Here is a 55,630-nt window from a genome sequence, read left to right as displayed (position 1 = left end):
GACCCTGCCGACGCAGACCGGCGATCCCCGCTCGGCGGGCCGGATCCACGTGTTCGCCGTCGCGAACGACGGCACGCCGGCTCCCGTGCTGACCACCGACGCCCCGAAGGACCAGACGGCCACCGCCGGGAAGGCCCTCACGGCCGACCTCGGTGCGGTGACCGGCGGCGTTCCCGGTACGACGGGCTACCGTGCCCGCGTCCAGTGGGGTGACGGCACGGCTCCGGACGACGTCACCATCGACGCGTCCGGTGCCATGAGCGGGCAGCACACCTACACCCGGGACGGCACCTACCCGGTGCACGTCACCGCATGGGACACGCAGTCCAGCCGCACCGAGTCGTTCACTGTGACCGTGGCGAGGGGCGGATCGCAGCCGGCGATCGCGCTCTCCACGTCGGGCAGCGTCACCACCGGTGGTGCGATCACCGTCGACGGCAGCGGGTTCGCTGCGGGCGAGCAGGTGACGGTCAGCGTCGGCACCGATCCGTCCCGGACCACGAAGGTCGCGGCCTCCGCGAAGGGGACGGTACGGGTCTCGGTTCCGACGTCCGACGACGCTCAACCCGGCCGGTACGCGGTCACCGCGACCGGCGCGTCCTCCGGTACGCCGGCCACGGCCACCGTCCAGGTGACCGAACCGGCGCAGGCGCGGACCTACCAGCCGAGGGTGGTGCTGTTGACGGCCTCGGGGCCGCGTGCGACGGCGATCACCGTCGACGGTTCCGGGTTCGTGCCGAACGAGGTGGTCACGGTGGCCTTCGGCGAGGGTGTCGCGGTCAGCACCCTGCGCGCGAACGGTGACGGTGTCATCTCGGGCGCGACGGTGAGCGTTCCGGGGGCGGCGAAGCCCGGGGCGACAAGCGTCACGCTGACCGGTGCGACGTCGGCCACGAAGGTGTCCCGACCGTTCACCGTCACCGGCTAACGCCGCCGGGTAGCAGCGACGATCGTGGGCGGGCCGGAAGAACGGCCCGCCCACGATCGTTTCGGCGTGATCAGCCTGCCGGTGGGCTCAGTCGGAGATGCCACCGCGCCCCACGGCCGGTGAGCCGAACCACCGCCAGCGGCTCGACGTCCACCTGCCGGTACGTCGGCAACGGCAGGTCCAGGGCGTGCACGACCGCAACCCGGATCACCAGCGGGTGCGCGATCGCGGTGATCCGCCGCTCGGCGCCTCGTTGCCCGTCCAACCAGCGACCGACCCGGTCCCGCACCGCGGCGACGGACTCGCCGCCGTGTGGAGCGGACTCCGGTTCGGACATCCACTCGTGCAGCGCGTGCGGCTGCTCGACGGCGATCTCCTCGATCGACCGCCCGGCCCAGTCGCCGTGGTCACAGTCCGCCAACGCCGCTTCGAGGCGGGGCGACAGCTCGAGTGCCTCGGCGGTCTGGACGGCCGCCACCGCCGGACTGCACACGCAGACGTCGTCGACGCCCGGGAACGACCGTCGAGCCTGCGCCTGGGCGAGGGCGGCACGCCGGCCACCCTCGTCCAAGCCCTCGCCGGACCCACCGAAGTGGGCCCGGCGAAGGGCGGTGGTGTGCGCGTGGGCGACCAGCCGGAGGCTGGTCGCCGTCACGCGCTGGAGGGTGTTGCCGCGATCCGGCGACGCCGCTCGTGGTGCATCAGGGCCGCGAACAGCAGTCCGATCCCGGTCCAGAGCACCACCTGGGTGCCGAGGGAGGCCAGCCGGAAGTCCCACAGCAGCGTCGCGGGGAAGTCGGCGGGGACCTCCTGGAACGACGGAAGCACCACGTAGGACACCACGCTGACCAGCAGGAATCCGCCGACGCCCGCAGCGGCGCGCTGCCACAGCGGTGCCTGGGCCCCCACCGATCGGTAGCCCAGCGAGCCCGCCCACACGGCGACCAGACCGAGCACCACCATCAGCAGGTAGGTCACGGTGCGTTGGTTGATGGTGGCCGGGTCGCCGACCGCCGGCGGGTTCGCCGGGTACTTGAGGAACGGCACGAGCACCGCGCCGAGCAGCGCCGCGCCGGCCAGCAGCAAACCCGACCGTCCGTCGTCGTGGATCCGCCGACGGCGCGCCAGCACGACGTACGCGGTGGCCAGCAGGCCACCCATCGCGGCACCGAACAGGCCGGTGGCCAGGAACAGGCCGCCGCGCTGGCCGGTGCGGCCGACCAGGGCATCCTCGTGATCGTGTGCGTCGGCCCCCGGCTCGGCATGCGCCGACGCCGCCTCCTCGATCGCGATGGCCGCCTCGACGTGCGGCTCACCGACGACATAGGCGAACGCCCCGGCGATCAGGCCGGCGATCAGGCCGGCGAGCAGACCACGGACGAGAACGGTGACGAACGAGGGGGCGGCGGTGGCCGTCAGTGGCACGGAACACCCAGCAGGTGCCGGCCGTCGTGCATCAGCTCGTGCAGGTACATGCCACTGCGCGACACCGCACCCTGGTCGAAGGCGACGAGGTAGGCCAGCAGGGCGAGAGCGACGACGGTCGCCATCACCATCCACAGCAGACGCGTGGTGCCGGCGGGATTCACCAACGGCTGACTGGACGTGGAACTGGACATGTGATCACGAACCTCCCCGGGGATGACGCGTCCCCATCGCAAGGCTGCGGACGACCGAGCGTCCTGGCTCGCGGCCCACACGTGAGGTGGGGGAACCGCTTACAGTGGCGCGACCGCGCCGGAATCACACCGGCTTCCCTCGCGTCGCCGCAGATAGTGGGTCGACGGTATCCGTGCCGCCTCAGGCGGTCAACCCGGCCCTGGCACCGCCGCGCCCACCGGCGGACGAGCCGATGAGTGGCGTGAACGTCGGGCGGAGCGGAACCACGACCGTTCTCGCTCCAGTCGGGAGCGTGCCGACGGAGTTCCCGCTGATGGGCGCGTTCTGCCGCCGGCTGCCAGCCTGTTACCGCTAACATGGTCACCCTGCCGGAACGGCTCTGTGGCACCGGGTCGAACCGGACGTTCGACCAGGTGCCGAGCGGGGTGTGGGGTGGACGTGAGCGCGCCGGGGCGGGGCCGGTGACGACCGGTGCGGCCGTGCGGCGGCCGGGGATCGTCGACGCGCACCATCACCTCTGGGTGCGGGCCCGGCATCCGCAACCCTGGATCGACCCGCACACCATGGCGACCATCGACGACGACTTCACCCCGGTCGATCTCGGCCCGGCCACCCGCGCCGCCGGAGTCACGCGGACCGTCGTCGTGCAGTCCGTCGCCGCCCGGTCGGAGACGCCCGAGTTGCTGGGGATCGCGGCCGACGACCCGCTCATCGCCGGGGTGGTCGGGTGGGTCGACCTCACCGGAGGTGATGTCGCCGAGCGCTTGGAACGGCTCCGGGCGGCACGGGGCGGGGAGCGGCTCGTCGGGATCCGTCATCTGGTCCAGTCCGAGCCGGACCCGGCATATCTCGACCGCCCCGACGTCCGGCGGGGCATCGCCGCGGTCGGTGCCGCCGGTCTCGCCTTCGACCTGCTCGTCCGGCGGCATCAGTTGCCGGCGGCCACCCGGCTCGTCCGCGACCTGCCGCAGGTCCGGTTCGTCCTGGACCACCTCGGCAAGCCGGCGCTCGGCAGCGGAGGGCTCGGTGACTGGCCCCGGGACCTGTGGGAGCTGGCCGCCGAGCCCAACACGACGGCGAAGCTCTCCGGCCTGGTGACCGAGGTGAGGGGCGGCTCCTGGACGCCGGCGGACCTGCGGCCGGCCGTCGAGCACGCGCTCGACGTGTTCGGCCCGAGCCGGCTGATGTTCGGCTCGGACTGGCCGGTGTGCCTGCTCGTCACCTCGTACACCCGCTGGGTCAGGGTCCTCGGTGACCTGCTGGACCCACTGACCGACGACGAGCGCGCGGCGATCTGGCGAGGGACGGCGTCCCGGGAGTACCGGCTCGCGGCGTCGTGACCCGGCCGGGGGGCGATGGGTTGACCGGCCGGCTGGTCGACGGAGAAAGAGGTGCCCGCGAACGCCACCGGGCATAGCATGTTATCGATAACATGCTGGCGATGATCTTCCGGATCGAGCCGGAGGGTCGCCCGAAGGGTGCGGGGTGCGCATGGTCGGCGGGGCGGACGTTTCGATCCTTTGTGGACCGTCACTGGTCGACAGTCGCGTGCCGCTCGGCCGCAGTTGTGGCGAGTTGATCAGACGTATGAACCTGACGTCTCGGGTAACGATGTCAAAACATGGTTGTAAGACCTTGGCAACGCGCGTGAGTGCATGGCATGGTAACGGCTGATCAAGGGAAACATCTGATCTATCGTCACGGTGCGGCAGGTCCACGCCAAGCCCTCTCCTCCGCGGGGAGGCTCGGCCGCTCATAGGTGCTCGGCACGACGGCGGGTCCTCCGTCGAGTGCCGGCCCCACGCTTGGGGAGGTCAGGTCCGACGATGAGTACCGTCGAGGCATCCGCCGGCACGCAGCGCGGCGAGTTCGGGGACTGGCTCCGGGAGCGGATCTCCCACGCCGTCTCCGAATTCACCGCCGCCACCGCGTTGGTCGTCCTGTTCGTCGCGTTGACCTTCGCGAGTCCCTACTTCCTGACGGCGGACAACCTCTTCAACATCGGGGCGCAGACGGCGGTCATCGCCATCATCGCCACGGCGCAGACGATGGTCATCATCACCAAGGGCATCGACCTGTCCGTCGGGTCGGTGGCCGCGCTGGCCGGAGTGCTGGGCGCGATGGTCGTCCGCGACCTCGGCTTCTCCCTGTGGGCCGCGACGGCGGTGGCGATCGGCGTCGGCGCGCTGGCCGGGCTGTTGAACGGCCTGCTGGTGACGGCAGCCCGGATTCCGCCGTTCATCGCGACGCTGGGGACGATGTCCGTCGGGCGTGGTCTGGTCTTCATCATCACCGGCGCGGTCGGCGTCTACGGCCTGCCCCGGTCGTTCCAGCTGCTGGGCAACGGGGAGATCATCGGCATCCCGTTCGCCGTCGTGATCACCGTCCTGGTCGCCGTCGGGGTCGCCTTCCTGCTCTCCCAGACCCGCTTCGGCCAGTACACCTACGCGATGGGCTCCAACCTGGAGGCCGCGCGTCGCTCCGGCATCCGGGTCGGCCGTCACCTGACCGGGGTGTACGTGTTGGCGGGTGTGCTGGTCGGGCTCGGCGGCATGATCGCCGCCTCCCGGGTCAACTCCGGCCAGCCGAACTACGGGATCTCGCTGGAACTCGACGTCATCGCCGCCGCGGTCATCGGCGGAGCCAGCCTGTTCGGGGGCCAGGGCCGCATCGTCGGGACGATCATCGGCGCCTTCCTCATCGCCCTGGTGCGTAACGGGGCCGTCCTGCTCGACATCAGCATCCATTACCAGCAGGTGATCGTCGGCCTGATCATCTGGGCCGCCGTCTACTTCGACCAGTACCGCCGCCGGCGGCTGGAATCGCGGGGTTGACATGCCATTCCACGAGTCCGAACGAGGAAGGACACCCACCATGGCACACACCACCACCAGTCGACCGGCGCGCACGCGTCTCCTTCGTGCACAGGCCGTCGTGGCCGCGGTCGCGGCCACCGCTCTGCTCAGCGCCTGCGGCGGCGTCGAGGTCCGGGACGGCGGAGACGGCGCGACCAAGGACGCGAGCGGGCCGTTGAAGCTCGCCGTCGTACCGAAGGCCGTCGGCGCCGACTACTGGAACACGGTGAAGGCGGGCGCGGAGTGCGCCGCGCAGCGCGCCGGGGACGTCACCGTCCAGTGGGACGGGGTGACCACCGAGACCGACGTCGAGGGCCAGGTCAACCTGATCCAGAACTTCGTCACCAAGAAGGTCGACGGCATCGTCTACGCGGCGACCGACTCCAGCGCCCTGGCGCCGGCCACCGACCAGGCGCTGGCCGCCAAGATCCCGGTCGCGATGATCGACTCCGGCACCAGCCCGCAACCGTCGAGCGTGCCGCTCTTCGCCACCGACAACCGCGCGTCGGCGACCGAGGCGGCGAAGCTGCTCGCCAAGGAGTTGGGCCCCGGCAACCACGACGTGGCCCTGGTCGAGTTCCAGCCCGGATCGCAGACCAACACCGAGCGGGTCGACGGCTTCAAGGCCGGCCTCGCCCAGTTCCCCAACCTGAAGCTGGTCGGCCAACAGCCGAGCAAGAGCGACGTCAACGAGGCGCGGCGGGTCACCGAGAACATCCTCACCGCCAACCCCAACCTCAAGGGCATCTTCGCGGCCAACGAGCCGAGCGTGCTCGGTGCCGCCCAGGCCATCCAGGCGGCGGGTAAGTCGGGCAAGGTGGTCATCATCGGGTGGGACGCCGCCCCGGACGAGGTGGCCGGGCTGCGCAGCGGTCAGATCTCGGCGCTGGTCGTGCAGAACCCGTTCAAGATGGGCTACTTCGGCGTCGACAAGATGGTCAAGCACCTGCGGGACAAGGCGCCACTCGCGTCGGCCGACACCGGCGTCACGTTCGTCACCAAGGAGAACATCGACTCGGCGGAGATCAAGGCGGTGCTCGAGCCCAGCTGCGCCAACCCGCCGGTGCAGTGATGGGAACGACTCCGACGGCAACCGCCGACACCGACGAACTGTCGCCCGCCGGGGAACCGCCGGTCCTGGAAGCGCGTGGCATCGTCAAGCGGTTCGGACACGTCGAGGCGTTGCGGGGTGCGGACTTCACCGTCCACCGAGGTGAGGTCGTCGCGCTGATCGGCGACAACGGCGCGGGGAAGAGCACCCTGATCAAGACGCTCTCCGGTGTGCATCCTCCGGACGAGGGCGAGATCCGGGTGAGCGGTCGCCCGGTGCAGTTCTCGACCCCGGTCGACGCCCGCCGCGCGGGGGTGGAGACCGTCTACCAGGATCTCGCCGTCGCCGACGACCTCAGCGTGGCCGCCAACCTGTATCTCGGGAGGGAGATCCTGCGCTCCGGACCGCTCGGTCGGCTGGGTCTGCTGGACAAGCGCGCCATGCGGCAGGGCGCCGCCGCGGCACTGGACGAACTCGGTGTGCGGATCCCACGGGTCACCACCCCGATCGCCATGTTGTCCGGGGGGCAACGGCAGTGCGTCGCGGTGGCCCGGGCCATCATCTGGGCGACGAACGTGGTCATCCTCGACGAACCCACCGCAGCCCTCGGTGTGGTCCAGACCGGGCGCGTTCTCGACGTCGTCCGACGCGCCCGTGACGCCGGTATGTCGGTGGTGCTGGTGAGCCACAACATGCCGCAGGTGCTCGACATCGCCGACCGGGTCGAGGTGCTGCGCCTCGGCCGCCGCGCGGCCCAGCTCCGCGCGGACGAGGTCACCACCGACGACCTGGTCGCGGCGATGACCGGCAGCACCAGCGCGGATCGGGACGAGCGGTGACGGCGGGCGTCCCGGCCGACGGCGACGGCGGGCACGGCCGATGACCGGTCCCCTCGCTCGGATGACGACAGTGGCCGCCGCCCGCCCGTCGCTGCGGCTCAGTCCACTGGGCTTCGGCGCCTCGCAGGGCGGCAACCTCTTCCGGAGGACGTCGGACGAGGATTTCGCCGCCGCCGTCGACACCGCGTGGGCCGGGGGCGTCCGATACTTCGACACCGCGCCGCACTACGGGCTCGGCCTGTCCGAACGGCGTCTGGGAGCCGCCCTCCGCTCCCGCCCCCGTGCCGAGTACGTGGTGTCCACGAAAGTCGGTCGGCTGCTCGTGCCGTCGCCGGAGACCGCGCACCGGCGTGACCCGGAGGGATTCGACGTGCCCGCCGACCACCGACGGGTGTGGGACTTCAGCCGCGACGGCGTACACCGCTCGGTGGAGGCGAGCCTTCGACGCACCGGCCTGGACCGGATCGACGTGGTGTACCTGCACGACCCGGACGACCATTGGGAGCAGGCCGCGTACGAGGCGGTGCCGGCGTTGGTGGAGTTGCGCGAGCAGGGCGTGATCGGCGCGATCGGCGCGGGCATGAACCAGTCGGCCATGCTGGCCCGCTTCGTCACGGAGACCGACGTGGACGTGGTGATGTGCGCCGGCCGGTACACACTGCTGGAGCAGGGCGCGTTGACCGACCTGTTGCCCGCCGCGCAGGCCCGCCGCGTCGGGGTGGTGATCGCCGGGGTCTACAACTCCGGGCTGCTGGCCCGGGACCTGCCACCGAGCGACGCCGCCTACGACTACCGGCAGGCGCCGGTCGAGGTGATCGGTCAGGCCCGGCGGATAGCGCGGGTCTGCCAGACGTACGGAGTCACGCTGCCCGAGGCGGCGTTGGCGTTCGTCCGTCGGCACCCGGCCGTCGTCTCGACCGTGGTCGGCGTGCGTGACGCGGTCCAGGCGACCGAGACCCTGCGTCGCTTCGACACCGACGTCCCGGACCAGCTCTGGGCGGCACTGTACGAGGCGGGGCTGCTCGACGTGCAGCCCTGAGGGTCAGCGGTCAGGATCGCGGCGTCTCGGTCGTGGTCGCCTCACCGTCGTCGGGCAGCCCCTGCAACGACTCCTCCACACCGATCAGGTGGTTCGCCATCCGGGTGCGGGCCCGCTCCGGGTCACGCGCCACCAGGGCCTTCAGGATCGCCACGTGTTCGTCGTGGGTACGCCGGTCCGCGCCCTCCTCGTGCAGGCTCCGCCAGAGCCGCCCGCGGATGGTGCGACCGGCGAACGCCTCGATCAGGCCGACGAGCACCGGATTCTCGGCGTGCACGGCGATGATCCGGTGGAAGGCGATGTCGATCTCGAGGATGCGTTCGTGGTCCTGCGGTGACTGGCCGACCATCCGGGCCGCCTCATCGAGGAGTTCCCCCGCCTGGGCGAGGGCCTCGTCGGTGATCCTGGTCGCGGCCAACCGGGCCGCCTCACACTCCAGCAGCCGCCGGACGGTGTGGATGTGCCGTGGGTCGCCCTGACCCTGGAAGTCGACCACGAAGCCCATCGGGGCCAGCAGTTGCGGTGCGTCGAGGTTGGTGACGTAGGTGCCGTCACCCTGACGGATGTTGACGATGCCGAGGATCGACAGCGCCGACATCCCCTCGCGCAGGGAGCCGCGCGAGACGCCGAGCGACTCCGCGAGGTCCTTCTCGATCGGCAGACGGTCCCCGGGCTTGAACTTGCCGTCCAGGATCATCCGCTTGATGCCGTTCACCACTTCGTCAGTGCGAGACATGACCCCCCTAGCGGCCGGCGGATGTGGCCGTCCCACCCGCGATCACGTACGGCTCCGGAGATGACACGGTAGTCGGGTCCGCCGCCGCCCAGTAGTGGCCGTCGGGAAAGCGGTAGAGCGCGATCGATTCGGGGCGCATCCGGGTGGAGTAGCCGGGCTGGTCGGGCAGGACGTAGCCGCTGCCCGAGCCGGTGTCACTGATGACGCACGGGTCGGTGAAGTGCTCGTGCAGGTGGTCGACGAACTCGGTGACCCGGTTGGTGAGATCTCCCGAGACCGCGACGTAGTCGAGCACCGACACGTGTTGGACCATCTCGCACAGCCCGACGCCCCCGGCGTGTGGGCAGACCGGTACGTCGAACTTCGCGGCGAGGAGCAGCACGGCGACGATCTCGTTGATGCTGGCCAGCCGGCCGGTGTCCAACTGGCAGAAGTCGATGGCCCCGGCCTGGAAGAGCTGCTTGAACATCACCCGGTTGTGGCAGTGCTCGCCGGTGGCGACGCCGATCGGGGCGACGGCCCGGCGGACGGCCGCGTGGCCGAGGATGTCGTCCGGGCTGGTCGGCTCCTCGATCCAGAGCGGCTTGAACCGGGCGAGGGCGGTGACCCACTCGATGGCCTGACCGACGTCCCACACCTGGTTGGCGTCGATCATCAGGTTGCGGTCCGGGCCGAGGATCTCCCGGGCGATCGCGCACCGGCGGATGTCGTCGTCGAGGTTGGCGCCCACCTTGAGCTTGACGTAGCCGTAGCCGCTGTCGACCGCTTCCTGACACAGCCGGCGCAGCTTGTCGTCGCCGTAGCCGAGCCACCCGGCCGAGGTGGTGTAGGCGGGGTAGCCGGTCCGGACCAACTGGGCGAGGCGGTCGGTCTTGGTGCTCTCCTTGGCCCGCAGGATGGCCAGTGCCTCGTCCCGGGTCAGCGCGTCGGACAGGTAGCGCAGGTCCGCGATGTCGACGAGTTGTTCGGGGGACATGTCCACCAGGAGCCGCCACAGCGGCTTGCCGGCGAGCCGGGCGACCAGGTCCCACGAGGCGTTCAGCACGGCCGCGAGCGACAGGTGGACGACGCCCTTCTCGGGACCGAGCCACCGCATCTGCGAGTCGGACGTGAGGAGGCGGTAGACCGCCCCCATGTCGGCCGCCATCGTCGCCACGTCCAGGCCGACGAGGAGCTGTGCCTGGTGGACCGCCGCGGCGGCGACGATGTCGTTGCCCCGACCGATGGTGAAGGTCAGGCCGTGGCCCGCGAGCGGCGCGCCCACGCTGTCGGTGCCGTCGGTGTGCAGGACGACGTAGGCCGCCGAGTAGTCGCCGTCCTTGTTCATGGCGTCTGACCCGTCAGCGGTCAGGGAGGTGGGGAAGCGGACGTCCTCGACGGTGACGGCAGTGATCTGCGGCATGCGCTCCTCGCCCGACTAGGCAAAAGATCAGATGATCATTCGGAGTATACGGAGGCTGGATCAGGCGCGTCAACGACGGCGATCACCCGGTCGGTACAGACATCCAATGTTTCTCGTCGATGGTGACCGGCGGGTAATCGGCCGTTCGCGGGTGCCGCGTTCGGATCCCGGACGACCGCCAAGATGGCGCCGAGGCCCTCGCAGCGGGCCGAGCGTCCGCGTTCGACCCCTACTTTCGAGGATTTCGGCGCAGCTCAAGGGCTTACGTTGTTCGAACTGAACCGTCGGCCGGTGATGCGTGTCGGGTCGCGAACGGCCGCCCGTCAACCGGATCGAGGGCAAGAATCGGCGGTCGAGCGGTGTTCTTGAAGATTGGATGTTCGCCTCGGTTGAGCGTATCGACGGTGGATTATGAGCAAGGTTCCTTACATCTGGATCCTGCATACATCGCATCTTTGTGAATCGCGGTCGTCGTACTGCGGGGGTCGTCGGCATTCGGGCCCGTCTGGGGCCGGGCGGCCGGGCCGCGCTCGGGTGACGGTCGTCACCGCCTCCGTCGCCGACACGCCGACACCGACATGTGGGGTGTGACAACCGCTGGGTCCCTATATATGGTGTCGAGCGCAGCTGGTTCGGCCGCTCATCCGGAGCGGTCGAGGCAAGAGGGAACCCGGTGGAAATCCGGGACTGTCCCGCAGCGGTGAGTGGGAACGACAGCCGTCATCAGCACTGGGCCACACGGTCTGGGAAGCGACGGCCGGTAGGAGACCGGCGAGCCCGGTCGTGCCCACGAGTCCGAAGACCTGCCAGCGCGCCGCGTACCCGGACCCGGGTGTGCGGCGGTCCGAGGCCGCGTGGGACGGCTGACGCCACCTGACCCACGCCGCCGGTGTGGCGTCCGTCGGTGTCTGTCTCCGCGCGTTCGGGCCCCCAGGTCTCGAACTCCGAGGAGCGAGTGGTGACAGTCACCGAGGTAGTCCCGGCCAGTGCCGACGCGGCCCAGCGGCGGACGCCGATGCAGGTCCGCAAGCGCGACGGCGGCACCGAACCCGTGGACGTGAACAAGATCGTCCGAGCGGTCGAGCGGTGGGCCGACGACCTGACCGACGTCGACCCGATGCGGGTGGCCACCCGTACCATCAGCGGCCTCTACGACGGCGCGACCACCGCGGAACTGGACCGGCTCTCCATCCAGACGGCGGCCGAGATGATCGGTGAGGAGCCGCAGTACTCACGCCTCGCGGCGCGGCTGCTCGCCGGGTACGTCGACAAGGAGGTGCGTCGACAGGGCATCACCTCGTTCAGCGCGGCGATCCGGGTCGGGCACGCCGAGGGTCTGATCGGTGACGACACCGCCGCGTTCGTCGCCGCGCACGCCGCGGTGCTCGACGAGGCCGTCGACCCGGACGGCGACCGGCGGTTCGAGTACTTCGGGCTGCGCACGGTGTACGACAGGTACCTGCTGCGCCACCCCACCAGCCGACTCGTGCTGGAGACCCCGCAGTACTGGCTGCTGCGGGTGGCCTGTGGCCTGTCCCGTACGCCGGACGAGGCGGTCGGCTTCTACCGGCTGATGTCCAGCCTGGCCTACCTGCCCAGCTCGCCGACCCTGTTCAACTCCGGCACCCGGCACACCCAGATGTCCTCCTGCTACCTGGTCGACTCACCGCTGGACGAGTTGGACTCGATCTACTCGCGCTACGCCCAGGTCGCCAACCTGTCCAAGTTCGCCGGTGGCATCGGCATCGCGTACTCCCGGGTCCGGTCCCGGGGCGCCCTGATCCGGGGCACCAACGGGCAGTCCAACGGGATCGTGCCGTGGCTGCGCACGCTGGACGCGAGCGTCGCGGCGGTCAACCAGGGCGGCCGGCGCAAGGGCGCGGCGTGCGTCTACCTGGAGCCGTGGCACCCGGACGTCGAGGAGTTCCTGCACCTGCGGGACAACACCGGCGAGGACGCCCGCCGCACCCACAACCTGAACCTGGCCAACTGGGTGCCCGACGAGTTCATGCGCCGGGTCGAGGCCGACGAGATGTGGTCGCTGTTCGACCCGCACGAGGTGCCCGAACTGCCCGACCTGTGGGGGGAGCGGTTCGACGCCGCGTACCGCGAGGCCGAGGCGCAGGGCCGCTACGTCCGGCAGGTCCCGGCGCGGGAGTTGTACGGGAAGATGATGCGGACCCTGGCCCAGACCGGCAACGGGTGGATGACCTTCAAGGACGCGTCGAACCGGCTGTGCAACCAGACCGCCGAACCGGGCAACGTCGTGCACCTGTCCAACCTCTGCACCGAGATCGTCGAGGTGTCCAGCGACGCCGAGACCGCCGTGTGCAACCTCGGCTCGGTGAACCTCGCCGCCCACCTCGCCGACGGTGGCATCGACTGGGAGCGGCTGCGCGCCACGGTCCGTACCGCGGTGACCTTCCTCGACCGGGTCATCGACATCAACTACTACCCGACCGCGCAGGCGGCGGCGAGCAACCCCCGCTGGCGGCCCGTCGGGCTCGGGCTGATGGGCCTGCAGGACGTCTTCTTCGCGCTGCGGCTGCCGTTCGACTCGCCGGCCGCGCGGGAGCTGTCCACCCGGGTCAGCGAGGAGTTGTACCTGACCGCGCTGGAGACCTCCGCCGACCTGGCCCGCCGGGTCGGTGCGCACCCGGCGTACCCGCAGACCCGGGCCGCGCGGGGCGACCTGCAACCGGACCTGTGGGGCGTCGAGGGTACGCAGACCGCCCGGTGGGACGCGCTGCGGGAGCAGGTCGCGGCGCACGGGCTGCGTAACTCGCTGCTCGTGGCCGTCGCCCCGACCGCGACCATCGCCTCGATCGCCGGGTGCTACGAGTGCATCGAGCCGCAGGTGTCCAACCTGTTCAAGCGCGAGACGCTGTCCGGGGAGTTCCTCCAGGTCAACACCGCTCTGGTCCGCGAGCTGAAGGCCCGTGGTCTGTGGACCGACCGGATCCGGTCGGCGATCAAGCGGGCCGAGGGGTCGGTGCAGGACATCGCCGAGCTGCCGGTCGGCGTCCGGGAGTTGTTCCGCACCGCGTGGGAGCTGCCGCAGCGGGCGCTGATCGACCTCGCCGCCGCCCGTGCCCCGTTCATCGACCAGTCGCAGTCGCTGAACCTGTTCCTGGCCGCGCCGACCATCGGCAAGCTCTCCTCGATGTACCTGTACGCCTGGAAGGCCGGGCTGAAGACCACCTACTACCTGCGCTCGCGCCCCGCGACGCGGATCCAGCAGGCCACCGTCAGCACCGTCGCGCCCGTGGCCGTCGCGCCCGTCGCGCTCGACGCGGAGGCGCTGGCCTGCTCGCTGGAGAACCCCGAGTCGTGCGAGGCCTGCCAGTGACCGTCGCCGACGCCACCGCCACCACCGCCGAGACGAGGACCACGCACATGCTGCTCGACCCCGGGATGGACCTCACCCTCCGCCCGATGCGCTACCCGCACTTCTTCGACCGGTTCCGCGACGCCATCCGCAACACCTGGACGGTCGAGGAGGTCGATCTGCACGCCGACCTCACCGACCTGGACAAGCTGTCGCCGGCCGAGCGGCACCTGGTCAGCCGCCTGGTGGCGTTCTTCGCCACCGGGGACACGATCGTCGCGAACAACCTGGTGCTCAACCTGTACCAGCACGTCAACAGCCCCGAGGGTCGCCTCTACCTGTCCCGGCAACTGTTCGAGGAGGCCGTGCACGTCCAGTTCTATCTCAACCTGCTCGACACGTACGTGCCCGACGAGACCGAGCGGTTCGAGGCCTTCGCCGCGATCGAGAACATCCCCTCGATCCGCCGCAAGGCCGAGTTCTGCTTCCGCTGGATCGACTCCCTGGGCGACCTGCGGGAGCTGCGCTCGCGCGAGGACCGGCGGGCGTTCCTGCTCAACCTGATCTGCTTCGCCGCCTGCATCGAGGGGCTGTTCTTCTACGGCGCGTTCGCGTACGTCTACTTCCTGCGCTCCCGTGGCCTGCTGCACGGGCTCGCCTCCGGCACCAACTGGGTGTTCCGCGACGAGTCCATGCACATGGCGTTCGCGTTCGACGTCGTGGACACCGTCCGCGCCGAGGAGCCGGACCTGTTCGACGACGACCTCGCCGACCAGGTGCGGCAGATGCTCACCGAGGCCGTCGAGTGCGAGGTGCAGTTCGCCGAGGACCTGTTGGGCCAGGGCGTGCCCGGCCTGACCCTGGCCGACATGCGGGAGTACCTCCAGCACGTCGCCGACCGTCGCCTCGCCCAGCTCGGCATCGCCCCGCACTACGGGTCGGGCAACCCGTTCGCCTTCATGGAGTTGCAGGACGTGCAGGAGCTGTCCAACTTCTTCGAGCGGCGGGTGTCCGCGTACCAGGTCGGGGTGACCGGCACCGTCGCCTTCGACGACGACTTCTAGGCGGCGACCGATCCGGGGGCCCGGCGTCGCTTGGTGAGCCATCGCATCACGTGCAGGGGGTGCGACGCCGGGTCCGGAATCGGGTGGAAGACGTGCTCCACCACCCCATCGGCGACGATCAGGGTCAACCGCTCGTAGAGCGTCATGTCACCAGCGGTGCGGGTCGGCAGCCGCAGCGCGGTGGCGAGGGTCAGCCTCGGGTCGGGGATCAGCGGGTAGGGCAGCCGCAACCGGTACGCCAGTTCCCGCTGGTACCCGGTCGACTGCGCGGACAGGCCGTACACCCGGGCGGCGCCGGCCGCGCGGAGTTCCGCGTGGTGGTCGCGGAACCACGCGGCCTGCTCGGTGCTGCCCCGGGCGCCGTGGACCTCCAACAGCCCGTTGGGCAGGTCGACGCCCGGCCGCCCGGTCAGTGGGTACACGAAGATGACGGTGCGTCCGCCGCCGAGAGCGCCGAGGTCGACCGGGCGGCCGTCGGTGCCGTAGAAGGACAGGGACGGCAGGCTGGTGCCGACCAGCGCGGCGGGGTCGCCCCCGGCCTCGCCACCGCCGGGTACGACCTGGGTCGCGGCGGCGTCCAGGCGCGCGTCCAGCGCGTCCCGCTGGGCGGTCAGCCTGCCGATCCGTTCCTGGAGGTTGGTGATGGTGCTGCGGTAGGTCGCCACCGCCGCCGCACACACGTCGGTGTCGTCGGCGCCACCGGCGATCGACTCGACGAACGGGCGGGTCTCCTCGACGGTGAGGCCGAGTGCCATCAGCTCGCGGATCTGCGCCACCAGCCGCACCGCGATCGGGTCGTACTCGCGGTAGCCGTTGCCGAGCCGCCTCGGCACGACCAGCCCGGCCGACTCGTAGTACCGCAATGCCCGGACCGTCGTCCCGGTCCGTCGTGCCAGCTCACCAACCCGCATCCCGCGACCCTAAACCCGGACCCTGGGGTACGGGTCAACGTGTCCATCGTCGCGGTGCCGGGACCGTCGTTTCCTGCCAGTCTGGCGGTGAAAAGGCAGTGTGACCAGGGAGTGTGTGATGACGGCAATCAATCGGGTGCGTGCTCGGCAGATCCTCGACAGCCGGGGCAACCCGACGGTGGAGGCCGACGTGGAACTCCGCGACGGCTCGATCGGCCGGGCGGCCGTACCGTCCGGCGCGTCGACTGGGGCGAACGAGGCGGTCGAGCTGCGCGACGGGGATCCCGCCCGCTTCCACGGCAGGGGCGTCACGACGGCGGTCGCCGCCGTCAACGGCGAGATCGCCGACGCGGTGCTCGGGCTCGACGCCGAGGATCAGGCGCTGGTCGACGAGACGATGATCGAACTCGACGGTTCGAAGGACAAGAGCCGATTGGGCGCCAACGCGATCCTCGCGGTGTCCCTGGCGACAGCGAAGGCAGCGGCGGCGGCTCACCGGCAGCCGCTCTACCGCTACGTCGGCGGCGTCGGTGCCCGCCTGCTGCCGGTGCCGATGATGAACATCATCAACGGCGGTGCGCACGCCGACAACCCGCTCGACTTCCAGGAGTTCATGATCGCCCCGGTCGGGGCACGGACCTTCGCCGAGGCGGTCCGGGTCGGCTCGGAGGTCTTCCACACCCTGAAGGCGTCCCTGGCCGCTGCCGGTCACCAGACCAACGTGGGCGACGAGGGCGGGTTCGCGCCGCACTTCTCCACCGCCGACGAGGCGCTGCGCTTCGTGGTGCGCGCCGTCGAGGACGCCGGCTACCAGCCCGGGACCGAGGTGGCGATCTGCCTCGACCCGGCCAGCTCGGAGTTCTACCGCGACGGCGTCTACGACTACGTCGGCGAGGGACGTCGGCGCAGCGTCGAGGAGCACATCGACCACCTGGTGGACCTGGCTGCCCGGTACCCGATCACCTCGATCGAGGACCCGATGGCCGAGGACGACATCCCCGGCTGGCAGCGGCTGACGGCGCTGGCGGGGGAGCGGGTGCAGTTGGTCGGCGACGACGTCTTCTGCACCGACGTCGACCGGCTGCGCGACGGCATCGAGGGCGGATACGCCAACGCGATCCTGGTCAAGGTCAACCAGATCGGCACCCTCACCGAGACCCTGGCGACCGTCGATGCCGCCCACAAGGCGGGGTACCGGGTGGTGATGTCGCACCGCTCCGGCGAGACCGAGGACACCACGATCGCCGACCTGGCCGTGGGCGTAGGCTGCGGCCAGATCAAGACCGGCTCGCTGTCGCGTTCGGACCGTACGGCCAAGTACAACCAGCTCATCCGCATCGAGGAGGAGCTCGGCGACCGCGCCGTCTATGCCGGGAGTCGGTAAGGCACCATGCCGCACCCGGCGGCCGTCGGTGATCGTCGGTCATCGTCGTGGGGGCGGATGCGGTGGTGAGCGGTATACCTCAGAGTCATATTCATTCCTCTGAGGTATACCGCTCACCAGCACATCGACATGGCGGCCAGCCAAAGCCCCTGGCGACCGCGCTTCGCTGCGCCTCCGATCAACGGTGCGGTCTGGACCGGGCCGGGCCTGGAATGGAAGGGGACACCCGCAGATGAGTGACATCACCACTCGTGCCATGACCGTCGCCGACGCCCCCCGGGTCCTGACGATCTACCAGGCCGGCCTCGACGCCGGCAACGCCAGCTTCGAGGTCACCGCGCCGACCTGGGCGGCGTTCGACGTCGCCCGTCTGACCGCGCACCGGTTCGTGGCCGTCGACCGCATCGGCACGGTCCTCGGCTGGGTCGCCGCCTCGCCGACCTCCACCCGGGAGGTGTACGCCGGTGTGGTCGAACACTCCGTCTACGTGGACCCGGCCGCCCAGGGCCGTGGTGCCGGGCGACTGCTGCTGGACGCGCTGGTCAGTTCCACCGAGGCGGCCGGCATCTGGACGATCCAGTCCGGGATCTTCCCGGAGAACGCCGCCAGTCTGGCGCTCCACCAGCGGGCCGGGTTCCGGTTGGTCGGCGTACGCGAGCGGGTTGGTCGTCACCACGGACGCTGGCGTGACGTGGTCCTGCTGGAGCGGCGCAGCCCCGTCATTACTTGAGGAGACGTATTGGCTGAGTGTGGATGGCGGCGCGCTGCGCCTCGATCCCGTCTGTCGGATCGTCAGGGCGCTGCGGTTCCTCTTGAACTGCCGGAGGTAGGTAATCGTGGTCCGCTCAGCAGCCCCGGGCGTCAGTCCTCGTCGGTCGGAGCGGGTCGGTTCTTGGCGATCCAAGCCCGGACGGCCTTGCCCTCCCAGACTCGGCCCATGCTCAAGGTGGCGAGGGGATCAGGGAAGCCCTTGCGGCCAACGATGATCGTGGCGCGCTGCTTGCTGATCCCGCCAAGCAGGTCGCGGATCTCATCCAGTCCAAGCAACTCCACGGCCTGACGCTATGGTCCATGGGGAGTGCCTATAGGTAAACCGGGTCGTTAAACCCCCACAGGGGTGGCCTTAAGACAACTCCTGTGGTGCCGTAGGTGCATGACGCGACGGGTTGCGTACGCCGAGTATCTGCTCGCCGTCGCCCTGACCTTGGCCCGCAGGCATCAGCCGGTGTGGTCGTGGATCAGGTGGCGGAACGTCTGCAAGTGCGGAAACGCGCTGCCCTGTCGGGCCAGGCACAAGATCCCGATCAGTCGGGGGCACTGGCCAGGTGAGAGCTGATGACCGCGCACAGGCCGGTACTCCCGTTGTGGCTGTGCGAGGCGTGCGAACGCGCGTGGCCCTGTGCCACAGGGCGCGTGGAGTTGCTGGGGGAGTACGCCACGACGCCGTTGGCTCTCCGGATCTACATGACATCGCATCTGGCGGCGGCTACGCAGGACATGTCCTGGGCTCCCTTCGACGCCGTGTACCGCAGGTTCCTCGGGTGGTTGGCATGAAGGCCGGTGACCTGCTGATCGTGGGGCGAGCAGCCAGTGTTCAGTTCAATCGCCCCATCAGGTTCCGGGTCATTCGTCAGCTCGACTGGGTCACCTATTGGCGCAGGCGACGCAGGTACGCGCCGACGGGCGGGCGGCCAGCCGCTCGGCGGGAATGGGACGGCGGCACCGTTCGCACACGCCGTAGCTGCCGTCGTCGACCCGGTGCAGTGCGACGTCCAACTCGGCGAGGCGTCGGCGGGCCGCGTCGAGGACCGCGGTGAGCTGTGCGCGTTCGAAGGCGATGGTGGCGCCCTCGGGGTCGTGCTCGTCGTCGGCGTTCGACGCCCGGGACGCTTCGAAGAGGTTGCGCAGGTCGCCGTCGAGGGCGGTGACCTGCGCCTCGGTCTGCTGGCGCAGCCGCTGCAGTTCCTCGCGGATCGCGTCGGTGTTCCGGTCCATGGTCGCTCCACGGTACTGCCGAATGACCGTGGTCACAGTGTTTGCATTCCGAGACGACCGCCTACATGAAGTTGCGCGTGTGCAGGGCCGACAGCGCGGCAGCCTCGTCGGGCCGGAAACCCAGGCGCACCAGTCTGCGCTGGCGGCCCTGGTCCATCGCCCGTTGCAGGGCCTGCACGCGGTCGAAGCCGGCGGACACGTCGTCGGGATGCCAACCGCCAGCGGCGAGCACCACGAGCGCGTCGAAGACGTCCGCGTTGAGGCCGGCGGTGTCGGCGAGCGCGTCGTGGCGACGGTGGATAGCCGCCCGCAGCCGGTCGCGCAGCAGCGGGTCGAGCCGTGCCTGATGCTCCAGGTGGGCCATGCCGAACACCACGTGTCGACGCTCGTCCTGCACGGCGAGCCAGCAGATCCGGCGCGTCACCTCATCCGGCGCGAATTGGTGCAGGAACGAGAGCAGGTCGACGAAGCTGCCCTCGCCGAGCACGGAGAGCAGGAACGAGGCCAACGCGAAGTCGGACTCCGCGACGAGGGTGAACAGCGACTGCCGACCGCCCGCCGACGACGTACCCAACTCGGCGCCGCGCAGCAGCGCCCGCCGCCCGAACACGTTCATGTGCCGGGCCTCGTCGGCCATCTGCACGGCGAGGAGCTGCACCACCTCGCGGAAGTGCGGGTGGATCCGCCCGACGAACCGGGCCGGCACGACGAGCGCGGCCTGCTCGTTCTCGACCAGGTAGGTCATCACCTGCACCACGGCGGCCTCGACGTCGGACGGCAGGTCGAACGGGTCGTCCCAGGGCACCGCGGTCTGCGGGTCCCACTGCCGCGCCGCCGCCTGCGCGTAGAGGTGCGGGGCGATGTCGGCCCACACCAGGTCGCGGTCGTCCAGGTCGAAGCGGGCCTCGGGGCCGCCTGCTTCGAGCAGCGCGCCCCGGACACCGAGCCCCCACCGTGCCGGCGGGCGACTGCTGAGCGTCGTCGGTAGAGCCGGCCCGGCCCGCTCCGCGCCGAACCAGCGGTCGTCGTCCGCCGTGCCTCGCACGATCACCGCGACCAGGCCGCTCCGGTCACCCGGACCGGGCGCCTCGACCCGGTGGCCCCGGCCACGGCACCAGGCGGGCAGGTGCACCGGCACCGCCGGGTCGCCCCCGAGGACAGCCAGCCGACCGCCGGGCGGCAACCGGGCCAGGGCACGCTGCACCAGCAGGTGCGCCCCCCGGCCGAAACCCAACTCGCCGAGGTGGACCTCGGCGTCGGCGGCCGGTGCCGCGTTCACGGCCGGTAGTCCGGGGCCGTCACCCGCCCGTCCGGGGAGTAGAAGCCGGTGGCGTCGACAGCTGCGGCCAGGGAGTCGTACCCCGTGGTCCGACCGTCCTTCCAGGCCGTCAGCCCCTCCAGGTCGAGCAGCGGACGCACCTGCGGATCGGCGTACGACATGCCGAGCAGCAACGTGCCGAAGAGCCGGACCCCGGCGGACTCCGGCTCGCGGACGGTCATGTTGCAGTGGTCGTACGGTGTGGTCTGCGCGACGATCCGGGTGCCGTCCGGCGGCAGGGTGCCCTCCTGAACGAACGCCAGGTGGTTCGCGTCGATCATGCAGGCGGCGTCGACAGACCCGCCGACCAGGGCGCGGGCTGCGTCGCGCTCACCGCCGACGTGGTCGCCGTGCAGGCCGACGCCGACATCGAAGCGGCGTACGTCGACAGCGACCCCGGCCGCCGCGAGGTGGCCCAGCGGGATCAACGTCGCCTGGGGGCTGTCCACCGCTCCGACCGCGACCGTCAGCCCGGCCAGGTCGGCGACCGTGCGCACGGGTGAGTCGGCCCGGACCACCACGACCGAGGTGAGCTCCTGGTCGGTGTCGCGCATCGTCAGCGCGCGCACCCTCGTGCCGTTGGCGAGCGCCAGTCGCTCGGCGCGCAGCCAGGCCAGGGGAGAGTTCCATGCCGCGTCGATCCGCCCGGCGACGAGATCCTCGACCTGCCGCTCGTAGTGCGAGTAGAGGACGAAGTCGAAGTCCAGGCCGCGTCCGCGCAGCCAGGCGCGGAAGCCCTCCCAGATGGTCACCACCTTGGGGTCGTACGCGACCGCACCCATCAGGACACTGGGCGCCGGCATCAGCGGTTCGCCTCGTCGAGCAGTGGCAGACCGGTGGCGACCCGACCGACGAAGTCGAGCAGCGCGTCGGTCGTGGGCGCCATCACCCGGGCGGCGCGCGAGTCCCGGAAACGACGTTCGAGGCCCAGCTCCCTGCGGAACGCGCTGCCGCCGCAGAGCTGCATCGCGCCGTCGGTCACCTCGGCGACAGTCTCCCCGGCGAGCGCCTTGACCTGCAGCACCCGCAGCATCGCGTCGGCGCGGCCGGTCTCCAGGGCGGTGAGGGTGTCGCCCAGGAAGGCGCGCAACGCGTCGGTGCGGATCATCAGTCGGGCGAAGTCCCGGCGGGTGACCGGCGCGTCGCGCAGCGCGGCGCCGGTGTGCGCGAGCGTGGTCGCGGTGAGGTGCCGACCCGCCTCGGCGACCGCGCTGTCGGCGAGACCGAGGCAGAACGCGGCGTTGAGCACCAGGAACCAGGGCAGGACAGCGCCGAGGGCGGTGTCGAGCCCCGCGCCGTCGGCCGCCATCATCGCCGTCGACGGGACCAGTAGCCCGTCGGCGGTCATCGGCCGGGAGCCGTTGCCGCGCAGGCCGAGCCCGTCGAAGCCCCCGCTCACGGTCAGGCCGGCGCTGTCGGCCTCCACGAGCCACAGCGTCATCGGACCGGCGTCGCCGGAGAGCGGGAGGCTCGACCAGACGTAGCTGGTGGCCTCGCCGGCCGACGTGACCCAGCTCTTACGTGCGTCGAGGCGGACGCTGCCGTCGTCGGTGCGGGTCGCGGTGCCGGTCGGCGACCAGAAGTGGCTGCGCGACCCGTACTCGGAGAAGGCCAGCGTGGTGAGGTGGCGGCCGGTCGCGATGGCCGCGCGGACGTCGCGCGGGCCGTGCGCCTCGATCACGGCGGTCGCCGCGTAGTGCATGAGCACCACCATCGCGGTGGAGCCACACTCGGCGGCCAGCCGCTCGACGACCCCGGCGATCGTCCGCATGCCGTGGCCGCCGCCGCCGACCTCGGGAGAGGAGGCCTGACCGAGCAGGCCCGCTGCGCCGAGGGCGTCGACGCCCTCCCGAGGGAAGACACCCTCCCGGTCGATCGACGCCGCCTGCGGCCGGATCACCTCGTCGATGACGGTGCCGAGCGCTTCGGTGACATCGGCGGTGGATTGATGACTGTCGACGGTGGACGTCATTGGCGCCCCTTCGGCCGAAGCGGTGGGACCGTCGCCGAGACTATCCGACGCGGAGTACGGAGCGCGAGTGTCGGATCACCGTCCGGTGCGGGTGCCGTCCCGGTGCGGTCGGCCGTGCCCGTCCTCCCGGTCGATCCGCAACTCCCGCTCCAACTCGGCGATGACCGCCCGCAGGTCGTCCAGCCGTTGGGTCAGCGCGATGCGGTCCACCTCGTCCGGCACGCCGTCGCCGTCCTCGTCGTAGTCGGGGGCCAACCGTTCGGTCATCTCCAACCGGCGCGCCTCCTCCATCGAGTTGACGATGACCGCGATGAGGATGTTGAGCAGCAGGTTGACGGTGATGACGACGTAGCTGACGTAGTAGAGCAGCGTCCACGGTGAGATGGCCATGCCCTGCTCGATGAGGTCCGGCAGGGTTTCCAACGACAGCAGTACGAACAACGTCAGCAGCGACCGGCCGATGTCGCCGTACTCCTCGGGATACCTGTTGCCGAAGATCAACCAGCCGGCCATGCCGTACACGTAGAGCGTCACCACCGCCAGGGCGAGGAAGCCGGTGACACCCGGCAGGCTGCGCCACAGCGCGGACACGATGGTCCGCAGGCCCGGTGAGAACCGCACCAGTCGGACCATGCGGGCGACCCGCACGACCCGCAGCAGCGCCGGGTCGCCGTGCAGGCCCGGTATGAAGATGGCCGCGATCACCACGAAGTCGAACAGGTTCCAACCGTGCCGGAAGAAGTCCTGCGGACGTCTGCCGTATGCCGCGAGCCGGACACCGATCTCGACGACGAAGACGGCGCGGAAGAACAACTCCAGCCAGTGCAGTGCCGTGCCCGCCGGGCTCAGGTCCTCGTACGTCTCCAGGCCGAGCACGATCCCGTTGGCGAGGATGACCACGACGATGGCGATCTCGAAGGGGCGCGACCGGGAGAGCCGTGCGCAGCGGGCGGCCCAGCCGGAGCGGTGCCGCGGGGATGTGGCAGGCCCACCTCGCTGGGCGGGCACCGGTGCGTCGCTCACCAGCCGGCCGGACCGATCGGGCGCGCCGGGGCGGCGGTGGGTGCCCACCTCCGGCCGTCGTCGGGGCGGTGCGGCTGGTGGGCGGGCATGCCCACCAGCCTAGCCAAGATCAATGACGGTACGCGATCACGTGCCGCTCGTCAGTGACGCGCCCGCTCCGGCGTCACCGGCGCTGCGAAGAACGCGGCGAGGGGGTCGACGATCCGCGGGTGCGCCCGGTTGATGGCGTCGTGGCCGCTGCGCGCGATCGTCAGCGTCCGGGCGCGTGGCAGCGCGCGGGCCAGCGCGGCGTTCTGCTGCACGTAGTAGGGCGGGCCGTCGGCACCGCAGGCCAGCAGCACCTCGGCCTTCACCCCGGCCCAGCGGGTGGCCGGGCCGTCGTGCGCCAGGATCAGGGCCGTCTCCTCCAACGTGGTCGGCAGCAGCTCGCCCATGGTCCGACCGATCGGCGTACGCAGGAAGGCGCGGATGATCGCGATCCGGACGCCGAGCGGGAGCTTCCCCGCCGCCATGTGCGAGTTGATCCCGGCGGTCGTGATGGCGAGAGCCCGAGCGGTGTCGCCGCCCTCCGCTGCCGCCCGCGCGGACGGCAACCACGCCGACGGGAAGCTGCCGTCGATCGAGATCGCGGCGTCGTAGAGGGCGAGCCGGTCGATCGGTAGTCGGAGTGCGGCTTCGAGCGCCAGGAAACCGCCACTGCTGTGGCCGATGACGTTGCCCGAGCCGGTGTGCTCCAGCACGGCGGCGAGGTCGCCGATCTCCTGGTCCGCGGTGTAGGGCGCGGACCTCGGTGGCGCGTCGGCCCGCCCCCGTCGGTTGTAGAGGTGCACGGTGAACCGGTCGGCGAGCGCCCGGGCCAGCCGCCGGTAGACGTCGATCGTCGTGCCACCGCCGTGCACCAGGACGACACCCGGCCCCGCCCCCGTGGAGTGCAGGACGATCGCCGCGCCGTCCCGTGCCCTGACCTGCTCCATGATTGGTCCCCTTCGACGCCGACAAAAACTGCGAACGACGTTTGCAGTTTACAGTAGATCGGTGAGCGACGCATCCGCGAGTACCGGCCCCGACCGGCAGTCGATCTGGAGCAGGCCCGAACGAGGCAGCCGTGGTCCCGCTCCGGCGCACAGCCGGGACGCGATCGTCGCGGCCGCCGTCGCCCTGGCCGACGCCGAAGGGCTGGCCGCGGTGTCGATGCGCGCCGTGGCCGGCGCGCTCGGCACGGGGGCCGGATCCCTCTACCGGTACCTGTCGTCCCGGGACGACCTGCTGGACCTGATGACCGACCGGGCGGTGGGGGAGTTACGGCCGTACCCGCGGGCGGACGGCGGATGGTTGGACACGATGGTGCTGCTGGGGCGCCGGCAGCTGGCCCTGTTCGGCCGGCATCCGTGGCTGCTCGACGTGATCCACCGGCCGTCCGGCGTCGGCCCGGAGAGCCTGGCCTGGTTCGACAACTGCATCCGCGTCCTGGAGCCCGTACGCTGCCCCGACGCGGCCAAATTCGAGGCCATCGCGATGATGACCGGCGTGATGGGCCTCTTCGCCCGTCGCGACGCCGCGGCAGGGGCGTTCGACCTCGCCGGGGTCGACCTCGCGGCGTACCCGCATCTGGTCGCGGCGTTCGGCCGACCCTCCGGGCCGGCGCCCCGGGCGGACCTCGTCGAGCGGACTCTGCGCGGTCTGCTGACCGGTCTGCTCATCGAGGAGCAGGACCAGGGCGAGTAGGCCCGGGCGGGCGGCCGGGCGTCTGCCCCGTCAACCGCCCGGAATCAGCGTGAATGACGACCAGGTCAGGCCTGCGCGGCCCGGATGGCGTCACGCAACGGGGTGCTCGGCCGCCCGATCAGTCGGCCGAGGTCGTCGCTGTCGGTCACCAGCTCGCCGATGGCGATCGAGTTGTCGAGTGCGGCGACGAATCCGGCCGTGCCCGCGTCGAGGCCGACGTTCTCCAGGGCCGAGGCCAGCTCGGCGGTGGACAGGTCCCGGTGGACGACCGGGGTGCCGGTCACCTCCGTGACCGCCTCGGCCAGCTCGTCGAAGGTGAACGGGTCGCCGCCCAGCTCGTAGACGGCGTTGCCGGTCTCCTCGCGGGTCAGCGCGGCCACCGCGGCAGCCGCGTAGTCGGCCCGGGTCGCGGCGGAGATCTTGCTGCCGCCGGTGGCGCCGAGGATGGTGCCGGATCCCAGGTACTGCGGCAGCTGGTCGGTGTAGTTCTCGGTGTACCAGCCGTTGCGCAGCACGGTGTAGGTCAGGCCGGACGCGGCGAGGACCTCCTCGGTGGCCTTGTGCTCCGGGGCGAGGGGGTTCGTGGTGGTGTCCGCCTTCAGGATGCTGGTGTAGACCAGCCGCTCGACCCCGGCGAGCTTGGCGGCGTCGATGACCGCGGTGTGCTGCGGGACGCGCTGACCGGGAGTGTCGCCGGAGATGAGCAGCAGACGGCGTACGCCGGCCACGGCGCCGGGCAGGGTCGACGGGTCGTCGTAATTCGCCTTGCGGATCTCGACCCCGCGCGCGGCCAGGTCGGCGGCCTTCTCCGGGCTGCGGACGACGGCGGCGATCTCGGTGGCCGGTACGCCGCTGTCGAGCAACTGCCCGATCACCAGGCGGCCCAGGCGGCCGGTGGCGCCGGTCACGGCGTAGGTGGGCATGGGAACCTCCGATGGGTGGTGTCAATTCTGCATGCACTTACGAATCTACAGCACTATCTGCGAGTAACCGTAGGGTAGGCTGGTGAGGTGAGCGACATGCCCGCCCAGGACCCGGCGGGGCCTACCCAGGAATTCGTCAGCGATGTCTTCGCCCGGGGGTGCACCTCCCGGGCGGCCTTCGAGGACGTGACCTCGAAGTGGGCCTCGCTGGCGCTGTTGGCGCTCGGCGAGGGTCGCTACCGGTTCAACGCCCTACGCCGCCGGATCGACGGGGTCAGCGAGCGGATGCTCTCCCAGACCCTGCAGACACTCGAACGGGACGGAATGCTGACCCGCGAGGTGCTCACCGCGATCCCGCCCCGCGTCGAATACTCGCTGACGCCCCTCGGCTCCCGGGTCGCCGAACAGCTACGCGGCCTCGCCGACCTGTTGGAAGCCTCGGTGCCCGAGGTGGAGTCGGCCCGCGACACCCACGAGCGCGACCGAGGCTAGCCGTCCTGCTCGCAGATCGTGGTCATCTCGGCCAGGTAGCCGGCCAGGGTGGGTAGACCGGCCTCGGCGCTACGCCGCTCGACACCGGGCTCGTCGGTGATCGGAGTGGTCGGGGAAGGGCCGTCCGGACCGCAGCGGACCTGTGTGCCGTACACCTGGGGCTCGCCCTTGCCCACCGCGACCCGATCCTCGAGGTAGGCCAGGTTGCCCGGCGACGCCTGGCCGATGGCGACGGCCGCGCGCAGCAGGCTCAGCGCCTCCTGTTGGAAGGCCGGGTCCAGGTCGGAGTGTTGGGCGATGGCCCACGCCGCGTTGGCGCCGTCCTCGCCGACCAACGCGATCGTCGGCCAGCCGTGGGTACGGATGATGTCCTTCAACCGTGCGGTGCGGGCCTGGTCGGACTCGGTCTGCGGCGTGCCGCCGCGGTCGGCCTGGTCACGTTCCAGCATCGCGACCAACTCGTCGGCTCGACGAGGCGCCGCAGGCGGCGAGGGTAGCCAGCGTCACCAGCGGTACCGCCACCCGCAGCGGGATCGCCACATCGACGATTGTCGTCGGATCCTGGCCGGCTCACAAGCCTCGGGCGTCAGGCGTGCAGCGTCTCGCGTGGCGGTACGCCGTAGCTCGCGTGGTAGCGGGCCGTGAACCTGCTGTGGCTGGCGAACCCCCACCGGCTGGCGATGGCCGACACGGTCTCCCGGTGCGGGTCGGCCCGCACCAGGTCGTGGTGCGCGCGGTCGAGGCGGATTCGACGCAGGTACGCCGTCGGGGTGGTGCCGAGGTGGCGGCGGAAGGCGAGCTGCACCGCCCGCACCGAGACCCGGGCCGCGGCGGCGATGTCGGCGGCGCTGATGTCCTGGTCGGCGTGCTCCTCGAGGAACGTGATGGCCCGCCGCAGAGTGAGGCTGCTGGCGTCGTGGCGGTCGCCGGTGGTCGGTTCGGTGACAGCGGTGTTGGGAAAGACGGTGAGCGCCGCCGCGGCGAGCATCCGCGCGGCGTTGCCGATCACCAGCGGTTGGGTGCCGGCGGTCGGGCTGTTCAGCACCACGTCACTGACGAAGCTGGTCGTGTCGCGCCACTGGCGGGCGAGGGCCGCGCCGGCGGGGCCCAGGTCGGTGAACCGGATCGGACCGGGCCGCCGGGTCGGCGCGGTGGTGGCGACCTGTGCCAGCACCGACAGGTCCAGCACGCAGAGCTCCACCTCGCCGGGATGCCACCGGACGCGGCACGGCTCCTCCGGCCTGGTGACGAGGAAGACGTCGCCCGGCCCGAACCGGTCGGGCGAGCCGTCGCAGGCGCGATCGACACGGGCGGTTCGGCTGCGCCCGACGACCAGACCGTGGAGTCTGCCGGCGTCGATGTCGAGGTGCCCGGTCTGCCGGGTGGTCGCGATGGCGAACGGGCCGGCGTCGACGCGGTGGTGCTTGAGCCGGTAGCCGTTCCTGCTCTGGATTCGCAGTTTCGGGTCGTACGTGCTGGACAGGAACTCGTGGATGGCCACCGGGTCGTGGCTGTCGAACTGGTGTGTCTGCACTGGTGTTGACGTCATCCGCTGCTGCCTCCGTCCGGTGCGGGTTCCGCCGGTGCGAGAAACGGTGCGGCGGCGGATCGGGACGTGCCGGGGTGTTCGGCGGTGGCCCGGCACGTCGTGGCCGGCGGTGCGGTGGAGTGGAACGTCGCGAGCGGGACGGCGGCGACCGGTCGGGGGCGTCGGGAATGGCCCTGATGTTCGGGGCGATTCAAGGCGCAATATCTGTCGATGGGAATGTCACCATACGACAACCACGGCTGCGCCGTCCCGCGAATCGCTGCCGTCTGTCGGCGGGTCGACTTCGCTTTCCGACTAACGCGTCGACACGTTCTACGCCTGCCGTCCTAGCCACCCGTACGCCGGACAACGAAATGTTATTCACGATCACCGCGGACGGTCGCCTGACGAATGGCCACCGCCCGATGGACCGGCCCACGGGAGGGATGAGCGTTGGACAGTACCGAACCGGAACGCATCGTTCGATTGGCGGTGGCCGAGGCGCTGGCCCGCGTGGCGGACGAGGACAGCCTGGGGTTGGGCGAGGGCGACGCGGTGCATCGACTCGGCGGCGCTCTGCGCGAGGTGCTGCACCGCGCGCTCGACGACCGGGTGCCGCTGACCACGCCGGACTTCGTCGATCTCTGCCGTGAACTGCGTCTGCACCGCGACGCCTTCGACCTGCTGGGGCACTACCTGATGACCGCGTTGCTGGCCCAGCACGTCGGCCCGGACGCGCTCATCCGCGTCGGAGTGCTGCTCGGCACCGTCGGGCGCTACCTGCCCGCTGCCCGTCCGACCCACCGCAACGAGGGCCCCGCGCCGCGACGACGCGATGTGCGTGCGGACAACAGTGTCGTCGGTCGGTACCGCCGGGCGAAACTGCCCGAGCACCTACCCAACCCGCCGAGCTGGACCTGCACCGGATGTGGTCGGGAGTGGCCCTGCGCGACGAAGCAGAGCCAACTGCTCGCCGAGTTCGGCGGAGCGCGCGCCGCCCTCGCGGTCTACCTCGGCTCCTGCCTCGTCGCCGCCGCCCAGGACCTGCCCACGCTGCCGCTGCCCCGGGTCCGGCTCCGCTTCCTGGGCTGGCTGCCCCGCGCCCGGATCTAACCGGTGCCACCCACACTGGGCAGGGTGTTCATCGTGGACACGCCCGTCGTACGAGGGCTGTTCACCACGCTCTTCAAGGCTCCTTGATCGAAAGAGCATTCGCTTGATCGAGGAGAGGCTCTCACGTGAGAGACAAGCAAGCCGAAGAGATCGAGCAGGCGCAGCTGTCACGGCGCAAGCTGGTCAAGTACGCGGGTGTCGGCGCGACGCTGGCCGCGGCCAGCCCTCTGGTCGGCGCCGGCGCGGCGTGGGCCGACGAGGACCGCAAGCCGGGTGACGACGACAAGGGCGACCGGGGCACCTCCAGGAACCGGGCGTGGCGCGCCGGCGACCACCACATCCACTCCGAGTACAGCGGCGAGTTCGACACCACGAAGTCACCGATCGTCTTCCACAAGGGCGCGGACGCGGTCTACCCGATCGTCACCAACGCCATCATGGCGAAGCACTTCGGCCTGACCTGGGCGATGTGCACCGACCACGGTGGGCCGACCCACTCGAAGGTGAACATCGAGCAGGCGTACCCGGACCTGCTGCGGTCGCGCAAACTGGTGCCCGAGGTGCTCCAGTTCTGGGGGATGGAGTTCGACGCGCCGTCGCTGGACCACCACACGCTGATGATCCCGCGCCACGACGACGAGGCCAAGCAGCTCTTCGAGTTGGAGAGCCGGTTCGCCAAGTACGACGCGTTCCCCACCGACCCGGCCCGGGACACCGAGGCGAAGATGGTCGAGTTCCTCAAGGTCGCCCGGGGCATGCCGCACAAGCCACTGGTGATCGCCCACCACGCGTCCCGTTCGGCGCCGGGCCTCGGCGTCTACGGCCAGGACACCCCACGCGAGTTCCGCAACGGCAACAACGCCGCGCCGGACGTCTACATCGGCTTCGAGGGCGCACCCGGCCACCAGGCCGGCCCGCTCAACGGCGGCAAGCGCGGCGGGTACGGCAACCACCCGACCTACGGCGGCTTCGACCAGATGACCGCCCGGGTCGGTGGGCTGTGGGATTCGCTGCTCGGTGAGGGCCGGCGGTGGTGGATCACCGCGACCTCGGACTCGCACGTGCACTGGACCCGCGGTGGCTCCGACTTCTGGCCGGGTGAGTACAGCAAGACGTACGTGCACGCCCGCCAGGACTACGGCGACATCATGGACGGTCTGCGCAACGGCCGGATCTGGGTCACCACCGGCGACCTGATCCGCAGCCTCGACGTCACCGCCACGTCCCAGGGCAAGACCGCCGAGGTGGGTCAGACCATCACGGTCAGCCGTCGGAGCCGTACCGACGTGGAGATCGAGATCACGTTCCGCCCGCTGGGCGGCGTGAACGCGAACGGAGACCGTCCGGAGGTCCGCCGGGTCGACCTGATCGTCGGCCAGATCACCGGTCCGAGCGCCAGCCTGGACGCCGACACCAACCCCACCACCAAGGTCGCGGCCCGGTTCGGCCCGCGGGACTGGCGTCGGCACGGCGACAGCTACGTCATCCGGCACACGCTGCGCAACGTCGAGGCCGACACCTACGCGCGGGTTCGCGGCACCAGCACCGACGAGGCCGAGCCGCTCGCCGACGGGCTGGAGAGCCCGTGGGACGACCTGTGGTTCTACTCCAACCCGGTGTTCGTACACGTGCGCTGACCAGCGCGGTAGCGGTGACGCGGGGGCCGCTCGACGGACGACTGTCGAGCGGCGCCCATCCGTGTCCGGCGGGCGTCAGGCGCGGCGGCGGGTGTCAGGCGCGGCGGCGGGCTCGGGGGGTCGGAGTCCTCCGCACCCGGGCGGACGCGGCGTCGGGTCGGTCCGTCGTCGGCTGCACCTGCGCCACCACCTCGCACAGGTCACGCAGCGGATCCACCGCCTGGGCCGAGCAGGCGACCCGTTGGAGCAGCGCCCGAAGCGTCGCCGCGTCGGCCGGCGCGAGCGCACCCAGCAGATGCGACTCGACCCGCCGGAGCGCGGCGCGCCGCTCCTCCCAGGCCGTGCGGCCGGCGTCGGTGACGTCGATCAACCGGTTGCGCCGGTCCGCCGGGTCCGCCCGACGCGCCACGAAGCCGGGCCGTTCCAGGTCGTCGATGAGGTACGTCAAGACGGTGCGGTCGAGGCCGAGCTCCTCGGCGATCGCCCCCTGGTTGCGAGCCGGACCGTTGATCGCGGCGGTGAGCACCTGGTAGCCGCGGGGACCGCCGGGAAAGTCGGTGAGCGCGTGGTCGGCCGCCCGGACATAGCCACGGAAGACGATCCCGAGCATCCAGCCCAGGTCTTCGTCGAGGGGATCGGGCCGATCCGGCCGGTGGGTGGCACCCGTCATGTCTCGACAGTAGCGCAGTCCCACAGACCTTGTTGGCAGAAGATGTTCTGGCAGGCATAAGGTTTAGCTCATGGCGCATCGCCCGACGCGTCGTGTGAAACGGGAGGCTCGCAGATGAGCGACTACGGCCACGACCTGGTCTTCGGATCCTTCGTCACCCCCGACGCCGGCGACCCGGACCGCACGGTCGGCCTCGCCGTCCTGACCGAGCAGGTCGGCCTGGACCTGGTCACCTTCCAGGACCACCCGTACCAGCCGGCGTTCCTCGACACCTGGACGTTGCTGAGCTACGTGGCGGCCCGCACCGACCGGGTGCACCTGGCGGCGAACGTGACGAACCTGCCGCTGCGCCCACCGGCGGTGCTCGCCCGCAGCGTGGCCAGCCTGGACCTGCTCAGCGACGGCCGGATCAACCTCGGCCTCGGCGCGGGAGCCTTCTGGGACGCCATCGAGGCGATGGGTGGCCGACGGCTGACCCCCGGCCAGGGCGTACGCGCGCTGGAGGAGGCCATCGAGATCATCCGGCAGGTGTGGGACACCCAGACGCGCGGCGGGGTTCGTGTCGACGGCGAGTTCCACCGGGTGGTGGGCGCCAAGCGCGGTCCGGCTCCGGCGCACGCCGTACCGATCTGGTTGGGCGCGTACAAGCCCCGGATGCTCCAGCTCACCGGTCGTCGGGCCGACGGTTGGCTGCCCACGTTGGGCTATCTGCAGCCCGGCGACCTCGCCAAGGGCAACGCGATGATCGATGACGCAGCGCAGGAGGCCGGCCGGTCGCCCCGGGACGTACGTCGGCTGCTCAACATCGCCGGCCGGTTCTCGGCCGTCGGTAGTGGGCCGCTGAACGGACCCGCCGAGCAGTGGGTGCGGGAGCTGACCGAGTTGGCCCTGGGCGAGGGCGTGAGCACCTTCATCCTCGCCGGTGACGACCCCGACGACCTGCGTCGCTTCGCGGCTGAGGTCGCCCCCGCCGTCCGCGAGTCGGTCTCGGCCGAACGCGACCGTGGCGCGGTCGAGCGCCCCCAGGGCATGGCCGAACGGGACCCTGGCACGGCCGGACGCGACCAGAGCGCGGCGGAGGGCGGCCGCGGCGCGGCCGAACGCGGCCGGGGTGCGGCAGGGGGCGACCGCGGCGCGGCGGCGGGCGGTCGGGGAGCGGCAGCGGAGCCAGTCGCGGCCCCGGCGGTACGGCCGAGCCGCGCGACGGTGACCGGTGGCGCGTTCGCCGTGGTGCCGACGCCCGACGACGGCGTGCGGCGCAGCGACCAGCAGGTCTGGGACGAGTCGACCCGACCGACCGGGCCGATGCCCGACCCGGATCGCACCTACACGCCGCAGGAGCAGGCCACCGGTGCGCATCTGGTGCAGATCCACGACGGGCTACGTGCCGAGCTGACCCAGATCCACGACCTGATCGACCAGGTCGCGGCCGGTGAGATCGACGCCGGTGCGGCCCGATCGCACATCAACACGATGACCATGCGGCAGAACCGGTGGACGCTCGGCGTCTACTGCGAGTCGTACTGCCGCATCGTCACGACCCATCACACGATCGAGGACCAGTCCCTCTTCCCCCGGCTGCGGGCGCGTGATCCGCGGCTCGGCCCGGTCGTGGACCGGCTGGAGCAGGAGCATCACGTCATCCACGACGTGTTGGAGGGTGTCGACCGGGCCCTGGTCGCGTACGTCGGGTCTCCGGACGGGCTCGCCGACCTGCGGGCTGCGGTGGACCTGCTGACCGACGCCCTGTTGTCGCACCTCAGCTACGAGGAGCGGGAACTGGTCGAGCCGTTGGCCCGGCTGGGCATCGCCTGATCGTCCTCACCGCCGAGCGCGGAGGGGTTGCCGAACAAAAACCTGAGAGACTACTCTCGAAACATGTCTCTCAAGAATCCGTACGGGGACTTCGAGATCAACGAGCCGCAGGCGCTGCGGGCGTTGGCGCACCCCGTCCGGCTGGCCATCCTCGAACACCTCCAGCGGGAGGGCCCGGCCACCGCGACCGGGCTCTCGCCGCACGTCGGCGCCACGCCGTCGGTGGTCAGCTGGCACCTGCGGCACCTTGCGACGTTCGGCCTCGTCACCGACTGGGACGGTGCCACCAGCAAACGGGAACGCTGGTGGCAGGCGGCGGCCCGGGGTTTCCGCTTCACCCTGCCCGACGACGCCGAGGGGCAGGCCGCCGGCCGGCAACTGCGCGGCGAGATGTTCGCCCGGCGGGCCGAGGTGCCCCAACAGTGGCTGCTGCACGACGAACCCCGGCTCGACGCCGAGTGGCGCGGGCTGGCCGGCGTCGCCGACACCCGCTTCGTGGCCACCGCCGACGAGCTCCGGCGGTTGGAGGAGTCGATCGAAGAGCTGATCGCCCCCTACGTGCGGCGCAAGGAGGAGGCGGCCCCGGACGGCGCGCGAATCGTCCGGATGCTGCGCTACCTCCTGCCCGAGTCCGGCGACGACTCCTCGGCCGAGCCCGGCGACGACGGCGCGGGCACATCATGACCGCCAGCGGCACCGCGAGCGCCACCGGCGCCGTACCCCCGCCGGCCCTGCACCGCGACCGGCGGTTCCGCACCTTCTGGGCCGGCGAGACGATCTCCCAGTTCGGCGACCGGGTCAGCGAACTGGCACTGCCACTGATCGCCGTCTCCCTGCTCACCGCGACACCCGTGCAGGTCAGCGTCCTCACCGCCCTGATCTGGCTGCCCAACCTGCTCGGCCTGTTCCTCGGCGCGTGGGTGGACCAGCGCACCCACAAACGGCGACTCCTGATCATCGCGGACCTGGTCCGCGCGGCGGTGCTGCTCAGCCTGCCCGTGGCGTACCTGTTCGACGCGATCACCCTCGCCCAGCTCTACCTGGTGGCACTGCTCACCGGCCTCGGAGCGGTGCTGTTCGCCATGGCGCGTCAGGCCTTCTTCGTCGCCCTGGTGCCGCGATCGGCGTACGTGGACGCGAACAGCAAGCTGAGCATGAGCCGATCGCTGTCCTTCATCGCCGGTCCCGCCGTCGGCGGTGGGCTGGTCCAGGCGCTCAGCGCACCGGTCGCGATCCTCGTCGACGCGGTGTCGTTCCTCGGCTCGGCACTGCTGCTCCGCCGCATCCCGGTGACGGAGTCACCTGTGCCGCCGCGCCGGACCTCCACTCTCGGTCTGGTCCGCGAAGGGCTCGTGCTGGTGCTGCGGCACCCGGTGCTGCGGGCGGCGCTCGGCTGCACCAGCACCGTCAACTTCTTCACCTTCATCACCGGCGCGCTGCTGGTGCTCTACGCCAGCCGAGACCTCGACCTGTCGGCCGGCGCGATCGGCGTCGCCCTCGGGTTCGGCGCCCTCGGCGGGCTCGCGGGCGCGGGCCTCGCCCCCCGCATCTCCCGCTCCATCGGGTTGGGGCGTACCGCCATGATCGGCGCGGTCCTCTTCCCCGCACCGCTGGCACTGACCGCACTGGTGACGGGCCCCACCTGGACGAAGGTGGCCATGCTGGCGGCCATCGAGCTGGTCTCCAGCATCGGAGTGATGCTGATGGACGTCAACCTGAACGCCCTGCTCACCGCCGTGACACCCGACGACGCGCGAGGACGCCGGGCCGGGGCGTACAGCGCCGTCAACTACGGCATCCGACCGATCGGCGCGTTGGTCGGTGGCGCGCTCGGCACCACCATCGGGCTGCGACCCACCCTGGCCATCGCCGGGCTGGGTGGCGTGCTCGCCGTGCTCTGGCTGGCCGCGTCGCCGGTACGCCACATCAGAACCCTGGACGACCAGACCGTGTGACCTCGTCGGCGCTGGACACCATGGGCGGCGGCACCGAGCCGTCGGCGGCCTGTATGCGCCGCGCCGACACGCACGTCACCGGCGCGATCAATCTGCTTGCGCCGCCAGGACCCGGGCCAGCTCGGTGGGCTGGGAGAACATCGGCCAGTGGCCGGTGGCCATGGTGACCAGTCGCCAATGGTCGCCGGCCAGCAGCTCGGCCACTGTGTCGTTGGGCTCGGGCCCGTCGAGCAGGCACTTGACGTACGTGGCGGGAAGCTCACCCAACGGGCGGGTCAGCACGGCCGGCTCGGTCAGCGTGGCCCCCGGGTGCGGCACGGAGCCCTCGATCAACCGGGCGACCTGCTCGTCGGTGAGACCCTGACCGTCGAGGTCGGCCGCGCCGATCGGCGGCCAGTAACCCCCGTTCTCGGTGAGCTGCGCTTCGAACGCCTCCCGGCCCTGCCACCAACCGGAGGCGAACGACCCGCCGTCGACCGGCACCTCCGCGTCCACGAAGACCACCCTGGTCAACCGGTCGCCGATGCGCTCGGCGGCCTGACCCACCGGGATGCCGGAGTAGCTGTGCCCGACCAACACCACGTCGCGCAGGTCGCGACGCTCGATCTCGTCGACGATGTCCTGCACGTGGGTCTGCTGCCCAGCGGGCACGCCGCGCTTGTCACCGAGCCCCGAGAGGTCCAACGCGTGGGCGCCGTGGCCGGCCGCCCGCAGCGGTGACACCACGTCGTCCCATGCCGACGCCCCCAGCCACGCCCCCGCCACCAACACGAATTCAGCCATGAGCGGGACCCTAGCCGCACCCTCTGACAGCCCTGCCGGCCCGACCTGCTGTCCGACTGGCTGCTCGCCTGCGCCCGACGGCCGTCGGTGAAGACGCCCCCGCATCAGGACCAGGTGCGGGCCTCGGCGGCGAAGAGCTCCGGCGGGCTCTCCACCGGCAACACGCAGAGCAGGTGACCGCCGGGCGCCCGCAGGATCCGACACTCGAGCCACTGCGACACCTCGACGGCACCCAGACCGACCAACCGCGCGGTCTCGGCCGGCACGTCGTCGGTCTCGATGTCGAGGTGGAAGCGGGGCTCGTCGTCGACCGCCTGGACCGCGGTGACCAGCCCCGGTAGCGCCTCGTGCAGTCCGACGAACTGCGGCTCCGTCGGATGGGATCGGGTGCTGACGCCGAGCGCGGCGGACCAGAACTCCGCCGCCCGGGTGGCCTGCGCCGCGGGGGCGTCGATCAGCAGGGCGTAGACGCGACTTCGATGCATGCGAGGCAGCATATCGACGTCCGTCAGCTCAGGAGTGGTCCAGTCTGGACGGCCCGGTCGGCACCGACATCCGGTAGATGTGCATCGGGTAGTCGACGGCCGAGCGTCCGCCGTTGAACCCGGCGGTCAGGTGCAACTGGGCCGCCGGCATCCAGAGCCGGGCCTCGGCGTCGAGCCACATCGCGTCCACCCAGACCAGCCGGGGGTCGGCGACCAGGGTACGCACGCTGCCGTCCGGTGCGACGGTGAGAATGCGCCTGCGCTCCACGTCGCTGAGGTAGATGGTGCCGTTGGCGTCGATCGCCGTGCCGCCGGTGCTGGGGGTGTCGCACCACCGTTCGACCCGCCGGGCCACCTCGTCGGCCGACACCGCCGGGTCGTCGATCCACCTGGTGTCGACGCGGGACATCCCACCGGAGGCCGGCTGGTAGTAGAGCCAGCGTCCGTCGGGCGACACCTCCAGTTGGTCGACGTGCAGACGCACCTCGGTGCCGTGCGGGTCGCGCAGCACCCGCCCGTCGGCGACCAACGGACCGCCCACGGTGCTCGGATGACCATCGAGCACGCGTCGAAGCCGACCCGATTCGAGGTCGAGCACGACGAGGCCGGGCATCCCGGCGTCGGTGAGGTACGCGAGCGCCCCGTTGAAGCGGACGTCGTCGACGTAGCTGGTCGGGTGCAGCGCCTCGCCGAGGTGGTAGACCCGTTCCACCCGGTCGTCGTGCGCGTCGACGGCGATCAGCCGGGCGCCTCCCGGCACCTGCTGCCCGCCGAGTTGCGGCGAGCCCGAGTCGATCATCCACAGCCGGCCGTCCGGGCCCGCGCGCAAGCCGTTGACGTGCACGAACGCGCTGTCCGGTGAGGCGTTCGCCTGGTTCCACGCCGCGTCCGGGTACGGGGCGCGGCGGCCGTCCGGGAGTGCCTCCACCACCTGGACGCCCGGCCCGTCCGCCGACGGGTAGCTCAGGAAGACCCGCCCTCGCAGGGACGTCACCCCGGTGCACACCCGGCTCTCACTGAGCACCGGTGTCAACCGGGGGTCCGGCCGGGTGGGCAGCGTGGACATCGACCCGCTCCTCACCCGCCCCCGCGGCGTCGTCGGCTCCAGCCGGGAGCCGACCGACCCGGCCCCCCCCAAGGCGGTATCCCCGGAGCATGCCGGGCGAAACCGCCGGCTCAGCGGATGCCGCCCGCCCCGGTGGTGCGCGCTCCGACGATCCGTCAGGATGGGCCCTGGCGACCCTGGGCCGTCGTCCTGGACAGTCCCACCCCGCGCCCGCTGAGGAGTTCCGTGCCGTCCACCCTGCTTTCCCGCCGTGACCTCGACTTCCTGCTGTACGACTGGCTGCGGGTGTCCCAGCTCGTCGAGCGCCCCCGCTACGCGGAGCACTCCCGGGAGACGTTCGACGACGCGCTGGACCTCGCCGAACGGGTGGCCACCGAACAGTTCGCCCCGCACAACCGGGCCGCCGACCTGGCCGAGCCCACATTCGACGGGCAGCGGGTGCGGCTGATCCCGCAGGTTCGCGCCGCGCTGGACAGTTTCGCCGAGACGGGCCTGCTCAGCGCCGGCCTGGACGCCTCGGTCGGCGGCCTGCAACTACCGCACGCGGTGACGGCGGCCTGCTTCGCCTGGTTCCAGGCGGCCAACGTGGCCACCTCGGCGTACCCGTTCCTGACCCTGGGCAACGCCAACCTGTTGCTGGCCCACGGAAGCGCCGAGCAGGTGGACACCTATGTCCGGCCGATGCTGGACGGCCGGTTCTTCGGCACCATGTGCCTGTCCGAGCCGCACGCCGGCAGCTCGCTGGCCGACATCACCACCCGCGCCGAACCACAGACCGACGGCTCGTACCGGCTCTTCGGCACCAAGATGTGGATCTCCGGCGGCGATCACGAGCTGGCCGAGAACATCGTGCACCTGGTCCTGGCGCGGATCCCCGGCGCGCCGCCCGGGGTGAAGGGCATCTCGCTGTTCATCGTGCCCAAGGTGCTGGTCGGTCCGGACGGGTCGCTCGGGGAACGCAACGACGTGGTGTTGGCCGGGCTCAACCACAAGATGGGTTTCCGGGGCACCACGAACACCCTGCTCAGCTTCGGCGACGGCGGGCACACCCCGGGCGGCCGGGCCGGTGCGGTCGGTCAGCTGGTCGGGGCGCCGCACCAGGGTCTGGCGCAGATGTTCCACATGATGAACGAGGCCCGGATCGGGGTCGGGGCGGGTGCCACCGCGCTCGGTTACACCGGCTATCTCAAGAGCCTGGCGTACGCCAGGGAGCGGCCGCAGGGCCGACCGGTCGGTGCGAAGGACCCGGCCACGCCGCAGGTGCCGATCATCGACCACCCCGACGTACGCCGCATGCTGCTGGCGCAGAAGAGCTACGTCGAGGGGGCGCTGGCGTTGGTGCTCTACTGCGCGCGGCTGCTCGACGAGCAGGGGACCGCACCCACCGAGGCGGACCGCGAGCGTGCCCACCTGCTGTTGGACGTGCTCACCCCGATCACCAAGAGCTGGCCGTCGCAGTGGTGCCTGACCGCCAACGACCTGGCCATCCAGGTGCTCGGCGGTGCCGGCTACACCCGCGATCACGACGTGGAGCAGCACTACCGGGACAACCGGCTCAACCCGATCCACGAGGGCACGCACGGCATCCAGGCGCTGGATCTGCTGGGGCGCAAGATGACCATGCAGGGCGGCGCCGGTCTCGCTCTGTTGACCACGACGATCGAGGACACCATCGAGCAGGCGCGGAAGGCCGGCGGCGAGGCGGCCGGTCTGGCGGACCGGCTGGCCGAGACGGTGGACCGCGTCACCTCGGTCACCGGTCGGCTGTGGGCCGACGGTGACCCGGTGCTCGCGCTGGCCAACGCCAGCGCCTACCTGGAGGCCGTCGGGCATGTCGTGATCGCGTGGATGTGGCTGGAGCAGGTGTTGGCCCTGCCGCCGGAGGGGGCCGGTGACGCGTTCCACGCCGGGAAGCGACAGGCCGCCCGCTACTTCTACGCTGTCGAGCTGCCCCGCACCGGGCCGCAGTTCGACCTGCTGGACAGCCGGGACCGGACCACCCTCGACATGCGCCCGGACTGGTTCTGACCGGTCAGCGTCGTCGGCCCTGGTGCTGCACCGCCTGCCGCCCCTTGACGACGCCCCAGACGATCACGATCACCAGTGCGATCACACCGATGATGATCAGCCAGCGGACCGCCTCGAGGATCAACCCGAGCAGGATCAGCACACCGGCCACCACGCCGACGACCCAGAGCAGCGCACGCATCTCGACCTCCCGTAACCGGCCGCGCCCGTTCCGGCCGGCCCGCCCCAACGTTCCCCGTCCGGCCGACACCATGCCGATTGATCGACTCGGGTTCCGGCGTCCGCTCGCCCGAGGTCAGGGGCCGGTGCGCGCCACGTAGACGGTGTTGGCCGACTCCCCACCGGTCAGCGGGTTGGCGAACGGCACGACGTGCGTCCGTACGTTCGCGAACACCTCGGTGAGCGCGTCGGTGAACTCCGCGTCCGGCGGGTCGTCCGACCAGAGCGCGAAGACCCCCTCCGGGCGCAGCAGGGCGGCCAGGCGGCGCAGACCGGCCGGCGGGTAGAACGCGGCGTGGCTGGGGTGCAGGACGTTGCGGGGGGAGTGGTCGACGTCGAGCAGCACCGCGTCGAACCGCCGCCCCGGCACCTCGGCGTCGAAGCCGACGTCACCGGCGACGGCCGCGAAGAAGTCGGCCTGGACGAACCGGGTCCGCGGGTCCTCGGCGAGCCCCGCCGCGAACGGCAGCAGCCCTCGCCGGTGCCAGTCGATCACGTCCTCGATCGCCTCCACCACCAGCAGCGACCGCACCCGGGGATCACCCAGCGCCGCGCAGGCGGTGTATCCCAGACCGAGACCGCCGACCACCACGTCGACCGACTCACCGGTCACCTCGGCGAGACCCAACCGGGCCAGCTCGATCTCCGCGACCGGGAAGAGGCTGGACATCAGGTATTCGTCGTCGAGCTTGACCTCGTACACCTCGACCTGAAGTGCCGGGTCCCGGCGTCGGCGCAGGCTGATCGCGCCGATCGGGGTCTCCCGCCAGGACAGCTCCTCGAAACGCGCGCCCACGGGTGCCCTCTCGCCGCCGGATTCGTCCATGGATGGTACCGGTTGCCCGGCACCGCGCGGCCACGCAGGGTCCGCGAGACATCGACGCAGCGCCTATCCTGTGCCCGGCCGATCCACCGGAAGGGACCTCATGCCGTCGCGGCAGGACCAGCTGCACTCCTACCAGTTCAGCGTCCAACGGGCGGTCGCCGCCCTGGTCATGCGGGAGACCGACCCCGCGCAGTCACCGTTTCGACGGCTGGCCGGCGCCGGTCTGGCCAGCGTCCTGGTCGCGGCGATCCTGCTGGGTGGTTTCGCGCTCTACGGCCTGTTCGCCGGCGGCGGCAAGGGCTGGCGCGACCCGGGTGCGGTGATCGTCGAGAAGGAGTCCGGCGCCCGGTTCGTCTACCGCGAGCAGAAGCTGCACCCGGTGCTCAACTACGCCTCCGCGCTGCTCATCGTCGGCGCGGACCGGTCGAAGACCGTCCTCGTCTCGCGCCGCACGATCGACGGCGTGCCGCGTGGTCTGCCCCTGGGCATCGCCGACGCGCCCGACTCGCTGCCCGCCCCGGGGCGGCTGGTCGCGACGGCGTGGACGGTCTGCTCGACCGTCCTGACCGGCGAGGCACCCCGCTCCGCGCTGCTGATCGGCGCCGAGCCCGACGGCGGTCGACAGTTGGGCGACGAGGCGCTGCTGCTGCGCCACCCCGACGGCGGGCTGCACCTGGTCTGGCACCAACGGCGATATCCGATCCGCGATCCCAGCCGGGTCCTGGCGGCACTCGCCACCACCCGGGCGCAGGCCGTGCCGGTGGCCCCCGCCCTGCTCAACTCGCTGCCGGCCGGCACCGACCTGGCCCCGCTCGACCTGCCCGGCCTGGGCCGACCCGCCGCCCGGGTTCCGGGCACCGCCATCGGGACGGTCTACCTGGTGAGCAACTCCGGCGGCGGCCGGCAGTACGCGGTGGCCCTCGACGCCGGGTTGGCCGGCATCACCGAGTTGCAGGCCGGGTTGCTGCTGGCCCGCACCGGGCAGGGCGCTCCGGTGCCGCTGCCGTTGGGGCAGTTCGCCACGCTGCCCACGGTGCCCGACCTCGCACCGACCGGCCAGAACGCGCCACCGCCGACCCCACCTCGACTGGCGGCCGGCGGCGACGGGGCGCTCTGCACCCGCGTCGCCGACGACGGCGGGGTGGCTGAGGTGCGCTGGGGCGTACCGCTGCGGGACCTGACGGCTGCTCCACGGACCGTGCCGACCGGTGGCGCGGTGCTGGCCGACCACGTGCTGGTCGAGCCGGGCCGCGGCGCGGTGGTCGAGGCCACCGCGGCGCCCGGCGCGACCGGCGGCGCGGTCTCCGTGGTCACCGACCTGGGCCGGCGGTACGTGCTGGCCGACCGTGAGGTGCTGCCGATGCTCGGCTACGGGGGTGTACGCCCGTTGCGGTTGCCGGCCGGTCTGGTCAGCCTGGTGCCGGCCGGCGCGACCCTCGACCCGGCCGCCGCCCGCGCCGTAGCCGTCGGAGACTGACCCCCCGAAGCCCGCCAGCGGCACGCCACGGCGGCGGTGATCAAGAGGTTTGCGTCAGAATGTGGCGCGAGCCTGACGCAAACCTCTTGATCACCGGGAAGCAACGTGCGGTGACGGTGTTCAGTCGGCCGGACGGCGCAGGATGGTGACCGCGAACGGGGCGTCGTCGCGCCACGGGCGCAGGTCCCAGGTTGCGAAGCGATGCTCCACCCGCAGCCCGGCGGCCACCGCGTCGGCGTCGAACGCGGTGAGCGGGTAGCCGCGTTCGGTGCCGAAGCCGACGGTCAGCACCCCGTCCGGCCGCAGGTGGGCGGCGACCCGACGCAGCACCTCCGGCTCGGTGCCGACGGCGACGAAGGCGAGGACGTTGCCGGCCAGCACCGCCGCGTCGAACGGCTCCGCCTCACCGAGCGCGGGCAGGTCCAGTTCGGCGAGGTCGGCGACCAGCCACGTCGGGCCCGGATAGTCGGCGCGGGCCGCCGCCACCAGCGCGGGGTCGGCGTCCACCCCGACCACGGTGTGCCCACGCTGCGCCAGCGCGGCACCGACCCGGCCGGTGCCGCTGCCGGCGTCGAGGATCCGCGAGCCGGGTGCGACCAGGGTGTCCACCAGGCGGGCCTCGCCGGCCAGGTCCGCTCCCTCGGCGGCCAGCTTGCGGAACCGGTCGATGTACCACTGCGAGTGCTCGGGGCCGGTGTCGGTCGCCCAGCGGGTCGGGTTGGCCATACGGCCACCGTAACCGGGCCGGTGGGGGAGTGACGCTCGACCCGAGGGAGACGATCATCCCTTCTCCGCGCCGCTGGTCAGCCCCTCGGTGAGCAGTCGCTCGCTGGCGAAGAAGAGGATCACGATGGGCACGGTGAGGACGACCGAGCCGGCCATCAGCACCGTCTTGGGCACCTCCACCCCGTCGGCGAGCTGCGACAACCCGAGCGACACCGTCCACCGGCCGGGCTTGTCGACCAGGAACAGCAGGGCGAAGAGGAACTCGTTCCAGGCGATCATGAAGTCGTAGAGGGCGACCGCCATGATCGACGGCAGGGCGAGCGGCAGGCTGACCCGCCGGATGATGCCCAGCCGACCCGCGCCGTCGATGGCGGCGGACTCCTCCAGGCTGACCGGGATCGTCTCGAAGTAGTTCTTCAACATGTAGACCGACACCGGCAACGTCTGCGAGATGTAGACCAGCACCAGGCCGAACAGCGAACCGCGCAGCCCACCCCAGGTGAAGACCACGAACAGGGGGATCGCGATGACGATCGACGGGAACAGGTAGACCGCGAGGAACAGGAAGTCGACCTGCCGCCGGCCGAAGAACCGCAGCCGGGCCACCGCGTACGCGCCGGGGATCGCCACCAGCAGGGTGAGCACCGTCGCCGCGACCGCGACGAGGCCGCTGTTGCGGATGAAGGTCAGGAATCCCTGGCCGCCGTCGTCGGTGGCCTTGAGGACCTCGGCGTACGTGGCCACGGTCAGCTCACCGAAGCCGACCACCAGCGCGCCCGGGTCGAGCAGCAGACGCTCGATGGGGCGCACCGAGAGCACCAGCATGTAGTAGAAGGGGAAGACGGTGACCACCAGGAACGCGGCGATCACCAGACGGCGCAGCCAGCGCAGGCTCACCGTCTCGACGACGTCCCGGTCCATCAGCTCACCCTCCGTCCGAAGAAGCGCAGGTAGATCAGCACGAACACGACGAGCACCACGGCCAGCACGACCGCCTGCGCGGCCGCCGCGCCGATGTCGGTACGGGCGGTGAGGAACTCGTACACCCGCACGCTGACCACCTCGGTGCCCGCCGCGCCGCCGGTGAGCAGGTAGACGTCGTCGAACTTGTTGAACGTCATGATGAAGCGCAGCACGCCGAGCAGGGCGATCACCGGCAGCAGTTGAGGCAGCAGGATGTGCCGGAACCGTTGGGTGGGGGTGGCCCCGTCGACGCGGGCGGCCTCCTCCAACTCACCGGGCACCGCCTGGAGTCGGGCCAACAGGAACAGGAAGGCGAACGGGAAGTACCGCCACGCCTCGAACACGATAACCGTGGTCAACGCCGTCGACTCCTGGGACAGGAACGGCACCGGAGCGTCCCAGCCGAGCAGCCGTTGGCCCCAGGCGTTGACGATGCCGAGTTGAGGGTCGAGCATCACCTGCCAGACGAAGGTCACCGCGACCACCGGTGCCACGTACGGCAGCAGCATGGACGCCCGGACCATGGTGCGGCCCCGGAACGGCCGACGGACCACGAGCGCCGCGACCAGGCCGAGCGCTATCGACCCGACGGTGCCGCCGATGCTGTAGACCACCGTGGTCCAGAGCGTGTCGGCGAAGCCGGGGGTGTGCAGAACCCGGTCGATGTTGTCCATGGTGAACTCGCCGAACAGGCCGGTCTTGCGCAGCGTGGCGAGCCGGACCCGTTGGAAGGCGAGCACCACGGTCCACACGATCGGGATGCCGATCACGGCGATCGTGACGAGCACTGTCGGCGCGACCAGCCCGAGCCCGGCCCGGGATTCGCGGCGGCGCAGGGTCAACGGTCGGCGGCGGGCCCGCCCCGGCCGTTCCCGGGTGGGGGAGCGGCCGGGGCCGGGCGCGGTGGTGGTCAATTGACGCCCGCCTTGATCGCGTCCACGTCCTTCTCGGCGCGGTTCGCGGCCGCCGCCGCGTCGGACTTGCCGGAGACGAGGTCGCCCAGCACCTTGGGCACCGGCAGCTCGCCGAGCATGGCGCCGACCAGCTTGCCCTGCCCCTGGGTGAGCCCCCACCGCCCGAAGGTGTCCGGGCTGCGGCGCAGCGTGGCCAACACCTCGTCGCCGTACACGTCGGCGAGGGGCTTCTTCGCGTCCACCCCGGCCTGGCTGGTGTTCCAGGCGGTCAGGAACGCCTCCGGCTCGGCCGGGGTGCCCTTGCGGACCGGGAAGCGGCCCTCGGGGGACATGCCGAACCAGCGCGGGTAGCCGTCGCCGAGCATGTACTCCACGAAGGACTTCGCCGGGTCGGTCACCGCGCCGTCCAGCACGGCCCAGGAGCTGATCTCGCCGTACTGGGCCGGCTCGGCGCCGTTCGGGCCCTTGATCGCGGTGACGAACCCGCTGTTCTTCGCGAGGAAACCCGGGTCGGCCTGGCACTGCGGGCAGGTCGGCTTGGCGTCGTCACGCAACCCGGCCAACTCGTCGAGGATGAACGGCGACCAGATCACCATGGCCGCCTTGCCGGCGAAGTAGGTGGCCCGGGTGGTGTCCACGTCCTGTGCGCCCTTCACCGAACTGGTGCGGATCAGGTCGCCGTAGAAGCGGAACGCCTCGACGCACTGGGGTGAATCCAGGGTGATCTCGCCCGAGTCGTCGGTGAGCTGGCACCCGTTGGCCAGCGCCAGGTGCTCGAAGGTCTGCTGGGTGAACACGTCGCTGGGGGCGGTCGCCGCGGTGATCCCGGCGACGCCGCCGGTGTTCAGCGCCGCCGCGGCGGCGGTGATCCGCTCGTACGTGTCGGGGGCGGGCAGGTCGGCGGCGGCGAACAGGTCCTTGCGGTAGACGAGCAGTTGCCCCCACCCGTCGCTGGGCACGGAGAGCTGCTTGCCGTCGTCGGAGGTGAGCTCCAGGGCGCGCGGTGAGAAGGTCTGCCGGCCCAGCCCGTCGACGACCTCCGCGTTCGCCGAGGCGTGCAGCAGCTCGTTGCCGGCGAGCGTACGGATGCCGGCGAGGGAGACCGAACCGACCACGTCGGGCAGGTCGCCGGCGGCGGCGTTGGCGGCGATCAGGGAGGGGAACTGGTCCTCGTTGACGGTCACGAGGTCGACCTGGATCCCGGTCTTCGCGGTGAAGTCGGCGATGATCGCCTTGGTGGCGGTCACCCGGTCGGCGACGTCCTCCAGGCTCCAGACGGTGATCTTCTTGCTGTTGCTGTCGGACTCGTCGTCGCCACAGGCCAGCAGGGTGGACGTGGTCAGTGCCAGGATCAGGGTGGTGGCGAGTATCCGCCTCGGAGGTGCTGACATCGGTGGCACTCCTCTCGAAGGGTACATGACGGATTCAACACCTTCGATTGATGAATGGCAAGACATATGGCGATTTTTTGCTATCCTGGAGCCCAGTGCTACCGGGATGTGACTCATGGTCAATTGGGTTGTCTCTCTCGCCGGGCCTCGACGGATCAGCCTCGAACCCTGCTCCCCGGATCCGCTCGGCCCCGGCCAGGTTCGCGTCCGCACCTGCTACTCGGGCATCTCCGCCGGCACCGAGCTGACCCTCTACCGGGGCAGCAACCCCCGGCTCAGCAAGGACTGGGACGACACCGCCCGGATGTTCGTCCCCCGACAGGCACCGGTGCCCTACCCGCTGATCGGCTTCGGCTACGAGGAGGTCGGCGAGATCGTCGAGGTGGCGGCGGAGGTCACCGACCGGCACCCGGGGCAACTGGTCTGGGGCATCTGGGGGCACCGGGCGGAGGCGGTGCTCGCCGCCGAGGCGGTCCGTCCGCTCCCCGCCGGGCTGGACCCGCTCGCCGCGGTCTTCGCCCGACCCGGCGCCATCGCCCTGACCGCCGTGCTCGCCGGTGACCTGCACCTCGGCGACTGGGTGGGTGTCTTCGGGCAGGGCGTCATCGGGCTGCTCGCCACCCGACTCGCGGTGCTCTCCGGCGCCCGGGTGGTGGCCGTCGACCCGGTGCCCGCCCGGCTGGACCACGCCGTCCGATACGGCGCGCGTCGCACTGTGGATGCCGGAGGCGAGTCCGCCGCCGCCGCGCTGCGTCGGGCCACCGACGGCCGGGGCGCGGACGTGTGCCTGGAGCTGTCCGGCGCGTACCCGGCGTTGCACGAGGCGATCCGCTCCACCGCACACGCCGGCCGGGTCGTCGCCGCCGGCTTCTACCAGGGCCAGGCCGACGCGCTCGGCCTCGGCGAGGAGTTCCACCACAACCGCATCCAGTTGGTCGCCGCCCAGGTCTCCGGGCCCACCCCCGCGCCGAGCATGGCCGGACGGTGGACCGGCGACCGGGTCGCCCAGACCTTCATGGACCTGGTGGCCGACCGCAGCGTCGATCCGTTGCCGCTGGTCAGCCACATCGTCGACGCCAGCGCCGTCGCCGACGCCCTCGCGCTGCTCGACCGCGGCGCCGGTGACGTCCTCCAAGTGGTGCTGAGGTTCTAGATGACCACCATCGCGCTGGCCTGCCAGGAGCAACTCCTGCCGGGCACCGACCTGATCCAGAAGTACGCCCTCGCGACCGCCCTCGGCTACCAGGGCATCGAACTACGCGGACGCGGCGACCTCGCGTTCGCCCGCCGGCTGCCGGAGCTGCGTCGGGCCCGCGCCGCCGGGGTGGTGATGCCCACCGTCTGCGTCGAGATGGACCACTTCATCGGTGACTTCGACAGTGACCGGTCCGCCGACGCCGTCCGCAACCTGCGTTCCCAGCTCTCGGTGATCGCCGAGCTGGGCGGCGTCGGGGTGATGACCCCGGCGTCCTGGGGGATGTTCTCCCGACGGCTGCCACCGTTCGAGCCGCCCCGCCCGCCCGCCGACGACCGGCAGGTCCTCCTCGACGCCCTCGGCGAGCTGGGCGAGCACGCCCAGGCCGAGGGGGTCACCCTCTTCCTGGAACCCCTCAACCGGTACGAGGACCACATGGTCAACCGTCTCGACGAGGCGGTGGCGCTGTGCGCCGCACTCGCACTGCCCTCGGTCCGGGTGGTCGCCGACACCTTCCACATGAACATCGAGGAGGACGACGTGCACCGCGCGCTTCGCGCCGCCGCGCCCTACCTCGGGCACGTGCAGGTCAGCGACTCCAACCGCTACCAGCCGGGCGCGGGGCACCTGGACTGGCCGGCGCTGGTGCGTACCCTGCTGGAGCTGGACTACCGGGGTTGGCTCGCCCTGGAGTGCCGGCTGCGCGGGGACCCGGTCCGGGCGCTGCAGGAGGCCGCGACGGTGCTGCGACACGCGCTGCCCCGGCGGGCCGCCGCGTGACCGCCGACGCCGGGGCGACACACGCCGCCCGCACCCGCACCGGCGGCCCGGCCGAGCCGGCCGCGCTGCGTCGGCTGGCGGTCGACACGCTCGACGCCAACTGGGAACACGACCACACCGTGCCGTCGCGCACGCTCTACCCGCACCAGTGGAGCTGGGACTCCGCGTTCATCGCGATCGGGCTCGCCCAGGTCCGCCCCGAACGGGCCTGGCAGGAGTTGGCGAGCCTGTTCCGGGCCCAGTGGGCCGACGGACGGGTGCCGCACATCGTGTTCAACCCGGCGCTGCGGGTCGGCGCGTACTTCCCGGGCCCGGAGATGTGGCGCAGCGCCGACGCCCAGGGCGCCCCCGCCGTGGACACGTCCGGCCTGGTCCAGCCGCCGGTGCACGCGCTCGCCGCGTTGCTGGCGTACCAGCGGGCCCCCGCACCCGACGCGTTGGCCGCGCTGGGGCGGCTCTATCCCGCCCTGGTCGCCCAGCAGCGCTACCTGGCCGACCGGCGTGACGTGGCCGGTGACGGGCTGGTCTGCGTCGTGCACCCGTGGGAGTCCGGGTTGGACAACAGCCCCGCCTGGGACGCGCCGATGGCGGCGGTCGACGCCGAGGCGGCGGTGATGCGCGCGTACCGTCGGCACGACACCACGCACGCCGACGCCGCGCACCGCCCCACGGACCTGGACTACGCGCGCTACCTGGCGATCGTGGCCGCCTACCGCGAGCACGGCTACGCCGACCGGGATCTCGCCGACGACCACCCGTTCCTGGTCGAGTGTCCGCTGTTCAACGCGGCCTTCGGGTCCGCCGAGCACGCGCTCGCCGACATCGCCGCGCTCCTCGGCCACGACCCCGGGCCGCACCGCGCCCGCGCGGCCCGGATCACCGAAGCATTGGTACGCCGGCTCCACGACCCGGCCACCGGCACGTTCCAGCCCCGCGACCTGCGTACCGGCCGGCTGGTCGGCGCGCGTACCGTGCTCGGGCTGACCCCGCTGGTCCTGCCCGACCTGCCGACCCGACAGGTCGACGCGCTGGTGGTCGAGGCCCGGTCGGCGCGCTTCGGGGTGGCCCGGCACATGGAGCGGCCGTTGCCCACCTACGACCGCACCGCGCCCGACTTCGAGCCGCTGCGCTACTGGCGGGGGCCGAGCTGGCTGAACATCGGTTGGCTGGTCCGGCGCGGGCTGCTCACGCACGGGCATCCGGAGCTGGCCGCCGGGCTGCGCCAGTCGATGATCGACCTCGTCGCCAATGCCGGCTGCCACGAGTACTTCCATCCGGACACCGGCGTCGGGCTGGGCTCACCGGCGTTCAGCTGGACCGCCGCGTTGCTGCTCGACCTGCTGAGCGAGTGAGACCGCCGCGGGTGGTAGCGTGCCCGGTCCACCGGCCGGAGGGAACATCGTGCGCGAGATCGACAAGGTGGCCTGGATACTCATCGAGGACGGCCGGGTGCTGAGTACGCGGTCGGAGGGCAAGGACGTCTGGTACCTGCCCGGTGGCAAGCGCGAGCCGGGCGAGACGGACCTGGAGACCCTGCGTCGGGAGATCCACGAGGAGCTGAGCGTCGAGGTGGACGTGCGCGGCGCGGTGCCACTGGGCACCTTCACCGCTCAGGCGCACTCTCACGCGGCCGGCGTCACCGTACGGATGACCTGCTACCGGGCCGGCTACCAGGGGCGACTGCGCCCGGCCAGCGAGATAGCCGAGATGGCCTGGTTCGGCTACGCCGACCGGCACCGCACCTCCGCGGTCGACCAGATCATCTTCGACCACCTGCTGGCGGAGGACCTGCTGCGCTGAGGGCGCAGTTTGTCGACGTCGGCTGGGGGTAACCGCCCCGACGTGACCGACGGCGACGGCTTTCCGTACTTCATCGACGCGGTGTCCCGGCGGTCCGGCCTGCCGACCGAGCAGGCCGCCGCGCTCGCCCGCGCCGTCCTTCAGACGATGGCCGAACGGGTGACCGGGGGCGCGCCCGACGACCTCGTGGGCCACCTCCCCAACAACGTCGGCGGGTATCTGACCGGCCCGGCCCCGGTCGACGGCGGCGCCGGGGCCGCACCGCCGTCGGACGCCGGCCCGGCGGAGTTCCTCCGTCGGGTGGAGCAGCGTGCCGGGGTGGACCCGGCCGCCGCCCGGGCCGGAACCGGAGCGGTCTTCGCGACCTTGCGGGAGGCGATGACCGTACGGGAGTTCCGCGAGATGGTGGCGCGACTGCCGCGCGACGACGGTGGGTCGGCGTCCAGGCGGTACGGGCCGTGACGCCTGCCCTCGTGCAGTCGAAGCTGGTCTGATCAACTCGTGTTCCTTGAAACCGCCGCATCGTCGTGACCAGGACACCCCACCTTCCTTGAACCCGAGTCGATCACCCACCTGGGGCACGGCACCGGTGTCGCAATTGGCCGGACTGACTGGCTTTCGGCGTGGTACGAGTGCTCGGTGGATTCTGACGGTCGCCGCCGACACGGCATCAGCCGCGCCCGGCGCGGTGCGGCGCGACGCGTCAAGGCGGCTGTCGCGCAGATCCGCAGTCGCGGTGGCCGGGCGGGCCGACTGCGGCTCAGCCAGTTGGAGGCCGCCCTGGTCATCTCGGTGCAGGCCGGGCTCGCCGCGGCACTGGCCTGGGCGATCGGGCACGACCTGCTGGACAACCCGGCGCCGGTCTTCGCGCCCTCCGCCGCGGTGGGCACGATCGTCGCCGCGCTCGGCCAACGCGCGCACCGCACGATCGAACTGCTGCTCGGCGTCGGCCTCGGCATCGCCACCACCGACCTCCTGTTGAGCTTCCTGGGCACCGGGTTCTGGCAGACCGGATTCGTCGTCGGATGTGCCGTGCTCGCGACGCTCGTGCTGTTCGGGCGCAGCGGGGCGGCCGTCGGCCAGGCCGGCGGTACGGCGGTGCTGCTCGCGACCCTCACCCCGGCCCAGAACGACCTGGAATGGCCGCGGATCGTCGAGGCGCTGGTCGGCGGCGCGGTGGGCCTCGTGGTTGTCGCGCTGCTGGTGCCGTTGAACCCGATGCGGATCCTCGACCGGGACGCCGCGCCGATCTACCAGCGGCTCGCCGGCCAACTGCGGGAGGTGGCCGCCGCGCTGACCACCGGGGATCAGCAGCGGGCGGTCCGCGCCCTGGACCTCCTGCGCGACATGGGTCCCGCCCTGGATCGGATGCACCAGGCGCTCAGCGGCGCCGAGGAGGTGGTCAGCCTCGCCCCCGCCCGGTGGCTGCGGCGGCAGGACGTGGAGCGGTTCGCGCGGGCGAGCCGGCAGGTGGAACGCGTCATCGAACACAGCCGGGGCGTCGCCCGCCGGTCGGCGATGGCGCTGCAGTACCGCGAGCGGATTCCCCCCGCCCTGTCCACCAGCGTCGGGCGGCTCGCCGACGCGGTCGAGTTGCTGCGCCGGGAGCACCGTGCCGGGCGGCCGACGGAGCGGACCCGCCAGGCGGTGCGCGACGCCGTCTACCAGGCGGGTCGTGCCCGCGGCCAGGGCGTCGACGAGTTCGGCGACGCGGTGGTGACCCAACTGCGTACCGCCGCCAGTGACCTGCTCCGTGCGATCGGCTCCGACGCGACGTCGGCGAACGACGAGGTACGTACGGCGGTGCAGGACGGCGAAGCCTCCGTTCACAGGAGCGGGTGAGCGCTGCGGCTCAACGAGGGTCCGGCCGGGCGTCGTCGCCGAAGGCGGCGGTGAGGGCCTTCGTGACCAGGTCGGGCAGCTCGCTTCGTCCGTCGTCCTCGGCCCACCGCACCAGTGCCGTGTGCATGGCGGCCAGGCAGGCGCTCGCCGCCGCGTGGGCGTGGAACGCGGCGTCGGGATCGGTGGCGTCGTCCCCGAGCGCGGTGACGATGGCCTGCTGGAGCGCGTAGGTGTTGTCCAGGTGCTTGGCCCGCAGGGCCGGCGTCGAGATCATGAGCCGGAGTCGGGCGAGCAGGAACCGCCCGTTCGCCGACAGGTCGCTCCCACCGCGGCCGCCGGTCAGGGCCGTGGTCGATTCGATCAGCGCTCCGCCGATGCGGCGGACCAGCGGCTGGGTGGCGGGCGACGCGGCGATCCGGTCGGCGACGAGTCGGCCGTGCTGGTCGATCAGGACCAGGTCTTCCTTGGTGGGGAAGTGCCGATAGACGGTCATCGGGGACACGCCTGCGGCCTCGGCGACATCGTTGACGGTGGTGGCGTCGTACCCGCGCTCGGTGAACAGCCGCACGGCGTGCGCCTGGATCGCGCGTTGCGTCTCGGCTCGGCGCTGAGCGCGCAGGGTCGACTGCTGATCGGGCATGTGATAGACACTACCTCAGTGGTAGTCACTACCAGATTGGTAGCGACTAACTGATGCGTGAGGTGGTCGGCATGGGTGAACTGATCGGCGCGACGGCTCTGGTCACCGGGGCGTCGCGCGGTATCGGGCGGGCGATCGCGATCCGCCTGGCGGCGAACGGCGCGATGGTCCTCGTCCACTTCGGCACCGACGAGGAGGGCGCGACGACGACGGTCCTCGAGATTCAGCGCGCCGGTGGAACCGCGCTCGCCGTACGCGCGGAGCTGGGCGTGGACGACGACGTCGAGACCCTCTTCGCGGGAGTGGAGACCGCCCTGGCCGGGCGTCCACTCGACATCCTCGTCAACAACGCGGCCACCGCGCCGGCCGGGCCGCTCGGCGTCACGACCCGGGCGCAGTTCGACCACCTCTTCGCCGTGAACGTGCGCGCGCCGTACTTCATCAGCCAGCGCGCCCTGTCACTGCTGCGCGACGGTGGCCGCATCATCACGATCTCGTCGGTGGCGACCCGGATGGCCAACGCCACGCAGACCTCCTTCGCCATGACCAAAGGCGCGATCGAGACGATGAGCATGACCCTGGCCAACCAGGTCGGGGTCCGGGGGATCACCGTCAACGCGGTCGCCCCCGGTGCCACCCGCACGGCCACCAACGGACCGGCCTTCGAGGCGCCGGGCCTGGTCGACCTCATCGCCGCGACGACCGCCCTCAACCGGTTGGGGGAACCCGACGACGTCGCCGAGGTGGTCGCGTTCCTCGCCTCCGACGCCGCGCGCTGGATCACCGGCCAGGTCATCGACGCGAGTGGCGGCCTGTTCCTCGGGCCGCGGCTGTGATCACCTGTCGGCGGCGTCGGCCTCGGACAGGTCGTCCGGCTCGGTGATCCAGGCGGAGAAGACCGGCAGCCCGTGCCACGGCCCGGTGTCACCGCCGGTCCGCGTGTCGGTCGCGACGGCCACCACCGCGTACGGGTGGCCGAAGCGCAGCTCGGCGGTGCGGGCGACGCCCTCGGGTGGCAGGCTGACCAGGCCGAACATGCCGGTCACCGCCGCCGCCTCGAAGCCGTACCGGTCGAAGCGGGCCACCGCCGACTGCCGCGCCTCGAAACCGAACACGGGTGTGGCCAGCGCGTTCGCCACCGTCGCGGTCGCGGCCGGGAAGCCGAGCGTCGGGGCGGCCAGGTCGTGGTCGCTGCGGGCCGACCAGCAGGGCAGCACGGCTTGGTGCCGCTCCTCGCGGCCGTCGCGGGCCCGGGTCCGCACCCGTTCCTCGCGCACCGTCCAGAGCGGAGTGTCGCCGAGCGGCAGGTCGAACAGCGAGCGGGCGCCGGCCGGTCGCGCGCCGTCGGCCGCGCCGGCGCCGAGGTCGTACGCGACGGCCAGCACCTCGGCCGGCGGCACGTCCGCCGCGGCCGCCACCGAGAGGACCACCAGCCCCGCGCCGTCGGTCGCCTGGGCCGGGGCGGCGTGCACGATGACGTCACCGACCCGCGTGGTCGACACGATGGCGCACCGGTGGCCGTGGCTCGGGCTGCGCAGCGCCTGCCGTAGCCGACGCGCCCACGGGCCGCCGAGCGTGCGGGCGTCGGCGACGTCGAACGGGGTCGCCCAGGACACCCGGGTGGCCAGCGCGCTGGCGAGGGCGAAGACCACGTCCGGGGTGACCTTCAACGGAAACGTCTCGATCAGACCGTCGGTGTGCTCACGGGCCCAGGCGTCCAGCCCGGCCTGGTCGGGCAGTACGCCGACTTCGGTGCTCCTGGGCAGCGCGGCCCGCCACCCGGTCGACCCGACGTGGCCCCGCGCCGACCTCTGCCAGAGCGCGGTGGCGGACCTGACCAGCGGGTGCGGTGCGTCCAGCAGCGCGCGGGCGGCCTCGGCGGCCTCGGCCAGGTCGGTGCCCAGGGCACGGGCCAGGTCCTCGGCGGCCGGGTCGCCGTCGGCGGCCGTCGTGGCGCAGACCGCGAGCAGCAGCCACGCGCCGAGCGGGGAGGCGACGTGGTGCCGGTCGCCGGCCGAGGCGTGCAGCCGTGCGGCGTACGCGGACAGCGGCCCGTGCAGATCGGTCGTCATGCCCCCACTGTGCCCTGCGGCCCGGCTCACGACCACAGCTCGAACGGCTCGTCGATCTCCGCACCGGCGAGGAAGGAGGTGATCAGCCGGGGCAGCTGCCCGGGGTAGAACCGTTGCGTGCTGGCCGCCACCTCGTCCAGCGGCCACCAGCGGAAGTCGAAGTAGTCCTCCCGCTCGTAGTCGAGCCGGTACGCCTCGTCCACGTCGGGACCGGGACCGGCCAGCCGTACGACGACGACCACCTCGTCCTGCACGTGCCGCACCTGCCGGTGCAGGAAGCTCGCCCGCCGACGCCAGGTCGGCGGGCCGACCTGGTCGACGGCGACCACGATGCCGGTCTCCTCGCGTAGCTCCCGCACCGCGGTGTCGCGATAGGTCTCCCCGGGGTCCATGCCGCCGCCCGGCAGCTCCCACCAGGTGCCCAGCCGGGGATGGTCGGGGTCGCGGGTGTGGAACAGCAACACCCGCTCGACGCTGTCGGTGACCACCACCCGCACCGCGCGTCGCTCCAGGATCGGCAGGTCGCGGGGTACCTCGTTCATCGCGCCAGTCTCTCGCACCGCCCGCTCGGGCGGCGGGTAGGCTGCCCGCCGTGGCTGGTCTGTTGAGGAATGTCGCGGCTCGCATCTCCCGGGTCGGCGCGGTGATCCCGTCGCCCCGACGCAGCGGGCCCGCCCCCGCCCAGGTGGCCCGCCGCCGCCAGGTGAGCGCGTTGCAGCGCCGGGAGCTGACCTACGCCCCGGAGCGCGACGGGCAGGCCGACCCGGGCGAGATCGTCTGGACGTGGGTGCCGTACGAGGACGACCCCCGGCAGGGCAAGGACCGGCCGGTGCTGGTCGTCGGGCGCCACAGCCGCACGTTGTTCGGGCTGATGTTGTCCAGCCAGAGTGAGCGCGACGGGCAGCGGCACTGGTTCGCGCTCGGGCCGGGCGAGTGGGACCGGGACAACCGACCGAGCTGGGTTCGGTTGGACCGGGTGCTCACCATGCGGGAGGACAGCATCCGCCGCGAGGGCGCCGTGTTGGACCGGCCCCGGTTCGACCGGGTCGGGCAGGCGCTGCGCGCCGGCTACGGCTGGCGCTGACCGGATCGCTGTCCAG

Annotated in this window: 56 protein-coding genes and 2 riboswitches (1 of these 58 running past the window's edge); of the genes, 27 read left to right on the top strand and 29 right to left on the bottom strand. The window is 71.6% G+C overall.

Going from position 1 to position 55,630, the window contains the following annotated elements:
• Positions 1-928, top strand: the 3' end of a protein-coding gene (locus tag O7617_RS31380; protein ID WP_282260106.1) for a GH92 family glycosyl hydrolase. Its footprint begins 4,685 nt before the window's first position; the window shows 928 of its 5,613 coding nt (coding positions 4,686-5,613); the start codon falls outside the window, past its left edge; it ends in the stop codon at positions 926-928.
• 70 nt (positions 929-998) lie between these two features.
• Here O7617_RS31380 and O7617_RS31375 read toward each other — a convergent pair whose 3' ends face one another.
• Genes O7617_RS31375 through O7617_RS31365 form a run of 3 tightly spaced genes read right to left on the bottom strand, consistent with a single transcriptional unit; the run spans position 999 to position 2,547 of the window.
• Positions 999-1,583: a histidine phosphatase family protein gene (locus O7617_RS31375; RefSeq protein ID WP_282260104.1), complete on the bottom strand. Its 585-nt coding sequence runs from the start codon at positions 1,581-1,583 to the stop codon at positions 999-1,001.
• Positions 1,580-2,353 (bottom strand): CbtA family protein, encoded by a 774-nt coding sequence (locus tag O7617_RS31370; RefSeq protein WP_282260102.1) that lies wholly within the window; start codon positions 2,351-2,353, stop codon positions 1,580-1,582. Before O7617_RS31370 ends, O7617_RS31375 begins: the two co-directional genes overlap by 4 nt.
• The gene (locus O7617_RS31365; RefSeq protein ID WP_282260101.1) at positions 2,344-2,547 is read right to left on the bottom strand and encodes a CbtB-domain containing protein; all 204 of its coding nucleotides are present in this window, start codon (positions 2,545-2,547) and stop codon (positions 2,344-2,346) included. Before O7617_RS31365 ends, O7617_RS31370 begins: the two co-directional genes overlap by 10 nt.
• Positions 2,548-2,605: 58 nt before the next feature.
• Positions 2,606-2,685, bottom strand: a riboswitch (cobalamin riboswitch).
• A gap of 219 nt (positions 2,686-2,904) precedes the next feature.
• Between O7617_RS31365 and O7617_RS31360 the strand changes: the two genes are divergently transcribed.
• The 5 genes from O7617_RS31360 (at position 2,905) to O7617_RS31340 (ending at position 8,332) form a co-directional block, all read left to right on the top strand.
• On the top strand, positions 2,905-3,888 hold the full coding sequence (locus tag O7617_RS31360; RefSeq protein WP_282260100.1) for an amidohydrolase family protein: 984 nt from the start codon (positions 2,905-2,907) through the stop codon (positions 3,886-3,888).
• A 486-nt stretch (positions 3,889-4,374) separates the two neighbouring features.
• The gene (locus O7617_RS31355; RefSeq protein WP_282260099.1) at positions 4,375-5,382 is read left to right on the top strand and encodes an ABC transporter permease; all 1,008 of its coding nucleotides are present in this window, start codon (positions 4,375-4,377) and stop codon (positions 5,380-5,382) included.
• A 40-nt stretch (positions 5,383-5,422) separates the two neighbouring features.
• The gene (locus O7617_RS31350) at positions 5,423-6,475 is read left to right on the top strand and encodes an ABC transporter substrate-binding protein (RefSeq protein ID WP_282260098.1); all 1,053 of its coding nucleotides are present in this window, start codon (positions 5,423-5,425) and stop codon (positions 6,473-6,475) included.
• Complete coding sequence (locus tag O7617_RS31345) at positions 6,475-7,293, top strand: ATP-binding cassette domain-containing protein (protein WP_282260097.1); 819 nt, start codon at positions 6,475-6,477, stop codon at positions 7,291-7,293. The genes O7617_RS31350 and O7617_RS31345 overlap by 1 nt, the downstream gene beginning before the upstream one ends.
• 61 nt (positions 7,294-7,354) lie before the next feature.
• Positions 7,355-8,332, top strand: a complete 978-nt coding sequence (locus O7617_RS31340) for an aldo/keto reductase (protein WP_282260096.1) — start codon at positions 7,355-7,357, stop codon at positions 8,330-8,332.
• Positions 8,333-8,342: 10 nt separating this feature from the next.
• Here the strand turns inward: O7617_RS31340 and O7617_RS31335 are convergent, their stop codons facing one another.
• Positions 8,343-9,068 carry a FadR/GntR family transcriptional regulator gene (locus tag O7617_RS31335; protein WP_282260095.1) on the bottom strand — a complete coding sequence of 242 codons (726 nt, stop codon included), beginning with the start codon at positions 9,066-9,068 and terminating at the stop codon, positions 8,343-8,345.
• A 7-nt stretch (positions 9,069-9,075) separates the two neighbouring features.
• Positions 9,076-10,470 (bottom strand): enolase C-terminal domain-like protein, encoded by a 1,395-nt coding sequence (locus tag O7617_RS31330; protein WP_282260094.1) that lies wholly within the window; start codon positions 10,468-10,470, stop codon positions 9,076-9,078.
• A 611-nt stretch (positions 10,471-11,081) separates the two neighbouring features.
• A riboswitch (cobalamin riboswitch) is annotated at positions 11,082-11,296 on the top strand.
• A gap of 189 nt (positions 11,297-11,485) precedes the next feature.
• On the opposite strand from O7617_RS31330, the gene O7617_RS31325 reads away from it, so the two are divergent.
• Together O7617_RS31325 and O7617_RS31320 are read left to right on the top strand one after the other, a co-directional pair.
• Positions 11,486-13,819, top strand: coding sequence for a ribonucleoside-diphosphate reductase subunit alpha (locus O7617_RS31325; protein ID WP_282264927.1), 2,334 nt, complete (start codon positions 11,486-11,488; stop codon positions 13,817-13,819).
• A gap of 47 nt (positions 13,820-13,866) precedes the next feature.
• On the top strand, positions 13,867-14,862 hold the full coding sequence (locus tag O7617_RS31320) for a ribonucleotide-diphosphate reductase subunit beta (protein WP_282264926.1): 996 nt from the start codon (positions 13,867-13,869) through the stop codon (positions 14,860-14,862).
• Here O7617_RS31320 and O7617_RS31315 read toward each other — a convergent pair.
• Positions 14,859-15,773 (bottom strand): MerR family transcriptional regulator, encoded by a 915-nt coding sequence (locus O7617_RS31315; RefSeq protein WP_282260093.1) that lies wholly within the window; start codon positions 15,771-15,773, stop codon positions 14,859-14,861. The two genes, O7617_RS31320 and O7617_RS31315, sit on opposite strands and share 4 nt — an antisense overlap.
• Positions 15,774-15,891: 118 nt before the next feature.
• Here O7617_RS31315 and eno point away from each other — a divergent pair, with 118 nt between their 5' ends.
• Positions 15,892-17,157, top strand: coding sequence for a phosphopyruvate hydratase (gene eno, locus O7617_RS31310; RefSeq protein ID WP_282260092.1), 1,266 nt, complete (start codon positions 15,892-15,894; stop codon positions 17,155-17,157).
• Between the two features lie 232 nt (positions 17,158-17,389).
• The gene (locus O7617_RS31305; protein ID WP_282260091.1) at positions 17,390-17,887 is read left to right on the top strand and encodes a GNAT family N-acetyltransferase; all 498 of its coding nucleotides are present in this window, start codon (positions 17,390-17,392) and stop codon (positions 17,885-17,887) included.
• 131 nt (positions 17,888-18,018) lie between these two features.
• Here the strand turns inward: O7617_RS31305 and O7617_RS31300 are convergent, their stop codons facing one another.
• The 7 genes from O7617_RS31300 to O7617_RS31270 form a co-directional block, all read right to left on the bottom strand.
• Positions 18,019-18,210: a hypothetical protein gene (locus tag O7617_RS31300; protein WP_282260090.1), complete on the bottom strand. Its 192-nt coding sequence runs from the start codon at positions 18,208-18,210 to the stop codon at positions 18,019-18,021.
• Positions 18,211-18,801: 591 nt separating this feature from the next.
• The gene (locus tag O7617_RS31295) at positions 18,802-19,152 is read right to left on the bottom strand and encodes a TraR/DksA C4-type zinc finger protein (protein ID WP_282260088.1); all 351 of its coding nucleotides are present in this window, start codon (positions 19,150-19,152) and stop codon (positions 18,802-18,804) included.
• 61 nt (positions 19,153-19,213) lie between these two features.
• Positions 19,214-20,431, bottom strand: coding sequence for a ferritin-like domain-containing protein (locus tag O7617_RS31290; RefSeq protein ID WP_282260087.1), 1,218 nt, complete (start codon positions 20,429-20,431; stop codon positions 19,214-19,216).
• Positions 20,428-21,273: a PhnD/SsuA/transferrin family substrate-binding protein gene (locus O7617_RS31285; RefSeq protein WP_282260086.1), complete on the bottom strand. Its 846-nt coding sequence runs from the start codon at positions 21,271-21,273 to the stop codon at positions 20,428-20,430. The genes O7617_RS31290 and O7617_RS31285 overlap by 4 nt, the downstream gene beginning before the upstream one ends.
• On the bottom strand, positions 21,273-22,442 hold the full coding sequence (locus tag O7617_RS31280) for an acyl-CoA dehydrogenase family protein (protein ID WP_282260085.1): 1,170 nt from the start codon (positions 22,440-22,442) through the stop codon (positions 21,273-21,275). The genes O7617_RS31285 and O7617_RS31280 overlap by 1 nt, the downstream gene beginning before the upstream one ends.
• 75 nt (positions 22,443-22,517) lie before the next feature.
• A complete protein-coding gene (locus O7617_RS31275) occupies positions 22,518-23,465 on the bottom strand; it encodes an ion transporter (RefSeq protein ID WP_282260084.1) in 948 nt (315 codons plus the stop codon).
• 140 nt (positions 23,466-23,605) lie between these two features.
• A complete protein-coding gene (locus O7617_RS31270; RefSeq protein WP_282260083.1) occupies positions 23,606-24,439 on the bottom strand; it encodes an alpha/beta fold hydrolase in 834 nt (277 codons plus the stop codon).
• Positions 24,440-24,500: 61 nt separating this feature from the next.
• Here O7617_RS31270 and O7617_RS31265 point away from each other — a divergent pair, with 61 nt between their 5' ends.
• Positions 24,501-25,190 (top strand): helix-turn-helix domain-containing protein, encoded by a 690-nt coding sequence (locus O7617_RS31265; RefSeq protein WP_282260082.1) that lies wholly within the window; start codon positions 24,501-24,503, stop codon positions 25,188-25,190.
• Between the two features lie 65 nt (positions 25,191-25,255).
• On the opposite strand, the gene O7617_RS31260 is transcribed toward O7617_RS31265, so the two are convergent.
• Positions 25,256-26,113: an SDR family oxidoreductase gene (locus O7617_RS31260; RefSeq protein WP_282260081.1), complete on the bottom strand. Its 858-nt coding sequence runs from the start codon at positions 26,111-26,113 to the stop codon at positions 25,256-25,258.
• A 96-nt stretch (positions 26,114-26,209) separates the two neighbouring features.
• Between O7617_RS31260 and O7617_RS31255 the strand changes: the two genes are divergently transcribed.
• Positions 26,210-26,605: a helix-turn-helix domain-containing protein gene (locus O7617_RS31255; protein WP_282264925.1), complete on the top strand. Its 396-nt coding sequence runs from the start codon at positions 26,210-26,212 to the stop codon at positions 26,603-26,605.
• On the opposite strand, the gene O7617_RS31250 is transcribed toward O7617_RS31255, so the two are convergent.
• A complete protein-coding gene (locus O7617_RS31250) occupies positions 26,602-27,054 on the bottom strand; it encodes a DUF6624 domain-containing protein (RefSeq protein ID WP_282260080.1) in 453 nt (150 codons plus the stop codon). The genes O7617_RS31255 and O7617_RS31250 overlap by 4 nt on opposite strands.
• A gap of 137 nt (positions 27,055-27,191) precedes the next feature.
• A complete protein-coding gene (locus O7617_RS31245) occupies positions 27,192-28,154 on the bottom strand; it encodes an AraC family transcriptional regulator (protein ID WP_282260079.1) in 963 nt (320 codons plus the stop codon).
• 432 nt (positions 28,155-28,586) lie between these two features.
• Here O7617_RS31245 and O7617_RS31240 point away from each other — a divergent pair, with 432 nt between their 5' ends.
• Together O7617_RS31240 and O7617_RS31235 are read left to right on the top strand one after the other, a co-directional pair.
• Positions 28,587-29,246, top strand: coding sequence for a hypothetical protein (locus O7617_RS31240; RefSeq protein WP_282260077.1), 660 nt, complete (start codon positions 28,587-28,589; stop codon positions 29,244-29,246).
• A gap of 125 nt (positions 29,247-29,371) precedes the next feature.
• Positions 29,372-30,883 carry a phosphoesterase gene (locus tag O7617_RS31235; protein ID WP_282260076.1) on the top strand — a complete coding sequence of 504 codons (1,512 nt, stop codon included), beginning with the start codon at positions 29,372-29,374 and terminating at the stop codon, positions 30,881-30,883.
• 94 nt (positions 30,884-30,977) lie between these two features.
• Here O7617_RS31235 and O7617_RS31230 read toward each other — a convergent pair whose 3' ends face one another.
• A complete protein-coding gene (locus O7617_RS31230) occupies positions 30,978-31,553 on the bottom strand; it encodes a MarR family winged helix-turn-helix transcriptional regulator (protein ID WP_282260075.1) in 576 nt (191 codons plus the stop codon).
• Positions 31,554-31,667: 114 nt separating this feature from the next.
• Here O7617_RS31230 and O7617_RS31225 point away from each other — a divergent pair, with 114 nt between their 5' ends.
• The 3 genes from O7617_RS31225 to O7617_RS31215 all read left to right on the top strand — a co-directional run bounded on the left by O7617_RS31225 (position 31,668) and on the right by O7617_RS31215 (position 35,323).
• Complete coding sequence (locus tag O7617_RS31225) at positions 31,668-33,368, top strand: LLM class flavin-dependent oxidoreductase (protein ID WP_282260074.1); 1,701 nt, start codon at positions 31,668-31,670, stop codon at positions 33,366-33,368.
• A 63-nt stretch (positions 33,369-33,431) separates the two neighbouring features.
• The gene (locus tag O7617_RS31220) at positions 33,432-34,052 is read left to right on the top strand and encodes a helix-turn-helix domain-containing protein (RefSeq protein WP_282260072.1); all 621 of its coding nucleotides are present in this window, start codon (positions 33,432-33,434) and stop codon (positions 34,050-34,052) included.
• Complete coding sequence (locus O7617_RS31215; RefSeq protein ID WP_282260071.1) at positions 34,049-35,323, top strand: MFS transporter; 1,275 nt, start codon at positions 34,049-34,051, stop codon at positions 35,321-35,323. Before O7617_RS31220 ends, O7617_RS31215 begins: the two co-directional genes overlap by 4 nt.
• 87 nt (positions 35,324-35,410) lie before the next feature.
• On the opposite strand, the gene O7617_RS31210 is transcribed toward O7617_RS31215, so the two are convergent.
• The 3 genes from O7617_RS31210 to O7617_RS31200 all read right to left on the bottom strand — a co-directional run bounded on the left by O7617_RS31210 (position 35,411) and on the right by O7617_RS31200 (position 37,657).
• Positions 35,411-36,106 carry an alpha/beta hydrolase gene (locus tag O7617_RS31210; RefSeq protein WP_282260068.1) on the bottom strand — a complete coding sequence of 232 codons (696 nt, stop codon included), beginning with the start codon at positions 36,104-36,106 and terminating at the stop codon, positions 35,411-35,413.
• A gap of 104 nt (positions 36,107-36,210) precedes the next feature.
• Positions 36,211-36,591, bottom strand: coding sequence for a VOC family protein (locus O7617_RS31205; RefSeq protein WP_282260067.1), 381 nt, complete (start codon positions 36,589-36,591; stop codon positions 36,211-36,213).
• Positions 36,592-36,619: 28 nt separating this feature from the next.
• Positions 36,620-37,657, bottom strand: coding sequence for an L-dopachrome tautomerase-related protein (locus O7617_RS31200; protein ID WP_282260065.1), 1,038 nt, complete (start codon positions 37,655-37,657; stop codon positions 36,620-36,622).
• Positions 37,658-37,882: 225 nt separating this feature from the next.
• Here O7617_RS31200 and O7617_RS31195 point away from each other — a divergent pair, with 225 nt between their 5' ends.
• Complete coding sequence (locus O7617_RS31195) at positions 37,883-39,685, top strand: acyl-CoA dehydrogenase (RefSeq protein ID WP_282260063.1); 1,803 nt, start codon at positions 37,883-37,885, stop codon at positions 39,683-39,685.
• A 4-nt stretch (positions 39,686-39,689) separates the two neighbouring features.
• Here O7617_RS31195 and O7617_RS31190 read toward each other — a convergent pair whose 3' ends face one another.
• Positions 39,690-39,866: a hypothetical protein gene (locus tag O7617_RS31190; protein ID WP_167524848.1), complete on the bottom strand. Its 177-nt coding sequence runs from the start codon at positions 39,864-39,866 to the stop codon at positions 39,690-39,692.
• A 114-nt stretch (positions 39,867-39,980) separates the two neighbouring features.
• On the bottom strand, positions 39,981-40,730 hold the full coding sequence (locus O7617_RS31185) for a spermidine synthase (RefSeq protein ID WP_282260059.1): 750 nt from the start codon (positions 40,728-40,730) through the stop codon (positions 39,981-39,983).
• A 100-nt stretch (positions 40,731-40,830) separates the two neighbouring features.
• On the opposite strand from O7617_RS31185, the gene eccB reads away from it, so the two are divergent.
• Positions 40,831-42,207: a type VII secretion protein EccB gene (gene eccB / locus O7617_RS31180; protein ID WP_282260057.1), complete on the top strand. Its 1,377-nt coding sequence runs from the start codon at positions 40,831-40,833 to the stop codon at positions 42,205-42,207.
• A gap of 120 nt (positions 42,208-42,327) precedes the next feature.
• On the opposite strand, the gene O7617_RS31175 is transcribed toward eccB, so the two are convergent.
• From O7617_RS31175 to O7617_RS31160, 4 genes are read right to left on the bottom strand one after another with little or no spacing between them, the layout of a single operon-like run.
• Positions 42,328-42,933, bottom strand: coding sequence for a class I SAM-dependent methyltransferase (locus tag O7617_RS31175; RefSeq protein ID WP_282260055.1), 606 nt, complete (start codon positions 42,931-42,933; stop codon positions 42,328-42,330).
• A 54-nt stretch (positions 42,934-42,987) separates the two neighbouring features.
• On the bottom strand, positions 42,988-43,854 hold the full coding sequence (locus tag O7617_RS31170) for a carbohydrate ABC transporter permease (protein WP_282260054.1): 867 nt from the start codon (positions 43,852-43,854) through the stop codon (positions 42,988-42,990).
• Positions 43,854-44,810 (bottom strand): sugar ABC transporter permease, encoded by a 957-nt coding sequence (locus tag O7617_RS31165; protein WP_282260052.1) that lies wholly within the window; start codon positions 44,808-44,810, stop codon positions 43,854-43,856. The genes O7617_RS31170 and O7617_RS31165 overlap by 1 nt, the downstream gene beginning before the upstream one ends.
• Positions 44,807-46,201: an extracellular solute-binding protein gene (locus tag O7617_RS31160; protein ID WP_282260051.1), complete on the bottom strand. Its 1,395-nt coding sequence runs from the start codon at positions 46,199-46,201 to the stop codon at positions 44,807-44,809. The genes O7617_RS31165 and O7617_RS31160 overlap by 4 nt, the downstream gene beginning before the upstream one ends.
• A 115-nt stretch (positions 46,202-46,316) precedes the next feature.
• Here O7617_RS31160 and O7617_RS31155 point away from each other — a divergent pair, with 115 nt between their 5' ends.
• The 6 genes from O7617_RS31155 to O7617_RS31130 all read left to right on the top strand — a co-directional run bounded on the left by O7617_RS31155 (position 46,317) and on the right by O7617_RS31130 (position 51,818).
• The gene (locus O7617_RS31155) at positions 46,317-47,354 is read left to right on the top strand and encodes a zinc-binding dehydrogenase (protein ID WP_282260050.1); all 1,038 of its coding nucleotides are present in this window, start codon (positions 46,317-46,319) and stop codon (positions 47,352-47,354) included.
• Positions 47,355-48,176 (top strand): sugar phosphate isomerase/epimerase family protein, encoded by an 822-nt coding sequence (locus O7617_RS31150; protein ID WP_282260048.1) that lies wholly within the window; start codon positions 47,355-47,357, stop codon positions 48,174-48,176.
• A 65-nt stretch (positions 48,177-48,241) separates the two neighbouring features.
• Positions 48,242-49,528, top strand: coding sequence for a hypothetical protein (locus tag O7617_RS31145; protein WP_282264924.1), 1,287 nt, complete (start codon positions 48,242-48,244; stop codon positions 49,526-49,528).
• Between the two features lie 49 nt (positions 49,529-49,577).
• On the top strand, positions 49,578-49,976 hold the full coding sequence (locus O7617_RS31140; protein ID WP_282264923.1) for an NUDIX domain-containing protein: 399 nt from the start codon (positions 49,578-49,580) through the stop codon (positions 49,974-49,976).
• A gap of 42 nt (positions 49,977-50,018) precedes the next feature.
• Positions 50,019-50,438, top strand: a complete 420-nt coding sequence (locus O7617_RS31135; RefSeq protein WP_282260046.1) for a DUF2267 domain-containing protein — start codon at positions 50,019-50,021, stop codon at positions 50,436-50,438.
• Positions 50,439-50,615: 177 nt separating this feature from the next.
• Complete coding sequence (locus tag O7617_RS31130; RefSeq protein WP_282260045.1) at positions 50,616-51,818, top strand: FUSC family protein; 1,203 nt, start codon at positions 50,616-50,618, stop codon at positions 51,816-51,818.
• 10 nt (positions 51,819-51,828) lie between these two features.
• Here O7617_RS31130 and O7617_RS31125 read toward each other — a convergent pair whose 3' ends face one another.
• Positions 51,829-52,458, bottom strand: a complete 630-nt coding sequence (locus tag O7617_RS31125) for a helix-turn-helix domain-containing protein (protein ID WP_282260044.1) — start codon at positions 52,456-52,458, stop codon at positions 51,829-51,831.
• Between the two features lie 71 nt (positions 52,459-52,529).
• Here O7617_RS31125 and O7617_RS31120 point away from each other — a divergent pair, with 71 nt between their 5' ends.
• The gene (locus O7617_RS31120) at positions 52,530-53,294 is read left to right on the top strand and encodes an SDR family oxidoreductase (protein WP_282260042.1); all 765 of its coding nucleotides are present in this window, start codon (positions 52,530-52,532) and stop codon (positions 53,292-53,294) included.
• Here the strand turns inward: O7617_RS31120 and O7617_RS31115 are convergent, their stop codons facing one another.
• Entirely contained in the window at positions 53,295-54,530 is a 1,236-nt protein-coding gene (locus O7617_RS31115; RefSeq protein WP_282260041.1) for a hypothetical protein, read from the bottom strand.
• 26 nt (positions 54,531-54,556) lie between these two features.
• Positions 54,557-55,072, bottom strand: a complete 516-nt coding sequence (locus O7617_RS31110; RefSeq protein WP_282260039.1) for an NUDIX domain-containing protein — start codon at positions 55,070-55,072, stop codon at positions 54,557-54,559.
• A gap of 50 nt (positions 55,073-55,122) precedes the next feature.
• On the opposite strand from O7617_RS31110, the gene O7617_RS31105 reads away from it, so the two are divergent.
• Positions 55,123-55,614 (top strand): type II toxin-antitoxin system PemK/MazF family toxin, encoded by a 492-nt coding sequence (locus tag O7617_RS31105; RefSeq protein WP_088989909.1) that lies wholly within the window; start codon positions 55,123-55,125, stop codon positions 55,612-55,614.
• Positions 55,615-55,630: the final 16 nt, after the last annotated feature.

The sequence above is a fragment of the Micromonospora sp. WMMD1155 genome, assembly GCF_029581275.1.
In the GTDB taxonomy this organism is placed as follows: domain Bacteria; phylum Actinomycetota; class Actinomycetes; order Mycobacteriales; family Micromonosporaceae; genus Micromonospora.
The sequence above is the reverse complement of the archived record's forward strand: the minus strand, read 5'-3'. Positions and strand labels throughout refer to the sequence as shown.

Bases quoted from the DNA above. Each gene is read 5' to 3' on its own strand.
- O7617_RS31365 (WP_282260101.1), bottom strand. From the start codon at position 2,547: ATGTCCAGTTCCACGTCCAGTCAGCCGTTGGTGAATCCCGCCGGCACC.
- O7617_RS31360 (WP_282260100.1), top strand. From the start codon at position 2,905: ATGGTCACCCTGCCGGAACGGCTCTGTGGCACCGGGTCGAACCGGACG.
- O7617_RS31355 (WP_282260099.1), top strand. From the start codon at position 4,375: ATGAGTACCGTCGAGGCATCCGCCGGCACGCAGCGCGGCGAGTTCGGG.
- O7617_RS31350 (WP_282260098.1), top strand. From the start codon at position 5,423: ATGGCACACACCACCACCAGTCGACCGGCGCGCACGCGTCTCCTTCGT.
- O7617_RS31345 (WP_282260097.1), top strand. From the start codon at position 6,475: ATGGGAACGACTCCGACGGCAACCGCCGACACCGACGAACTGTCGCCC.
- O7617_RS31340 (WP_282260096.1), top strand. From the start codon at position 7,355: ATGACGACAGTGGCCGCCGCCCGCCCGTCGCTGCGGCTCAGTCCACTG.
- O7617_RS31335 (WP_282260095.1), bottom strand. From the start codon at position 9,068: ATGTCTCGCACTGACGAAGTGGTGAACGGCATCAAGCGGATGATCCTG.
- O7617_RS31330 (WP_282260094.1), bottom strand. From the start codon at position 10,470: ATGCCGCAGATCACTGCCGTCACCGTCGAGGACGTCCGCTTCCCCACC.
- O7617_RS31325 (WP_282264927.1), top strand. From the start codon at position 11,486: ATGCAGGTCCGCAAGCGCGACGGCGGCACCGAACCCGTGGACGTGAAC.
- O7617_RS31320 (WP_282264926.1), top strand. From the start codon at position 13,867: ATGCTGCTCGACCCCGGGATGGACCTCACCCTCCGCCCGATGCGCTAC.
- O7617_RS31315 (WP_282260093.1), bottom strand. From the start codon at position 15,773: ATGCGGGTTGGTGAGCTGGCACGACGGACCGGGACGACGGTCCGGGCA.
- eno (WP_282260092.1), top strand. From the start codon at position 15,892: ATGACGGCAATCAATCGGGTGCGTGCTCGGCAGATCCTCGACAGCCGG.
- O7617_RS31305 (WP_282260091.1), top strand. From the start codon at position 17,390: ATGAGTGACATCACCACTCGTGCCATGACCGTCGCCGACGCCCCCCGG.
- O7617_RS31295 (WP_282260088.1), bottom strand. From the start codon at position 19,152: ATGGACCGGAACACCGACGCGATCCGCGAGGAACTGCAGCGGCTGCGC.
- O7617_RS31285 (WP_282260086.1), bottom strand. From the start codon at position 21,273: ATGCCGGCGCCCAGTGTCCTGATGGGTGCGGTCGCGTACGACCCCAAG.
- O7617_RS31280 (WP_282260085.1), bottom strand. From the start codon at position 22,442: ATGACGTCCACCGTCGACAGTCATCAATCCACCGCCGATGTCACCGAA.
- O7617_RS31270 (WP_282260083.1), bottom strand. From the start codon at position 24,439: ATGGAGCAGGTCAGGGCACGGGACGGCGCGGCGATCGTCCTGCACTCC.
- O7617_RS31260 (WP_282260081.1), bottom strand. From the start codon at position 26,113: ATGCCCACCTACGCCGTGACCGGCGCCACCGGCCGCCTGGGCCGCCTG.
- O7617_RS31255 (WP_282264925.1), top strand. From the start codon at position 26,210: ATGCCCGCCCAGGACCCGGCGGGGCCTACCCAGGAATTCGTCAGCGAT.
- O7617_RS31250 (WP_282260080.1), bottom strand. From the start codon at position 27,054: ATGCTGGAACGTGACCAGGCCGACCGCGGCGGCACGCCGCAGACCGAG.
- O7617_RS31245 (WP_282260079.1), bottom strand. From the start codon at position 28,154: ATGACGTCAACACCAGTGCAGACACACCAGTTCGACAGCCACGACCCG.
- O7617_RS31230 (WP_282260075.1), bottom strand. From the start codon at position 31,553: ATGACGGGTGCCACCCACCGGCCGGATCGGCCCGATCCCCTCGACGAA.
- O7617_RS31225 (WP_282260074.1), top strand. From the start codon at position 31,668: ATGAGCGACTACGGCCACGACCTGGTCTTCGGATCCTTCGTCACCCCC.
- O7617_RS31220 (WP_282260072.1), top strand. From the start codon at position 33,432: ATGTCTCTCAAGAATCCGTACGGGGACTTCGAGATCAACGAGCCGCAG.
- O7617_RS31215 (WP_282260071.1), top strand. From the start codon at position 34,049: ATGACCGCCAGCGGCACCGCGAGCGCCACCGGCGCCGTACCCCCGCCG.
- O7617_RS31210 (WP_282260068.1), bottom strand. From the start codon at position 36,106: ATGGCTGAATTCGTGTTGGTGGCGGGGGCGTGGCTGGGGGCGTCGGCA.
- O7617_RS31205 (WP_282260067.1), bottom strand. From the start codon at position 36,591: ATGCATCGAAGTCGCGTCTACGCCCTGCTGATCGACGCCCCCGCGGCG.
- O7617_RS31200 (WP_282260065.1), bottom strand. From the start codon at position 37,657: ATGTCCACGCTGCCCACCCGGCCGGACCCCCGGTTGACACCGGTGCTC.
- O7617_RS31190 (WP_167524848.1), bottom strand. From the start codon at position 39,866: ATGCGTGCGCTGCTCTGGGTCGTCGGCGTGGTGGCCGGTGTGCTGATC.
- O7617_RS31185 (WP_282260059.1), bottom strand. From the start codon at position 40,730: ATGGACGAATCCGGCGGCGAGAGGGCACCCGTGGGCGCGCGTTTCGAG.
- eccB (WP_282260057.1), top strand. From the start codon at position 40,831: ATGCCGTCGCGGCAGGACCAGCTGCACTCCTACCAGTTCAGCGTCCAA.
- O7617_RS31175 (WP_282260055.1), bottom strand. From the start codon at position 42,933: ATGGCCAACCCGACCCGCTGGGCGACCGACACCGGCCCCGAGCACTCG.
- O7617_RS31170 (WP_282260054.1), bottom strand. From the start codon at position 43,854: ATGGACCGGGACGTCGTCGAGACGGTGAGCCTGCGCTGGCTGCGCCGT.
- O7617_RS31160 (WP_282260051.1), bottom strand. From the start codon at position 46,201: ATGTCAGCACCTCCGAGGCGGATACTCGCCACCACCCTGATCCTGGCA.
- O7617_RS31155 (WP_282260050.1), top strand. From the start codon at position 46,317: ATGGTCAATTGGGTTGTCTCTCTCGCCGGGCCTCGACGGATCAGCCTC.
- O7617_RS31150 (WP_282260048.1), top strand. From the start codon at position 47,355: ATGACCACCATCGCGCTGGCCTGCCAGGAGCAACTCCTGCCGGGCACC.
- O7617_RS31125 (WP_282260044.1), bottom strand. From the start codon at position 52,458: ATGCCCGATCAGCAGTCGACCCTGCGCGCTCAGCGCCGAGCCGAGACG.
- O7617_RS31120 (WP_282260042.1), top strand. From the start codon at position 52,530: ATGGGTGAACTGATCGGCGCGACGGCTCTGGTCACCGGGGCGTCGCGC.
- O7617_RS31115 (WP_282260041.1), bottom strand. From the start codon at position 54,530: ATGACGACCGATCTGCACGGGCCGCTGTCCGCGTACGCCGCACGGCTG.
- O7617_RS31110 (WP_282260039.1), bottom strand. From the start codon at position 55,072: ATGAACGAGGTACCCCGCGACCTGCCGATCCTGGAGCGACGCGCGGTG.